The organism is Lentzea sp. NBC_00516 (assembly GCF_036346835.1).
Classification (GTDB): Bacteria; Actinomycetota; Actinomycetes; order Mycobacteriales; family Pseudonocardiaceae; genus Lentzea; species Lentzea sokolovensis.
The window spans coordinates 9,694,982-9,752,652 of the sequence record NZ_CP107840.1 but is presented as its reverse complement, the minus strand read 5'-3'; the positions used below and the strand labels follow the sequence as shown (position 1 = coordinate 9,752,652).

General features: G+C 71.0%; 44 protein-coding genes and 3 pseudogenes (1 of these 47 cut by a window edge). 27 read left to right on the top strand and 20 right to left on the bottom strand.

The window, feature by feature from the left end:
• Positions 1-286: the end of a pentapeptide repeat-containing protein gene (locus OG205_RS45450; RefSeq protein WP_330273925.1), read on the top strand. It extends 815 nt beyond the left edge of the window; the window shows 286 of its 1,101 coding nt (coding positions 816-1,101); its start codon lies beyond the left edge, outside the window; the stop codon is at positions 284-286.
• 497 nt (positions 287-783) lie between these two features.
• On the opposite strand, the gene OG205_RS45445 is transcribed toward OG205_RS45450, so the two are convergent.
• Both OG205_RS45445 and OG205_RS45440 read right to left on the bottom strand, forming a co-directional pair.
• Complete coding sequence (locus OG205_RS45445; RefSeq protein ID WP_330273924.1) at positions 784-936, bottom strand: hypothetical protein; 153 nt, start codon at positions 934-936, stop codon at positions 784-786.
• A gap of 12 nt (positions 937-948) precedes the next feature.
• Positions 949-1,260, bottom strand: coding sequence for a hypothetical protein (locus tag OG205_RS45440; protein WP_330273923.1), 312 nt, complete (start codon positions 1,258-1,260; stop codon positions 949-951).
• 19 nt (positions 1,261-1,279) lie between these two features.
• On the opposite strand from OG205_RS45440, the pseudogene OG205_RS45435 reads away from it, so the two are divergent.
• The 3 genes and pseudogenes from OG205_RS45435 to OG205_RS45425 form a co-directional block, all read left to right on the top strand.
• Positions 1,280-1,603, top strand: a pseudogene (locus OG205_RS45435) (integrase core domain-containing protein); the annotation flags it as partial.
• A gap of 76 nt (positions 1,604-1,679) precedes the next feature.
• Positions 1,680-2,838 (top strand): annotated as a pseudogene (locus tag OG205_RS45430) (IS3 family transposase).
• A 665-nt stretch (positions 2,839-3,503) separates the two neighbouring features.
• Positions 3,504-5,411 carry a S9 family peptidase gene (locus tag OG205_RS45425; RefSeq protein ID WP_330273922.1) on the top strand — a complete coding sequence of 636 codons (1,908 nt, stop codon included), beginning with the start codon at positions 3,504-3,506 and terminating at the stop codon, positions 5,409-5,411.
• A 154-nt stretch (positions 5,412-5,565) separates the two neighbouring features.
• Here the strand turns inward: OG205_RS45425 and OG205_RS45420 are convergent, their stop codons facing one another.
• Genes OG205_RS45420 through OG205_RS45400 form a run of 5 tightly spaced genes read right to left on the bottom strand, consistent with a single transcriptional unit; the run spans position 5,566 to position 11,926 of the window.
• Positions 5,566-7,758, bottom strand: a complete 2,193-nt coding sequence (locus OG205_RS45420; protein WP_330273921.1) for a DUF3488 and transglutaminase-like domain-containing protein — start codon at positions 7,756-7,758, stop codon at positions 5,566-5,568.
• Positions 7,755-8,885 carry a DUF58 domain-containing protein gene (locus OG205_RS45415; protein WP_330273920.1) on the bottom strand — a complete coding sequence of 377 codons (1,131 nt, stop codon included), beginning with the start codon at positions 8,883-8,885 and terminating at the stop codon, positions 7,755-7,757. Before OG205_RS45415 ends, OG205_RS45420 begins: the two co-directional genes overlap by 4 nt.
• Positions 8,882-10,723, bottom strand: a complete 1,842-nt coding sequence (locus OG205_RS45410; RefSeq protein WP_330273919.1) for a fibronectin type III domain-containing protein — start codon at positions 10,721-10,723, stop codon at positions 8,882-8,884. Before OG205_RS45410 ends, OG205_RS45415 begins: the two co-directional genes overlap by 4 nt.
• Before the next feature lie 40 nt (positions 10,724-10,763).
• Positions 10,764-11,339, bottom strand: coding sequence for a hypothetical protein (locus tag OG205_RS45405; RefSeq protein WP_330273918.1), 576 nt, complete (start codon positions 11,337-11,339; stop codon positions 10,764-10,766).
• Positions 11,336-11,926: a hypothetical protein gene (locus OG205_RS45400; RefSeq protein ID WP_330273917.1), complete on the bottom strand. Its 591-nt coding sequence runs from the start codon at positions 11,924-11,926 to the stop codon at positions 11,336-11,338. Before OG205_RS45400 ends, OG205_RS45405 begins: the two co-directional genes overlap by 4 nt.
• A gap of 138 nt (positions 11,927-12,064) precedes the next feature.
• On the opposite strand from OG205_RS45400, the gene eccD reads away from it, so the two are divergent.
• Both eccD and eccB read left to right on the top strand, forming a co-directional pair.
• On the top strand, positions 12,065-13,447 hold the full coding sequence (gene eccD / locus OG205_RS45395) for a type VII secretion integral membrane protein EccD (protein WP_330273916.1): 1,383 nt from the start codon (positions 12,065-12,067) through the stop codon (positions 13,445-13,447).
• Position 13,448: 1 nt separating this feature from the next.
• Entirely contained in the window at positions 13,449-14,852 is a 1,404-nt protein-coding gene (gene eccB / locus OG205_RS45390; RefSeq protein ID WP_330273915.1) for a type VII secretion protein EccB, read from the top strand.
• 86 nt (positions 14,853-14,938) lie between these two features.
• Here eccB and OG205_RS45385 read toward each other — a convergent pair whose 3' ends face one another.
• The 3 genes from OG205_RS45385 to eccCa are packed head-to-tail and all read right to left on the bottom strand — an operon-like array spanning position 14,939 to position 20,706.
• Positions 14,939-16,396: a hypothetical protein gene (locus OG205_RS45385; RefSeq protein WP_330273914.1), complete on the bottom strand. Its 1,458-nt coding sequence runs from the start codon at positions 16,394-16,396 to the stop codon at positions 14,939-14,941.
• A 14-nt stretch (positions 16,397-16,410) separates the two neighbouring features.
• The gene (locus OG205_RS45380; RefSeq protein ID WP_330273913.1) at positions 16,411-16,695 is read right to left on the bottom strand and encodes a hypothetical protein; all 285 of its coding nucleotides are present in this window, start codon (positions 16,693-16,695) and stop codon (positions 16,411-16,413) included.
• 36 nt (positions 16,696-16,731) lie between these two features.
• Positions 16,732-20,706: a type VII secretion protein EccCa gene (gene eccCa / locus OG205_RS45375; protein ID WP_330273912.1), complete on the bottom strand. Its 3,975-nt coding sequence runs from the start codon at positions 20,704-20,706 to the stop codon at positions 16,732-16,734.
• A gap of 148 nt (positions 20,707-20,854) precedes the next feature.
• On the opposite strand from eccCa, the gene OG205_RS45370 reads away from it, so the two are divergent.
• Complete coding sequence (locus OG205_RS45370) at positions 20,855-21,154, top strand: hypothetical protein (protein ID WP_330273911.1); 300 nt, start codon at positions 20,855-20,857, stop codon at positions 21,152-21,154.
• Between the two features lie 30 nt (positions 21,155-21,184).
• Complete coding sequence (locus OG205_RS45365) at positions 21,185-21,487, top strand: hypothetical protein (RefSeq protein ID WP_330273910.1); 303 nt, start codon at positions 21,185-21,187, stop codon at positions 21,485-21,487.
• Positions 21,488-21,535: 48 nt separating this feature from the next.
• Here OG205_RS45365 and mycP read toward each other — a convergent pair whose 3' ends face one another.
• Complete coding sequence (gene mycP / locus OG205_RS45360; RefSeq protein WP_330273909.1) at positions 21,536-22,789, bottom strand: type VII secretion-associated serine protease mycosin; 1,254 nt, start codon at positions 22,787-22,789, stop codon at positions 21,536-21,538.
• Positions 22,790-22,910: 121 nt separating this feature from the next.
• Between mycP and OG205_RS45355 the strand changes: the two genes are divergently transcribed.
• Genes OG205_RS45355 through OG205_RS45340 form a run of 4 tightly spaced genes read left to right on the top strand, consistent with a single transcriptional unit; the run spans position 22,911 to position 31,125 of the window.
• Positions 22,911-23,297 (top strand): YbaB/EbfC family nucleoid-associated protein, encoded by a 387-nt coding sequence (locus tag OG205_RS45355; RefSeq protein WP_330273908.1) that lies wholly within the window; start codon positions 22,911-22,913, stop codon positions 23,295-23,297.
• On the top strand, positions 23,294-23,629 hold the full coding sequence (locus tag OG205_RS45350; protein ID WP_330273907.1) for a hypothetical protein: 336 nt from the start codon (positions 23,294-23,296) through the stop codon (positions 23,627-23,629). The genes OG205_RS45355 and OG205_RS45350 overlap by 4 nt, the downstream gene beginning before the upstream one ends.
• Before the next feature lie 12 nt (positions 23,630-23,641).
• Positions 23,642-30,757 carry a WXG100-like domain-containing protein gene (locus tag OG205_RS45345; protein WP_330273906.1) on the top strand — a complete coding sequence of 2,372 codons (7,116 nt, stop codon included), beginning with the start codon at positions 23,642-23,644 and terminating at the stop codon, positions 30,755-30,757.
• The gene (locus OG205_RS45340) at positions 30,754-31,125 is read left to right on the top strand and encodes a hypothetical protein (protein WP_330273905.1); all 372 of its coding nucleotides are present in this window, start codon (positions 30,754-30,756) and stop codon (positions 31,123-31,125) included. The genes OG205_RS45345 and OG205_RS45340 overlap by 4 nt, the downstream gene beginning before the upstream one ends.
• 4 nt (positions 31,126-31,129) lie before the next feature.
• Here OG205_RS45340 and OG205_RS45335 read toward each other — a convergent pair whose 3' ends face one another.
• The 4 genes from OG205_RS45335 to OG205_RS45320 all read right to left on the bottom strand — a co-directional run bounded on the left by OG205_RS45335 (position 31,130) and on the right by OG205_RS45320 (position 35,788).
• The gene (locus OG205_RS45335) at positions 31,130-32,710 is read right to left on the bottom strand and encodes a serine/threonine protein kinase (RefSeq protein ID WP_330273904.1); all 1,581 of its coding nucleotides are present in this window, start codon (positions 32,708-32,710) and stop codon (positions 31,130-31,132) included.
• A gap of 69 nt (positions 32,711-32,779) precedes the next feature.
• The gene (locus OG205_RS45330) at positions 32,780-33,757 is read right to left on the bottom strand and encodes an AAA family ATPase (protein ID WP_442916700.1); all 978 of its coding nucleotides are present in this window, start codon (positions 33,755-33,757) and stop codon (positions 32,780-32,782) included.
• Positions 33,758-33,839: 82 nt separating this feature from the next.
• Complete coding sequence (locus OG205_RS45325) at positions 33,840-35,114, bottom strand: sensor histidine kinase (protein WP_330273903.1); 1,275 nt, start codon at positions 35,112-35,114, stop codon at positions 33,840-33,842.
• Entirely contained in the window at positions 35,111-35,788 is a 678-nt protein-coding gene (locus OG205_RS45320) for a response regulator transcription factor (protein ID WP_330273902.1), read from the bottom strand. Before OG205_RS45320 ends, OG205_RS45325 begins: the two co-directional genes overlap by 4 nt.
• Positions 35,789-35,875: 87 nt before the next feature.
• Between OG205_RS45320 and OG205_RS45315 the strand changes: the two genes are divergently transcribed.
• From OG205_RS45315 to OG205_RS45285, 7 genes and pseudogenes are all read left to right on the top strand, one after another.
• Entirely contained in the window at positions 35,876-37,498 is a 1,623-nt protein-coding gene (locus OG205_RS45315) for an AfsR/SARP family transcriptional regulator (RefSeq protein ID WP_330273901.1), read from the top strand.
• Positions 37,499-37,513: 15 nt separating this feature from the next.
• Complete coding sequence (locus tag OG205_RS45310) at positions 37,514-38,776, top strand: hypothetical protein (RefSeq protein ID WP_330273900.1); 1,263 nt, start codon at positions 37,514-37,516, stop codon at positions 38,774-38,776.
• Positions 38,773-39,435 (top strand): helix-turn-helix transcriptional regulator, encoded by a 663-nt coding sequence (locus OG205_RS45305; protein ID WP_330273899.1) that lies wholly within the window; start codon positions 38,773-38,775, stop codon positions 39,433-39,435. Before OG205_RS45310 ends, OG205_RS45305 begins: the two co-directional genes overlap by 4 nt.
• Positions 39,435-41,075, top strand: a complete 1,641-nt coding sequence (locus tag OG205_RS45300; protein WP_330273898.1) for a right-handed parallel beta-helix repeat-containing protein — start codon at positions 39,435-39,437, stop codon at positions 41,073-41,075. Before OG205_RS45305 ends, OG205_RS45300 begins: the two co-directional genes overlap by 1 nt.
• Positions 41,076-41,095: 20 nt before the next feature.
• Positions 41,096-41,752, top strand: a complete 657-nt coding sequence (locus OG205_RS45295; protein ID WP_330273897.1) for a response regulator transcription factor — start codon at positions 41,096-41,098, stop codon at positions 41,750-41,752.
• A gap of 102 nt (positions 41,753-41,854) precedes the next feature.
• Positions 41,855-42,094 (top strand): annotated as a pseudogene (locus tag OG205_RS45290) (transposase); the annotation flags it as partial.
• An 89-nt stretch (positions 42,095-42,183) separates the two neighbouring features.
• Positions 42,184-42,348 (top strand): hypothetical protein, encoded by a 165-nt coding sequence (locus tag OG205_RS45285; protein WP_330273896.1) that lies wholly within the window; start codon positions 42,184-42,186, stop codon positions 42,346-42,348.
• A 4-nt stretch (positions 42,349-42,352) separates the two neighbouring features.
• Here OG205_RS45285 and OG205_RS45280 read toward each other — a convergent pair whose 3' ends face one another.
• Positions 42,353-42,754 carry an MmcQ/YjbR family DNA-binding protein gene (locus tag OG205_RS45280; protein ID WP_330273895.1) on the bottom strand — a complete coding sequence of 134 codons (402 nt, stop codon included), beginning with the start codon at positions 42,752-42,754 and terminating at the stop codon, positions 42,353-42,355.
• 38 nt (positions 42,755-42,792) lie between these two features.
• On the opposite strand from OG205_RS45280, the gene OG205_RS45275 reads away from it, so the two are divergent.
• From OG205_RS45275 to OG205_RS45255, 5 genes are all read left to right on the top strand, one after another.
• Positions 42,793-43,074 carry a cytochrome P450 gene (locus tag OG205_RS45275; RefSeq protein WP_330273894.1) on the top strand — a complete coding sequence of 94 codons (282 nt, stop codon included), beginning with the start codon at positions 42,793-42,795 and terminating at the stop codon, positions 43,072-43,074.
• A 218-nt stretch (positions 43,075-43,292) separates the two neighbouring features.
• Positions 43,293-44,003, top strand: coding sequence for a DJ-1/PfpI family protein (locus OG205_RS45270; RefSeq protein ID WP_330273893.1), 711 nt, complete (start codon positions 43,293-43,295; stop codon positions 44,001-44,003).
• Between the two features lie 74 nt (positions 44,004-44,077).
• Positions 44,078-44,536: a MarR family winged helix-turn-helix transcriptional regulator gene (locus OG205_RS45265; RefSeq protein ID WP_330273892.1), complete on the top strand. Its 459-nt coding sequence runs from the start codon at positions 44,078-44,080 to the stop codon at positions 44,534-44,536.
• Positions 44,537-44,648: 112 nt separating this feature from the next.
• On the top strand, positions 44,649-45,332 hold the full coding sequence (locus OG205_RS45260) for a response regulator transcription factor (RefSeq protein WP_330278375.1): 684 nt from the start codon (positions 44,649-44,651) through the stop codon (positions 45,330-45,332).
• Entirely contained in the window at positions 45,329-46,744 is a 1,416-nt protein-coding gene (locus OG205_RS45255) for a HAMP domain-containing sensor histidine kinase (RefSeq protein WP_330273891.1), read from the top strand. The genes OG205_RS45260 and OG205_RS45255 overlap by 4 nt, the downstream gene beginning before the upstream one ends.
• A gap of 52 nt (positions 46,745-46,796) precedes the next feature.
• Here OG205_RS45255 and OG205_RS45250 read toward each other — a convergent pair whose 3' ends face one another.
• The gene (locus OG205_RS45250) at positions 46,797-48,944 is read right to left on the bottom strand and encodes an MMPL family transporter (protein WP_330273890.1); all 2,148 of its coding nucleotides are present in this window, start codon (positions 48,942-48,944) and stop codon (positions 46,797-46,799) included.
• Positions 48,945-49,158: 214 nt separating this feature from the next.
• On the opposite strand from OG205_RS45250, the gene OG205_RS45245 reads away from it, so the two are divergent.
• Together OG205_RS45245 and OG205_RS45240 are read left to right on the top strand one after the other, a co-directional pair.
• Complete coding sequence (locus OG205_RS45245; RefSeq protein ID WP_330273889.1) at positions 49,159-50,382, top strand: monooxygenase; 1,224 nt, start codon at positions 49,159-49,161, stop codon at positions 50,380-50,382.
• Positions 50,382-51,335, top strand: coding sequence for a Rieske 2Fe-2S domain-containing protein (locus OG205_RS45240; protein WP_330273888.1), 954 nt, complete (start codon positions 50,382-50,384; stop codon positions 51,333-51,335). Before OG205_RS45245 ends, OG205_RS45240 begins: the two co-directional genes overlap by 1 nt.
• Before the next feature lie 24 nt (positions 51,336-51,359).
• Here OG205_RS45240 and OG205_RS45235 read toward each other — a convergent pair whose 3' ends face one another.
• The 3 genes from OG205_RS45235 to OG205_RS45225 form a co-directional block, all read right to left on the bottom strand.
• Positions 51,360-52,025, bottom strand: a complete 666-nt coding sequence (locus OG205_RS45235) for a response regulator transcription factor (RefSeq protein WP_330273887.1) — start codon at positions 52,023-52,025, stop codon at positions 51,360-51,362.
• 200 nt (positions 52,026-52,225) lie between these two features.
• Positions 52,226-55,240 (bottom strand): AfsR/SARP family transcriptional regulator, encoded by a 3,015-nt coding sequence (locus OG205_RS45230; RefSeq protein WP_330273886.1) that lies wholly within the window; start codon positions 55,238-55,240, stop codon positions 52,226-52,228.
• Between the two features lie 78 nt (positions 55,241-55,318).
• A complete protein-coding gene (locus OG205_RS45225; protein ID WP_330273885.1) occupies positions 55,319-55,951 on the bottom strand; it encodes a M15 family metallopeptidase in 633 nt (210 codons plus the stop codon).
• Between the two features lie 271 nt (positions 55,952-56,222).
• On the opposite strand from OG205_RS45225, the gene OG205_RS45220 reads away from it, so the two are divergent.
• A complete protein-coding gene (locus OG205_RS45220; RefSeq protein WP_330273884.1) occupies positions 56,223-57,635 on the top strand; it encodes an FG-GAP-like repeat-containing protein in 1,413 nt (470 codons plus the stop codon).
• The last annotated feature ends 36 nt before the right edge of the window (positions 57,636-57,671 follow it).

The following is a 57,671-nucleotide window of genomic DNA, read 5'->3' as shown; positions in this document are numbered from 1 at the left end:
ATCGGGCATGTACATGGAAGATTCGAAACCTGGTGCCGTGCTGGGCTTCTCCAGAGCGGAAGTACGCAGAAAGGCCGTATTTCAAGACTGCACGTTCGGTTGGGTGAATTTCTCGGATTGGACACACGAGGACGCTGACATCAGATTCAAAGACTGTACCGTGGTGGTGGACCCAGACCGTGAGAACGGCCTCCCCGAGGGATGGACGGTCGGCGCAGCGATTCACCCTTCACCATTCGGGTCAGAACCGTGGCTCATCAGGCGAATCGAAGCCGTGGGGGAATGAAAGGCAGATACCCATATGTGCTTCCTCTTGTCCGAAGCACCTTGAACGCCAAGCTGTTCGAATGAGATAAGCACCCAGTTGTGCACCGCAGCTCAACCGAACACTCCCGACGGTGCTCGTCCGCCACTTAACCGACGTCCGCTCATGCCATCGTGCGTGCACGCCGAGCTGCGGACGAGACAGAGCCGATGAGCCTTGGGAGCACGGAGTGGGAGCAGATTGGGAGCAACTCCACGCGTTGAACATGCCTGAACGGTCCTCAAAGGACTTGAACGGAGCCGCGCCGACCTGCAAGAGTCTTGTTTTCACAGGTCAGCGCGGTATCGCTGCCATAGTTCACACCGAAGAGGTCACTGGTTCGATCCCAGTATCGCCCACACAACCCGAAAGCCTCTGACCTGCACAGGTCGGGGGCTTTCGTGTTTCTCGGGCACGTCCAGACCCCTCGTTTCGGGGCTTCGGTGCAAAAAGTGGTGCTAAACCGGCGTAGTTCCACGTCAGACCAGCCCCTTCTGTGAGGGTGGCAGGAACAGACCAATCACTGCCTCAGCGGCGTCGCGGTCAAGGTCCTCGATGTCCGCCGAGTAGGTGTCGAGCGTGAACGCCACCGTCGCGTGTCCCAGGCGAGAGCTGACGATCTTCGGGTGCACACCGGCCCGCAGCTAGATGGTCGCGTAGATGTGACGCACGTCGTGGAATCGAATCTTCGGCAGCCTCAGGAAATCGACGATCTTGTTGAACTCCTCCGTGATGGTGTCTGGGTAGATCGGCCTACCGTCTTCCCAGCAGAATTCCAGCCCGTGGTCCTGATAGGCGTCTCCCCAGTCCTGCTTCTCCTTCTCCAATTGCTGGAAGTGGACGGTCAACACTCCGGTGGTGAAGCTGTTCAGGGCAAGCAGCCGACGGCTCTTCTGGCTCTTGCCCGCACCCTTCACCGCCTCTCCGCCTGCGATGACTCGTGTGGTGGCGGCCATGCGAACGACCTTCTTTGTGAGGTCGAAGGCCGTAATCTCCGACCGCGGATCGCAATTTCGATCAAGGAAATTCGTCCGTGTCCTCGCGCGCCACGGCCTGACCGGCTCGATGGGCAGGGTCGGCGCGGCGGGAGACAACGCCGCCATGGAAAGCTTCTTCGCGTTGCTGCAGAACAACGTTCTCCACCGGCGCACCTGGTCCACCCGAGCCAAGCTGCGGACCGCGATCGTCACCTGGATCGAACGCAACTACCACCGCCGCAGACGCCAAGCCGCCCTCGGCCGGTTGACCCCCATCGAATACGAAGCAATCATGACCACGCCAGCCAGCCGAGCTGCGTGACTACAACTGACCTGCCCCACTGGATGGGTTCCAGAGTTGGTGGCTAACTGACGGCCTGTTCGAGAGGCTGTGCACTGTGCCCCGTGCGTACCCCGCCGAGTTCCGAGCGCGTGCCGTCGCGCTTGTTCGGGCCGGTAGAGAGCAGAAGCAGACTGCTGCCGACCTGGGTATCCATCCGGTGACGTTGTCGAAATGGGTCAAGCAGGACCGGATCGATCGGGGCGAGATTCCCGGCACCCCGAGCAGCGAGTCCGTCGAACTACGTGCCGCTCGACAACGGATTCGGGAGCTCGAGACCGAGTTGTTGATCGTGCGTCAGACAGCGACGTTCCTTGGGATGGATCGCCCTCGCCCAAAAGGTTCTACCCGGTGATCGACAGGCTTGCCGACGCCGGGATCCCCATTGACCGATGCTGTCGCGTCCTCGGAGTCGCCAGACAGAACTACTACAAAGCCAAACGAACACCGACCACGCCGACCGAGCTACGACGCCGCTGGCTGACCGGCGTGATCCGCGAGGTGCACGTCGCCTCACGCGGTACCTACGGCCATCGACGGGTGCACGCCGAACTCACTCTCGGCATGGGCATCACCGTCTGCGAACGCACTGTCTGGCAGCTGATGAGCCAGGCCGGGATCCACGGACTTCCCGGGCCAGCACGAGTGAAACAGCTCCGCGGCGTCGCCACCGCCGGCGACCTGGTGAACCGCAAGTTCCATCGACTGAAACCGAACGAACTGTGGGTCACCGACATCACCCAGCACAGGACAAGGGAAGGATGGCTCTACTGCGCCGCAGTCCTCGATGCGTTCAGCCGTCGAATTGTGGCTGGTCGATTGACTCCACACAGGACTCAACCCTGGTCGTCAACGCACTCGACATGGCCATCCGCAACCGGCGCCCCGAGCCCGGCGGCATCGTCCACGCCGATCACGGAACCCAGTTCACCTCATGGGTCTTCGGCGAGAAGATCCGCTCAGCCGGTCTGCTGCCATCTTTCGGAAGCGTAGGCGACGGCCTCGACAACGCGATGATGGAATCCTTCTGGTCATCGATGCAGATCGAGCTACTGAACCGTCAACGATGGAAGACCCGCGTGGAGCTTGCCAACGCGATCTTCGACTACATCGAGATCTTCCACAACCGCCGCCGACGGCACTCCGCCCTCGGTTACCTCACCCCCATCGAGTACGAACTACGCTCCGACCACAACGCCATCACCGCTGCCAGTTAGCCACAACGACTGGAACCCTTCCGGTGGGGCAGGTCACAACTGTCACCTACTCGTGCAGCAGACCCTCTCCTACTGCCGCGCCAGAGCGGGCACGTCCACGGCGAGCAACCGTCGGGGTCGGCTTGCTCTGCCGCCTCAGTACCGACGAGTTGAAGGTGCGGCCGCGAGGCAGTACGTGGTTCGAGGTCGACTTCGTCCAGCGGCTTGCAGGAGTGGTGTAGGAAATACCTGCCATGCAACGGCTGTCCGCGCTCAGTCGCATGTGGACAGCCGTGCCGGATGGCCTTGTCGAACTCCACAGCTTCGACCCAGCCGTCAGGGTCGTGGTCTCGGATCCAACGCCAGCCGAGTTCGAGCAACGGGAAGACGTTGCGCAGGTGTGCGACGTCTGCGTCCTTGGCCCGTGTGAACTCGTCGGTGCTGATACCGATCGCCTGCTCTGCATGGACTCCACGAGGAACCTGCTGTGGATGCGGATGTCCGAGGAGTTGCCGAGCCGCCATCTTCAGCGGACGGACTTTGTACTCGCTGGTGCTTATCTGTGCCTCGACTGGCCGGGCGCGTTGGGGGGTTGCACCGTTGGTGCGGCCGCACGCTTCGGCCGAGTGCGCCGAGCGCAGCGACTCGTCCACGTGGTGCGCTGTTGACGTTGGCACACTGATCACATGACAGGTTTGACCGCTGAACTCGTGGTCGAGGGTCACGTCCCGCAGGCACCGGCTCTCGCTCCGAACGGGCATCTGCTCTGCTACGTTCTCGCCCCCATCAGCCGAGTCGGTGACCACCTCGACACCGCGCTCTGGCTGGCCGACACCAACGGCGACGGTGTGTGGAGTCGGGTGACCGCCGACACCGCGACGGAGTCCCGGCCCCGCTGGTCCGCGGACTCGGGCACGTTGTACTTCCTGTCCGACCGCGCTGAGCGTGGCACTCCGCAGCTGTACCGGCTCAGCCCCGCCGACGACGTGGTGATCGCGGTGACCCGCTGGCGTGCCGGCATCGTCGACCACCTGCCGCTCGCCGATCCCGACCTGATCGCGCTGCTCGCCGAGGACGAGCCCACCGAGCAGGACGTGCGCCGCGCGCGGGATCGTGACGACGCCATTGTCTTCGGCGAACGCGAACCGCGTGCTCGGCTGCGCCTGCTTGACCTGCGCACCGGCCAGGTCGCCACCCCGGATGTGTTCGGCGGCCGGCACGTCGTGGAACTGCGGCAACGACCCGACGGTGGCCCGCTCGCCGTGCTCACCCAGGCCAGCGCCGACAAGGACTACGGCCCCCGCACCGGCCAGCTGCACCTGTTCGACCCCGCCACGGGGACCGCGGAAGACCTCGGACCGGTCGAGGTCGACGCACAGTCCCTGGCCTGGTGGCCGGCTGAAGACGGTTGGCACCTCGGTTACATCGCCCTCACCCCACCGGTTCTCCACGCCGGCACCGCCGTGTTCGACCTGGCTGTGAGCAGCCGCGTCCGCCGCAACCGCACCGCCGACCTGCCGATGTGCCCCATCGAACTGTGCCAGACCGACGCCGCCCCGCTGGTGGTCTTCGCCAACGGCCTGAACACGACCCTGGCCCGGCTCGACCCCGACGGTCCCACGCCACTGTCGCAGCACCCCGGCCACCTCGACGCCCTCACCACCACCCCCGCAGGCAAGACGATCGCGGCACTGACCGGCACCCGTTACCAACCCACGAACGTTCATGTCGGGCCACCGACCGGGCCGCTGCGGAAGATCACGGACACCCGCCCCGAACTGGACGGCATCGCATTCGGTACCCAGCGACCGCTGGCCTATCGAGCCGCCGACGGCCTTGATCTGGACGGTCTGCTCGTGCTGCCGGCCGGGAAATCCGCCTCGGACGGCCCGTTCCCACTCGTCACGATCGTGCACGGAGGTCCCGACGACCGGTACGCCGATCGCCTCCAGTTGTTCTCGTTCCACGGCGCACAGGCACAGTGGCTGGCCACCGCCGGATACGCGGTGTTCCTGCCCAACCCGCGCGGCGGCCGGGGCCACGGCCACGAGTTCGCGGCCAGCGTCGCGGGCAGGGTCGGCCGGGAGGAGTGGTCCGACATCCTGACCGGCATCGACCTGCTCATCGCCGAGGGCATCGCCGACCCCGACCGACTGGGCATCGCGGGCGGCAGCCACGGTGGCTTCATGGCCGCCTGGGCGATCGGGCAGACGAACCGGTTTCGCGCCGCGCTGGTCAACGCGGGTATCATCGACTGGGGGATGCTCGCCGCGACCGGGGAGCACGGCCAGCTCGACGGCGCGCTCAGCGGCAGCATCGGCTGGGATGGGGTCGGCCCACACCCGCACGACGCGGTCAGCCCGGTCTCCTTTGCCAGCCGCGTCCGCACCCCGGTGCTCATCCTGCACGGCGCCGAGGACACCAACGTCCCCCTCGGCCAAGCCGTGTACTTCCACCGGGCCCTGCGCTACTTCGGTGCCGTGCACGAGTTCGTCATCTACCCCAGGGAGGGCCACTCGATCCGGGAACGCAACCACCAACTCGACGTCCTGCGTCGCACCCGTGCCTGGTTCGACCGCTGGCTCCAGCCCTGACTGGAGATGCCTGGTCCTGGCATCGTTGTTCCCACACTGACGACTGCAAGAAGCAAAGGCGGTCTCGGCCGGACCGTGCCGTAAGAGGTGCTCGCCCACTTTCTCTGCAAATGTGACGTGGTTGCTGATTGAGACAGTGCCCGACCGCCGCAGCTCAGCGCATGTGTACGGAGTTCTGGCGCCCCACAGGTCTCCTCGTCCACCGCGACCACGTCGACGATGGAGATCGACTGGATCCGGGAGTACGAGGCCTGATCAGGGTGCTGGGGTCCACGGCGGCCCGGATCCTGGCCCGCAGCCCCCGCCTCGCGAGCCGCTGACGCACCAACCCGGCCGCGTGCCAGGCGCGATCCCGCACCTCGCCGGTGGTCTCGGCACCGGACCACAGCGCCTGGTCCACTGTGGACCCGAGCAGCAGCAGTCCTTCCACTGTGGACTGAAGTCCGGCCGCGGGTGCGACGGCGGCCAGATCGCGTGGGGTCATGCCCTCGCTGAACGGCACCCCGTGCTCGCGCATCCGGTCGCGCACCTCCTGCCACGCACCGAGCACCGCGCCGCTGCCCGGCCTCCGTCGCCTGCGCCAGGCCCGGACCCGCTTCGCGAGCGGAATCCCGGCCAGCCAGCCGACGACGGCGGCCGCGAGCACGGCGAGCAGAAGTCCCCACGGGATCCGCGTGGCGGAGTCGTTCGCCGCTCCGGCATCACCGTCCGGCGCCGCGACCGGCGGGTCACGCAGTTCCTCGACGGGAGGCAGCTGGTCCCTCGCCCGCGCGACCGCCGCGGCGAGCCCTGCCCCGTTGCCCTCCCCCTTGCTCTCGGAGCCGAACGGATCCATCGGCACCCAGCCGACGCCGGCCACCGCGACCTCGGGCCACGCCAGCACGTCGCCGTTGCGCACCACGTACTCGCCGCCGGATCCCGCCGGAGTGCGGTAACCCACGACGAGCCGGGCCGGTATGCCGGTCATCCGCGCCAGTGCGACGTACGCGGCCGCGAACTGCTCGCTCGTGCCCACCTTGGTGTCGAAGAGGAACCGCCGCAGCTGCGGCCAGCCGTGCCCGCCCGGCACGTCGGTGCCTGTCGCGAGCCGGTAGTTCTCCTTGAAGAAGCGCTCCAGTTGCAACGCCGACTGGAAGCTCGGACGCATGCCCCGCAAGGCGTTCGCGACCAGCTCCCGCACGCCCTCCGGCGGCGTGCCCACGCCCCCGCTACCGCCCTCCGCGTACGGGTTCACGGCCGCGCCGGCGAGGTTCGCGACGCCCACCTCCGGTTCCCACCAGCCCAGCGAGTACTCCGCCGCGGCCATCGGGCGTTGCACCAGCAGGGTTCCCTGCGTCTCCTCGACCAGCGGGTCGACGCCGGTCACCGCGGCGGGCCAGGCCTGGCTGGGCAGCCAGCGCCCGTCGAGACCACGCATGGTTATCTTGGCGTCGCGGCGGTGCACCGGCACGGCCACCACGGGTCCGGGCGCCAGCTCGGTGCCGAGCCTGCGATAGCTCCCGCCGGGCGTCCAGTTCACGCCGTCGAACGCTTGCAGCACCACGACGGGCCAGCGCTCGGCCCGGTCTCCGGTGACGGTGAAGACCGGGTCGCCGGGATGCCCGAGCCGGTAGGAGATCTCGCCGAGCGGGCTGGTGACGCGCGCGTTCACCTGCGCCGCCTGGTCCTGCTTGAGCGAGTACCCCGGCGGTGGCGCGGGCAGGAGCAGGCCGACGGTGATCGCGGCGACCACGCCTAGCACTAGCGCGGGCAGCACGAGCCCTTTCCGCCCGGACATCGGGTCGGCACGTCCGGACGCGATCAACGCCCCGCTGACGGCCGCGTACGCCAGCGCACCGGCCACCGCGGCGAGACCGGACAACGCCAGGTAGAGCTGGCTCACGACCACCACGGCGAAGCTGGGCAGCAACGCCGGCAAAGGCTTGCGCAGCAACAGGAGCAGCTCGACGCCGAGCACGGTCGCCAGCAGCACGAGCAACGGGACGAAGAGCATCAGCGCGGGATCCGGCCGGGCGGGCCAGGTCGACTGCAGGGTGAGCTGCCAGGACTCGGTGACCCCCGACCGCAGCGCCGCGATCGTGTCGCCGGTGGGCAGTCCGGCCACGGTGGTGGGGAACAGCAACGACTCCGTGACGCCGACAAGTCCCACCAGCGCGACGAGCAACGGTCGCCACACGGCGAGTTTCCGGTGGCGCGAGCAGAGTTCCACGACGACGAACGCCGGCACCACGACAGCGGCGATCGGCACCAGCAACGGCAGGATCCCGAACACCGGGGCGAAGAACAGGCCCGCCACCACGGCGGCGAGCGCCAAGCAGGCGACCTGCACGCGATCCTGGTTCGTCATCGCGTCACCTCGTTCCACAGCCGCACACCGGTACGCGCCTCCCCTGCGGCGATCACCCTCGCGGACGGAACGGCCGGGGCGGCGTGCGCACCCATCACCATGAGGTAGCGCGAGGAGTAACGGGCCCGCAGTCCCGCGAGCGCGGCGAAGTCCGCGTCACCGGCGGCGATCACGGTGAGACAGCCACCTCGTTTCCCCGCGACGGACAAAGCGGGCGGCACGAGCTCACGGCCGGCGGAGTCCTGTCCCAGCAGGCAAAGCCGGTCGAGCAACTGCCTCGCCGCGACTGCCCCGCCCGGGGTGGGGACGTCGATCCCGCAGGACGTGACGAGCCTGCTGTGGTGCCCGGCCAGTGCGGACGCGCTGAGCAGCGAGGCCGCGAGATCGACGGCCTCCTCGAACAGCGCCGCGGGCAGGCCGGCCCTGGTGTCGAGCAGCACGGTGAACCTCGGCTGCACGGGATCAGTGGAGTCGCGCACCATCAGCCGCCCGGTGCGCGCGGTCGCCTTCCAGTGCATGCTGCGCACCTCGTCGCCGGGCTGGTACTCGCGCACCTCCTTGAGGTCGAGCGACCCGCGCAGCGCGTCGTCGGTCGCGGCACCCTCGTGGTGGTGGCGCGGGAATCCGCCGATGCGGGCCGACGCCGCGTGGACCCGCGGATGCACCCACAGCGTCTCGGGCTCCCCCGCGGTGACCCGGTTGCGGGCGAGACCGAACGGGTCCTCGCGGTGCAGCGTCAGCGGGCCGACCGGCATCAGACCTCGTGTCGTCGTCGGCAGTTCGTAGTGGTAGGTCGACTCCGCGCCAGGCTCCAGCGCGTGCACCGTCACCGGGCGGACGTCCTCGCCGGCCCTGTCCACCGCGGTGAACCCGCGCAGCCGCCAGGAGGCGGTGTTGCGCACCCGCAGCGTGGCGAGCGCCGGGCGTCCACGTTCGACGCGAGCCGGGTAGACGTCCCGGGTCACCGTCACGCGGGGGCCGCGCGCGGTGACCAGGACGGCGCCCAGCACCGCGGCGACCCCGACCGCGCCGAGCACGCGCAGCAGCGGATAGCCAGCCCAGTGCCCGCCGATCGCGAGCAGCAGTGAACCGAGGAGCACGACGACTCCGCGCCGGGTCAGCCTCACCCCGCGGTCCACGTCAGACGGTTCGACGTCACGCCACCGGCCGTGACCCAGACCGTGTGCCCGACCCCGTGGTAGTAGAAGGCCTCGAGATCGGCGTTGCCCTCGCTGTCGGCGTGCAGCCGGTGGCCGGGGTTGGAGTAACCGGGAGCGGAGGAGTGCGGCATCACGTCGAGCGTGGCGCCGGGCTCGAAGCCCTGAAAGACCATCCGCATCCAGGCGCAGTTCGGCTCATCGCACTGCGACGTGCGCCCGCCGCGGGAGAGTGTGATCGTCGGTTGCACCGTCGGCACGGTGCGCACGGAGGCCGGTGCTCCCTGGCCCGCGCTGTTCACCGCGGCCACGGTCACGGTGAACGCGACGTCGCGGCCGGACCAGATTCCCGCGATGACGTGGGACAGCCCCGGCACGGTGGCGCTGCCCCGCTTCGACCCGTCCTCGCGGACCCACGTCACGACGTAACCGGTGACCGGGGCGCCGTTGGCGGGCGCGGCGGTCCAGGTGACGGTCGCGTCGGAGGCGGGGGCCGCGATGCGCACGGCCAGGTTGCCCGGCATGCCGGGTGGCGTCGCCGGGAGGGGCGGCGGCGGAGGTGGCGGTGCGGGTGGCGGAACCTGCTTCTGCGGCTGCCGGTCGGGCGTCACCGGTGGCACGGGCTCCTGCCTGGCGGGAGGCTGACGGTCGGGCGTCGCGACGCTGATCGGAGGCGGCTGCACCCGCGTGGGCGGCGGGGCCTCGTCCTTGCCCTTGCCCTCCACCGGGACCGGCGTGATCGCCCCGTCGCCGTCGACGACCACGACGTGCTTGCCCTCGGCGCCGTCGACGTAGACCCGCGCGTCCTCGCCGCGGCTCAGGCGCGGCTCTCCCTTCTCGACGGGGATCGGTGTGGTCTTGCGTGCCCGGCCGTCGCCGCCGTAGGTGCGCAGCATGTTGTTGCCGCGGTCCAGCAGCACGACGGACGTGCCGGTGACGCTGGGACTCGAGTACTCGCCCGCGGGCAGGTCGACGGTGACGGGGCTGCTCCCGGCCGAGACCAGGTGCAGCCGGTCGGTGTCGGGGTCGAGAACGGCGATCTTGCCGGCGACGTCGGCGGGCGCGACCCGTGCGGTGGGCGGCAGGCGGAGTCCCAGCGGCTGTTGCTCGCCCATGCCGGTGGCCTCGACCGTGCTCATCGTGCCCTCGGTCGCGTCGACGAACGTCGGCTTGCCGCCACTGACGGTGAGACCGCCCGCGTGCCCCGCCGGTGCGGTCGCCGGGCAGGACAGCTCGTCCGCCCCGCGTGCCCACGAACAGATGGCGCCCGTCTCGGCGCGATGCATCCACAGCGTGGCGTCGTCGGTCGTCACGGGGGACCCGAGGCCGCGCCCGGCGGACAGGATCTTCGGCTCGGAGCCCAGGCGCACGACCTGGCCGGACCCGGCGTAGACCAGGTAGGGCCCGCCCGCGACCTCGACGGCCAGCGGGCGTTCGCCGTCCGACGGCAGCGGCATCGTGCGTTCCACCGACAGCGTCGACTTGTCGAACTCGGTGACGTCGGCAGACCCGACGACGTAGCCGCTGGTCGGGCTCTGCACCACCTGGCTGCCCCGGTCGACGCGCGGGATCGGCACCTGGCCGTCGGGCTTCTTGTTCGCGCCGTCGACGTGCACCGCCTGCCCGAGCGCGAGGTTCACCACCCAGTGGCCGCTCTGCAGGAACTCGAGCCCCGACACCGGCTTGGCCGCCCCGGTCAGCGCCGTGGTGACCGCGCCGACGGCGACCACCACGAGCAGCGCGACCGGCCACCTCGCGGCCCGGTCCCGCTCCCCCGCGCCTCGCCGTCCCCACTTGCGAATCTGCACGCCCGCAGCGTATCCACGTACGTACACGTGAGGTCCAGTATCAGTACAGTCGCTGCTCAGCACGGCTGAGCACGTCCAGGTAGCCGCATCCGCCCGCCAGCACCGGCCGCAGGTCGCGCAGCACGCCGCCGAGCTGGTCTTGAGCGCTCACCGGTTCGTCGGCGACCGCCGCCCGGACCTCGCAGGTGTGCCAGAGGCTCGGGGCGAGGTGCCCCCACTGCCACAGCTCGTAGCCGCCCTCGTCGAGCACCGCGACCGGCGGGAAGCCGGGCAGACCGACGGCGAACCGGTCCGGGTGCAGCTCCGAGTTCCCCAGGCCGACCAGCAACGGCATGAGCCGGTGGGTCTGCGCGAAGGTGGCCTCGTTCCCGGCGACCAGGACGCCGATCCCGGTCAGCCGGTCGGTGGCGGCCCGTGCGCCGGGCAGTTCGGCCTTCTCCGCCAGTGCGAGCAGGTCCTCCACCGTCCACTCAGGACTTCCCGCGATGCCGTGTGCCAGCACCCACACGCCGAACTCGGATTCGCTCATGGTCTGGTGCGTCTGCCCCAGGCGCACGAGGTGATGGCCCTCCGGGTGCCGTTCGCCGACGTAGTGGCCGACCGGGTAGACGTTCATCGGACACCCTCGATCAGCACGTCGAAGCACGCCGTCCTGGTCGCGAGCAGGAGCGGGACCGACTCCAGCGCTCCCGCGAGCACCTGGTCCGGGTCCGTCTGCGTCGCGTCGGTGACACCCGCGCCCGTGGCGGCGGCCGCCGTCTCCCGGCAGGCCTCCCCCAGGTCCGGCGACAGGTGCGCCCACTGCCACAGGTCGTACAGCGCACCGGTCATCGTCACCACCGGCTGGTCGAGCAACCCCACCGAGAACAGCCACGGTTCCTCGGCCGTGGCGCCCAGGCCCAGCGCGAGCGGCACCAGCCGGTGCCGTGCGGCGAACTCGGCCGCCGGGTGCGGGAACGCGAGCAGGCGCCGGGCCAGCAGGCCGGTCACGACGTCGTCGCCGTGCTCGTCGCGCAACGACTCGGTGGTCCTGGGTCGCACCAGCCCGTCCTCGCCCGGAACGCCGTGCGCCGCGCTCCACGCCGCGTATTCGGCGTTGTTCAGCTCGAACACCTCGGCCCCTGCCCGCACCTGCCGGATGTGCCCGCCGGCCCCGTCGTGCAGGGCGCCGAGATCGTGGCCCACCGGAAGAACTTCGTGCACGGTCGCCTCCTTGCCGTGTCCGCTAGCTGCCGAGCCCGTTCCCCGAGCGTCGCGTCGCGGTGAGCCTAGGTACGTCCATCGCACCGGTAGCTCTGTCGGCAGGTTGCTGCCGCCGGAGGACGAACCCAGGAAGACCACATGAACACCATTGGCCTTGTGCGGCTGACGGTCGCGGCTCCCGACCGTCGCATCGACCTCGCGCTGCCGGAACGGGTGCCGCTCGCCGAACTGCTGCCCGGCCTGCTGGCGCACGCGGGTGACGCGCTCGCCGACGCCGGGGCGAGCGTCGGCGGCTGGGTGCTGCGCCACGCGGACGGCACGACGCTCGACCCCGCGAGAACGCTGGCGGCCCAACAGGTGCGCGACGGCGAGGTGCTGCACCTGACGCCCGCCCAGACCGACTGGCCCGAGCTGGAGTACGACGACCTGGTCGACGCGATCGCGAGCGGGTCCGCGCGCACCGGCGGAACGTGGACGCCGCGGCACACCCGGCTCGGCGGTCTCGTCGCGGGCGGGCTCGGCGCCGTGCTCGGGCTCGTCGCGGTGCTGCGGTCGGGGCCTCCGTGGCCTCAGGCCGCGCTGTGGTCGCTGGTCATCGCCGTGGTGCTGGTCGGTACTGCCGTGTTGCTGGCCAGGGCCGGTGGGGATGCCGGGCTCGGTGCGGCTTTCGGGGTCGTCGCGCTGCTGTTCGCGTTCACGGGCGGTGGGCTGGTGTTCGCGGGCGACCGGGCGTTGCCGGACCTCGGCGCGCCGCACCTGCTGACCGCCTGCGCCGCTCTCCTGCTCACCGCGGTGGTCGCGCTGGCCGGGGTGGCCGACCGGGCGGCGCTGTTCGTGGGCGCCGCGACGGCCGGCACGCTGGGGGCGCTGGGTTCCTGGCTCGCGACGTCGGACTCGTACGCGGGACACGAGGCGGCCGCGCTCGTCGCCGGCTGCGGCCTCGTGGTCTCACCGCTGTGCGCGTCGCTGTCGATCAAACTGGCGCGGGTGCCGTTGCCCGTGCTGCCCCGCGACGCCGCCGACCTGCTGCGCGAGAGTCCTCGGCCACCTCGGGTGGCGGTGTACGCGGCGGTGGTGCGGGCGGACGCGTTGCTCACCGGCATGGTCGGCGGGCTCGCTCTCGCGGTCGTCTTCTGCTTCGTGCTGCTGATCCGCAGCGACAGCACGGCCGCGCTGGTGCTGGTGATCGTGCTGACGCTCGGGTTCCTGCTCCGGGCCCGGCTCTACCCGATCCTGCGGCAGCGGGCGGCCCTGCTGACGGCGGGCCTCGCCGGTGCGGCCTGCCTCGCCTTGTGGCCCTTGATGTCCGACCGGAGCATGCTGCTGCCGATGGCGGTGCCGGTGCTGCTGGTGGCGGGCGCGATCGCCGTCGCGCTCGGGGTCGTGCACAGCACGAGGGAACCGAGCCCGTACCTCGGCCGGTACGCCGAGATCCTGGAGGTCCTGGTGGTGCTGGCCATCGTGCCGGTGCTGTGTTCCGTGCTCGGTCTCTACGGCTACCTGCGCGGGCTGGGGGGCTGACATGGCGTCGAAACACGATCAGCTGCACGCGCACCAGTTCTCGGCCCAGCGCGTCACGTCCGCGCTGGTGACCAGGGAGACCGATCCCGAGCAGCCGCCGTTCCGCAGGCCGGGCAACGCCGTGTTCGGCGGCATCGCGATCGCGGTGATAGCGCTGGCCGGGGCCGGCGTGTACGGGATCATCAACCCCGGCGGCAACACGGCCTGGCAGGACGGCAGATCGGTGATCGTCGAGAAGGAGACCGGCACCAGGTACGTGTACCTGGACCAGCGGCTGCATCCCGTCATGAACTACGCGTCGGCGTTGCTGGCGATGAACCAGCACGCGCCGACGCTGTCCGTGTCGCGCGACTCGCTGTCCGGCGTGCCGCGCGGCCCTCGCATCGGCATCCCGGACGCGCCGGACTCGTTGCCTGGCCCCGACTCGTTGCTCACCGACGGCTGGACGCTGTGCTCGCAACCGACGGCTGACCAGGCGGGCACGGTCACGCCGAGGTCCGCGCTCCTGGTGGGCCGGCAGTCGCAGGGCGGCGCCCCGCTGGGAGACAGGGCGGTGCTCGCCGACGTCCAGGAGACCGGCGCGCGTTACCTGGTGCACAAGGGATACCGGCACCTCATCGACAAGGCGGACGTGCCGGCCGTCGGCATCGCCCTCGGCGCGACCCCTCCCGTCCGGGTGGCACCCGCGGTGATCGAGGCGATCCCCCAGGGCGCGGGCCTCGGCCCGATCCCGGTGGCGGACATGGGAAAGCCGGCCGGGTTCGGGTCCTATCTGGCCGGTCAGCTCCTCGCCGTGACCACCTCCAGCGGCGTGCAGCACCACCTGGCCGAGACCGGCAGGCTGCGGCCGATCACCGAACTGCAGTTCGACATCCAGCGCGCGCACCAGGCGACCGCGGCCGCCTACCCCGGCGCAGAACCAAAAGCGCTGCCGATGGGCCTGAGCGAGGCGGGCACCACACCTCAGAACCCTCTGGCGGCGCCCAAAGCCGGCGATCCTCCCTCGGTGCGGCCGGAGTTCGCGCGCGGCGGCGACACCTCGACCCTGTGCCTGACCTTCGGTGCGGGCGCGAGCGTCCCCTCGGTGACGCTGGACCCTGCGATGCCCCAGATCGACCCGCTGACCTCGACCCCGCGGCAGACCGACCGCGGCGCCGTGCTGGCCGACCGCGTCCTGGTCCCCGCCGGACACGCCGCGCTGGTGGAGGCGGTGGCCACCCCGGACGCGCCCAGGGGCACGTTCCTGGTGGTGACCGACCAGGGCGTCGCCTTCCCCCTGGCCGAACCGAAGATGGTGGAGGTGCTGGGTTTCGCGGGCGCGACACCGGTCCGGATGCCGGCCGGGCTGGTGTCGAGGATCCCGTCGGGCTCGGGCCTGGGCCACGACGCCGCACTGCGCCGCTGACGCGGTCGCCTTCGGTGCCGGCCACACCAACGCCGAAAGGCCCTGGAGACGGTGTCTCCAGGGCCTTTCGGCGTCCTGCGACCGGGTCAGTGCAGACGGCGCGCCTGGGTCGTGCGGCCGTCGGCAGAGCCCCACTGGTCGACTCGCCACAGGTCCTCGTCCACGACCTGGGCGGCCGGTGGCGCCAGTGGTTCCGCCGGCCTGCGGTCGCGCACCGCGAACGAGCCCGTGTCGGCCTTGCCCGCCTTGCCGCTGAGCATCGACGGCAGGCCCGGGGTGCTGCCGTCCCTGCGCTTCGTGCGGCTGTTGCCGCGCCGTTGCGCCGCACCGGAACCAGGACCGTTGCCCGCTCCTGTGCCCGCTCCCATGCCAGCGCCGCCCATCGGCGGCATCATCGGCGCGCCGCCCGCGCCCGCCGGTCCGGTGCTGCCCGCGGAGCCGAACTGAGGCGCGTTCGGGGGCAGGGCGTTCAGGGCCGAGCCGTTCGGGACCGCGTTGGCCGGTGCGCCGAAGGACGTGATGGCCGGGAGCGACGTCTTCGCGCTGTTCATGCCGCCGATGCCGCCACCGCCCAGGCTGACACCGGGCACCCGTGCGCCGCCCACGCCACCGCCTACACCGCCCATGCCGCCGATGCCCGGCCGTGCGGTCGAGCCGAGACCGGCTCCGGGGATCATCGGCGGAATGAGTGGCGGGCCTCCCGGCAGGCTCGGTGGCGGGATGGTCGGCAGCTTCGGCGTCGGGATCGGCGGTGCGCTCGCTCCACCACCGCTGAGCGACGGGCCTGCGGCCCCCGAGCCACCGGCCCCCGCGCCACCGGCTCCCGCTTCGGGACCTCCGGCCGCGCCTGCTTCCGCACCCCCTGCGCCCGCTTCCGCACCTCCTGCCGCACCTTCCGCAGCACCTCCTGCCGCCGCCACGTCAGCACCGGCGGCGGCAGCAGCCGCGTCCTCCGCTCCGTCCTGGCCGGCCGCGGCGCCCTGACCCCCTGCGGGGCCACCGGCACGAGGGCCGCCGGGGTTGCGTGCGCCGTCCAGCGACTGGAAGCTGGGCCCGCCCCGGATCTTCTGCAGGGTCGCCTCGACATCGCGGAAGTACCCGGCCAGCACGTTCAACGCCTCACCGGCCCTGATCCGGAACGGTGCCTCGATGTCCTCCAGGGTGGTCTTGGCGCTCTGCGCGGTGTTCAGCGCCTCGTTGTACGCCTCGACCTGGATCCGGACGGCCTCGAACGTGGGCATGAGGGAGTCGGCGACGAGCTTGAGCTTGGCTGACGCCTGTGCGCCGGTGACCCGGTCGCTCCAGTCCGTCAGGATCGTCTGAGCCTTCTCCGACCGCGTGAGCAACTGCTTTCCGGCGGCGTCCTGATCCCACTTCGCAGCGGTGATCTTGTTGGTCTCGGCCTTGAAGGCGTCCCGGACGGCCGGAAGCTCCTTCTCCGCCTGGGCCCACATCTCCGCCTTCTTGCCGAGCGTCGCCTCGTTGCGCATCTCGGCGCTGATGGTCTGAGCCTGCTGCCTCAACGGCATGGTCCTGTAGTCCATGTGATCGACCCCTTTTACTGGCTGACCACGCCGTCGATGACCAGCGCGCTCTCGTTGTCGGCACCTACGTAGTTGTTCGTGCCCTCGATCGCGGTGAGCTCGCACGACTTCATGAAGTCGTTGGCGCCGCGGACCATGTCCTGGAGTTGTTGGCTCACGACGCCGTCGGTGCCCGCGCACTGCACGGATTCCTCCATCGTGCCCTGCATTCGTCCGCCGGCGTCCATGACGTTGAGGTTCGCCGCCTTGTAGGTGCCCATCATCCACGGGTCCATCGAGATCTCATCCACGTCGGCCATGTCTCCTCCTTCGTTTTCCTTGGTGTGCCGGGAAAGTCACTCCGCGGGCGGCACCCACGCGAGCTGCACGAGCTGCGTGTCACCGCGCCTGGTGATCAGCTTGCCGCGGCCGGGTGGCAGTGGTTCCGCCTTCACGCCGGCGAGGAGCTGGCCCTCGTCCTTGCTGCCGGACAACAACAATCCGATCGAGCCGACGTCGCGCATCCTCGCGAGGAACGGCTCGTAGAGCGCCCGCCCCGCGCCACCGGTGCGGCGGGTGACCACGACGTGCAGGCCGATGTCGCGGCCCTGCGCCAGGTACTCCATGAGCGGTAGCAACGGGTTGTTCATCGACGTGGTGACGAGGTCGTAGTCGTCCACCAGGACGAACAGCTCGGGGCCGGTCCACCAGTTGCGCTTGCGCAGCTGCTCCGGTGTCACGTCCGGGCCCGGAAGTCGTTGGCTCATCGCGTAAGCGGTCGTCCCGACGAGCTTCGCCGTGGTCGCGGTGTCGGTGCCGTAGCCGGCGAGGTGGGTCTTCGGCACCTCGCCGAGCAGGCCGCGGCGGTGGTCGACCAGCAGCACGCGCGCCTGCTCCGGCGCGTACGTGTCGGCAATACGGCGGGCCAGGGTGCGCAGGAACGTCGTCTTGCCGGAGTCCGCGTCGCCGAGCAGCATCAGGTGGGCGTCGGCGGCGAAGTCCAGCCGCACCGGCTCGAGGTCCTGCTCCGCGATGCCGACCGCCAGCCGATGTCGTTGTGGCTCATCGGATCCCGGCAACGCCAGGTACGGCAGGCGTTCGGGCAGCATCCGCACGGCCGGAGCCGGATCGCCCGGCCAGGCCGCCCGCACCGCGTCGACCAGCGCGGCCACCCCGCTCGCGAGGTCCTCGGAGGTGCCGCCGTCGAGCCGGGGCAACGCGGTGAGGATCTGGTGCTTGGTCGAGCACAGTCCCCTGCCCGGCGCGTTCTCCGGCACGCGCGCGGCGCCCATGCGGTCGATCGCCGTGTCGACGGGGTCACCCAGCCGGAGTTCGAGCCTGCTGCCGAACAGGTCGCGCACCGCCATCCGCAGGTCGAACCAGCGCGCGGTCGTCGCGACCAGGTGCACGCCGTACGCCAGACCGCGCGCCGCGATGCTCGCGACGATGTCCTCCTGGTCCTCGAAGTCCTTGCGCAGACTCGCCCAGCCGTCGACGACCAGGAACACGTCGCCGTGCGGATCGTCCGTGATCGTGCCGTTCGCGCGCAGGGCGCGGTAGGCGGGCATGCCGTCGACGTCGAGTTCGGCGAAGCGGCGTTCGCGTTCGGCCAGCACCGACGCGACCTCGGCGATCGTGCGGCGAACGGCGGCGACGTTCTGCCTGTTCGCCACCCCACCGACGTGCGGCAGGTCGCGCAGTGACGCGAGGGAACCGCCGCCGAAGTCCAGGCAGTAGAACTGCACCTCGCGCGGAGTCCTGGTGAGCGTGAGGCCGGCGATCAACGACCGCACCGCCGTGCTCTTGCCCGACTGCGGGCCTCCGGTGATCACCGCATGCCCGGCGGATCCGGACAGGTCGAACACGAGCGGGTCGCGGCGCTGGTCCAACGGCCGGTCCACCACACCGAACACCGCGCGCACCCCTCCGGCGAACCCGGGGTCGGCGGGCCGCAACCCTCGTTCCGGATCGACGATCAGCTCGCCGAACAGCTCGTCCAGCGTCGGCGCGCGGTCCAGCGGCGGCAGCCACACCTGGTGCGCGGGGGTGCCGCGACCGGCGAACCGGTCGACCAGGATGTCCAGCAGGCTCTCCCCCACACCAGCGTCACCCTCGTCGCCAGGCACCTCGGAAGACTGTTCCTCCTCGGCCGCGGGCGCGTGGTAGGCGGTCGAGTACTCGTTGAGCCCCAACGGTTGCGCGGTCCCAGGCGTGGTCGAGCCGACCTGGTCCGCACGGTGCACACCGGACACGTACGCGGAACGGAACCGCGTCATCGGCTCGTCGCCGTAGCGCAGGAAACCGTGGCCGGGCGCGCGGGGCAGCGAGAACGCGTCGGAGACACCGAGCACCGTCCGGCTGTCCATGTCGGAGAACGTGCGCAGCCCGATCCGGTAGGACAGGTGCGCGTCGAGGCCCCGCAGCCTGCCCTCCTCCAGCCGCTGGCTCGCGAGCAGCAGGTGCACGCCGAGCGCGCGGCCGATCCTGCCGATCTGCACGAAGTTGTCGATGAAGTCCGGGCGGGCGGACAGCAGTTCGGAGAACTCGTCGCACACCACGAACAGGGTCGGCACCTCGGGCAGCGGGGCACCGGCGGCGCGGGCCTTCTCGTAGTCCCGCAGCGACGCGAAGTTGCCCGCCGCACGCAGCAGTTCCTGACGCCGCAACAGTTCTCCGTTGATCGCGTCGGACATGCGGTCGACCAGCGGCAGCTCGTCGGCGAGGTTGGTGATCACCGCGCTGGTGTGCGGCAGGCGATCGAGGCGCGCGAACGTGGCGCCGCCCTTGAAGTCGATCAGGGTGAAGTTCAGCGAGCTCGGCGGGTGGGTCACCGCGAGGGCGAGCACCAGTGTGCGGAGCAGTTCGCTCTTGCCGGACCCGGTCGCCCCGATCAGCAGGCCGTGAGGGCCCATGCCGTCCTGCGCGGACTCCTTGAGGTCCAGCTCGATCGGGGTGCCGTCGGGCCGGATGCCGAACCGCACGCGCAGCCGGTCCCTGCTCGGCCGCGGCACCCAGGTGTCCGCCGGGTCGAACGCGTACGGGTCGCCCAGATCGAGCAGTTCCTCCAGGCCCAGCTCGGAGCTCAGCGGCTGCTCGCCGTGTCCACCTTCGGTGAGCCGCAACGGCGCGAGCTGCCTCGCGAGCGCCTCGGCGCTCTCCACCGGAAGACCGTCCGCACGACCGAGATCCGCTTCGCCCTCAGCGCCGCAGATGCTCAGCGCGCCGTCGTCGTCGACGTCGAGCACCACCGTCGAGGGGTCGGGCATCCTCGGCGCCGGCGACGTCAGGTCGATCACCGTGGCGCCCTCGACGCCCGCGCCCGCCAGCAGGTGGTCCGACCCCGCGGTCACACCGCCGTCGACGACCACGACCAGGTGCGGCCCGCCGACCCTGGTGACCTCGTCCTCGGGGTCGAACCTCGGCCGGTCGGCCAGCAGGTCGTCGAGCATCGCCTCCAGCATCGTGACGGTCGGGGCGACCAGCCGCAGCGGGCCGAGCGCGTCGGTGCGCTCCGGGTGCAGCGCGTGCGGCAGCCACTTCAGCCACTCCCACTCCGCACGCCGTTCCGGGCTCACGCACACGGCGATCCGCAGGTCGTCCGGCGACTGCAGGACAGCGAGCTGGGCGATCATGGCGCGCACCAGGCCGGCCGCCGGCCGGCCGAGCACGTGCACGCGGCTGAAGCCGTTGACCGCCATCGCGAGCGGCAGGTCGGGGACCTCGGAGTGCGTGGTGATGAACTGGCGCAACGCCAAGGCGGACAACGGTTCCAGCTGTTCGAGCGGCTTGGTGTCCGGAGTGATCAGCGTGGTGGCGAGGCTCTGCCGGCCGAGGCCGATCCGGACCACGCCGAAGTCGTCGTCGCCCCGGCGGCGTTCCCAGAGCCGGAAGCTGTCCGCGACGGACCACAGCGTGGCCGGGTCGGGATGCAGGTACCAGAGCGCGGTGCGTTGCCGTCTGGCCGCCCGGCCGACGCGCACCCGGTGCTGGGAGAGCCCGCGCAGGTAGAGCCTGCGGGCGTTGCCCATCTCCCGCTTGCTCGGTCCGCCGCCGTTGAGGAACGCGACGCCGACCATGGCCAGCATGGCGAATCCGAAGAGCCCCATGGTGACGTAGCGGATCGTGCCGGACGCGCCCAGCTGACCGAAGCTGCCGCTGAACATCAACACCATCGCCGCCATCATCAGCACCATCGGCAGCGCCATCAGCACCTGCGTCCACTGCCGTCCGGCGGGCGGCGGGATCTCCGGCGGAGCGTCGAGGACGAGCTCCCCCTCCGGCATCTCCGGCGACGGCCGCCGCGCCGGCCTGTGCACCACTACCGTCGCCACGACGACCTCCCCGACCGAGCACTGTTCGCCTCGATGGTGGCCGCTGCCAACGAGAACGTGCGTCCCTTGGCATCAACGTGCCAGCGCCACCCCCCGGCGGGCACGGCGCCTCTAGCGTCGGTGCCCAGGCAGACCTGAGGAGGAGTCGATGCAGGAAATCAACGGCCACGCGACCGCGATGGGTCAGGCGGCGGCCCATCAGGACGACACGAACGCCGACATGGAGATGATCAGGCGCGATCTGGACGAGGTCTCCCTCGCCGCACAGGCCGTGTGGGGCGGTCAGGCGAAGGCCGCGTTCGCGAACGTGTCCGCGCTGATCGACGGCAACCAGACGACGAACCGCGTCGACGGCGAGGACATCGCCGAGCAGACGCGCTACTCCCAGGCGAACTACATCAGCGGCGACGCCGACAGCGCCGACCTGCTCAAGACCCTGCTGGCCTGACCCGGAAGCCGCACGAAGCGAGGATTTCCCATGGCTTACAACGATCCCGACTCCATCGCGGTGAAGTTCGCCGATCTGCAGAACCTCCGCGCGTCGATCGCCAAGGCACGCGCGAACCTGACGTCCGTCCGGGAGAAGCAGAGCGGCTACACGCGCAACACGGAGAACCAGGACTGGGACGACGAGGCGTTCCGGGCGAAGTTCGGCCGCCACCAGCGAGCCGACCAGGTCACCCAGTCGATCGAGGACAAGCTCAACGAGACGGAACGCGCGATCGACGTGACCGAGCAGAACCTGCTGGGCGCGGTCCAGCGTTCCATGGGCGCGTTCTGACCCGTCCGACCAACGGCCCCGAGTCCACATCGGACTCGGGGCTTTCGGCTATCCGTTGACGGGGAACAGGAAGACCTCGTCCGGCGTCTCCGCGCGGGTGGCCCTGAGCGAAGCCGGCGCGACCCGGCCCGGCGTCCACCGTCGACGGCGGCCACGCGGCACGGCCCAGCACACCACCGCCGCGATCACGACGCCCAGCAACACCATGCCCGCCGCCGCTTTCGCCGCCCCGCCCGTCCAGCTCCACCACGCGGCCTCGCGCACCTCGGCCGGGTCCGGCGGCGCGGGCACGACGGCGGGCAGCGCCTGCGGCCGGTCGCCGGTGAGCGCCTCCGTCACCGCGCGGTACGGGTCCACCACGCCGGCGCCGTACTCGGCACTGCCCCGGCCTCCCCTGGTCGGGTCCGCGGTCGCGAGGATCCGCGTGGCGACCTGCGCGGCGGAGAGTTCCGGCCGCGCGGACCGCACCAGTGCCGCGACGCCCGCGACCATCGGGGTGGCGAAACTCGTGCCCTGCCAGTGGTCGTGGCCGCTCGGGCCGGCCGCCGCGACCACGTTCTCACCGGGGGCGACCAGGTCCACGTACGTGCCGATCTGCGAGTCGGACGAGCGGGCGCCCTCGACGTCGATCGAGCCGACGCCGAGCACGCCGTCGTACGACGCGGGGTAGGACGCCACCAGGCCCAGCTTCGCCCGGTTGCCCACCGCCGCGACCACGAGCACGTCCTTGGCCTGCGCGTACCCGATCGCGGCTCGGACGGCGGGGTAGTCGCCGTAGCCGGACAACGACAGGTTGATCACCTTCACGCCCTCGTCCGCGGCGAACCGGATGCCGTTCGCGACCGCGTCTGGGTTGATCGGGATCGGGTCGCCGCTGTCGGAGAACTCGCGTTCGGTGATCCGCACCGGGAGCACACGCGCGTCCGGTGCCAGGCCGCGGAACCCGACTCCGGGCGCCGGCGCGGCGGCGATGATCGAGGCGACCGCCGTGCCGTGCGACACGCAGTCGAAGTCGCCCCGCCCGTTGCCGGGGAGCACCAGATCCCTGCCGGGCAGGACCTTTCCGCGCAACTGCGGGTGATCGGCGTTCACGCCGGAGTCGATCACGGCGACCGTGACGCCGGCTCCGGTGCTGTGCGACCACGCCTGCTTGACGTCGAGCAACTGCTGGGCCCACGGCATCTGCGTGATGACCTCGTGGGCGGGGTCGGGGTTTCGGCAGGCGCCGTCCGGTGGCGCGGCCAGAGCGGGCGCGGGTCCGGCCACCGCGGCCGCGATCAGCATGACGGCAACAGCTCTCATGCCACCACATCCTGCGGCGATCGGCCGTGCCGCCGCGTGGCGTGGCCGGAACAGGCCAGCCCGCTGGTCCCCCGTCCGTTGATCGTCATCCTGGACGCATTGGGAGACAAGGGGAACCGCCATGAACCGTTCGGACACCGACCTGACCGGGAGGCTCGCCGAGTACGCGCGGCTCGCGGGCAGGCTCCGTTCCGTGCAGGACGGGATCACGGACGTCCGTGCGACCGCCGACTCCGACGACGGCCTCGTCCACGCCGTCGTCGGTGGCCGCGGCGAGCTGCTGGAGCTGGAACTCGACCAGAGGATCTTCCGCGACCAGGACGCGGCGACGCTGGCGCGCACGATCGTCGACACGGTCCGGGACGCGGCGGCCGAGGCGGGGCGGGACGCGGCCAGGATCGCGGCGAAGCTGATGCCGCACCAGAAACCGGGTACCGAGGTGGACCCGATGTTCGGCCCGGTGCTGAGCATGCTCGACGAGGGCCCGCAGGCCTGGAGCCGTCGATGAACGGCGAGGGTGGCGTCGACGTCGATGGCGCGGGCATCGACATGGTCCCCGGCCGTGCCGCGCCGATCATGGCGGATCTGACCCAGGCCGCGGCGGACGCGAAGACGGGCTGGGAGCAGGCCATCGGGAAGATCGCGGGCCTGGACGCCCAGCTCGGCAACGGGCCGCTCGGACGGCCGATGGTCCAGCAGTACAACGACGGCGTGAAGCAGGTCCGGGAGGGCGGCGTCGACCTGGTGCAGCCGCAGGCGGAACAGCTCGCCGCGCACGGCACCAAGGCCGTTCCCGACTACGTGGCCGCGGACATCGAGTCCGCGGGGAACTTCCGCTGAGAGCGACCCGCCATGGCGATGCCGGAACCACAGGACGACTTCGGCTTCTGGGAGTCCGTCAAGGACAAGTCGATCGACACGCTGTGGCCGCCGGACAGCGAGTACGTCGCGTGGCAACTGGCCGACGCGTGGATCGAGGCGGCCGTCGTGATGGAGACCGCCGCGCAAGCGTGGCGGACGGCCCGAACACAGCTGCCGAGCGCCTGGATGGACGTCGCGGGCGTCCAGTTCACGAGTGCCGTCAACTCGATGCCCGCCAACTACGAGAACCTCGCCGCGAACATGCGGCTCCTCGCGGAGGGCGTCAGGGCCTACGGCGACCAGATCCGTGAGGCGCGGATCTCCATCCTGTGGGAGCTCGCGGTCAACATCGGGCTCTTCGTCGCGCTGAGCTGGCTTCCCGGCGGTGGTTTCCTCGCCGCCGCGTTGTCCCGCGCGGTCGCGGGCAGGCTCACCGCGATGATCACCGGGATGGCCGGCCGCATCGCCGCGGGGTTCGCCAAGCTCAGCGTCGAGGTCGCCAAGGAGTCGGCCGACGAGGCGTTCAACAACGCGGCCACGCAGGCGACCAGTCTCCTGATGGGCACCCGCGAGGAGTTCAAGGGCGACGAACTGCGCGACGCCACGATCACCGGCGGCGTGGGCGGAGTTCTGGGCGAGGGATTCGGCAAGGCGGTGAAGGCCGGCGGCACGGTGGCTCGCAGGGTGATGCCGTCGCTGCCGACCGCGCCCACCAGTGGCGTGGCGCGCAACCTCAACGCGGGCCTGGGTTCCGGGGTGAACAACGCCGTCACCTCCCCCACCGCCGGGTACGTCGTCGAGAACTGGGGCAACGTCGCGGCGCTCACCGACCTGAGCGGCTACGGCCAGAAGATCTCGGAGGGCGGTCTCGCCGCCGGGCTCTCCGGAGCGCCGCGCTCGATGGTGATCGACGCCGTGCAGCAGCGGAACCCCGGGCACGAGGCCCAGGCCAACGCCTTGGCGGACCGGCTCGTCGGCACCACGCCCCCGCCGGAAGGGGGAGGGCAGGGCAACGGCGAACTGTCGGGCGGACCGGGCGCGGACCCACCGCCCCCGCCGGACCGGCAGACCCCGGCGGATCCGACGTCCCCGGCGGACCGGCAGACTGCGGCGAACCCGTCGACCACAGCTGACCAGCAGACCACAGCGGACCCGACGACCACTCCGGACCGGCAGACCGCGGCGAACCCGTCGACCACTCCGGACTCGTCGCCCCCGCTGGACCGGCAGAGCGCGGCGGACCCGGTGGTGGCGCCGGACGGCTCGACGGATTCCCGTGCCACGCCGGAAAGTTCGTCCGAGACGGACCGCTCGACCGCCCCGCCGAGTGGCCGCAGGGCCGACGTGGAGACGGGCGGTCGCGCGACGACCCACGGCCCGTTGCGCAGCGACAGCTCGTCAGTTGAACAGCATCCCGGCGAACAGGAACGCCGGGCTGCTCCCGCTTCCGGTGATGAGCAGAAGTCCTCGGCACCGCGGCACGCTTCGAGCGACGAGGCGACCGTTCACCCGGCTCCTGCCGAGGCGGCCGGCACTGCGGAGAATCCTGGCACAGCAACAGATCCGAGCTCACCCGCGGCTCCTGTACAGGAAGCGGTGGAGCAAGGACCGTCCCCTGTCGCGCCGACTCAGGAAGCCGCGTCTCAGGAAGCCCTGTCCCAAGGGAGCCAGTCCCAGGAAGCGCCGACCGCACCCGCCGCGGTGGCGCCGACGCAGGGAGCTCCCGTCCACTCAGGACCCGCGCACTCGTCGTCGACCGGTTCACCGGCGTCCGGCCAGGCGGCTTCTCCCACCGCGAATCCGCCTGATGGAACGAAGAAGGCCCCGGTGAGGCCAGGTCCCGCAGAGAAGGCCGCGGAAGCGACCCCAGCAGGGCCAGTTCCGGAGGACGCCGCGCCGGAGCAGACGGCTCAAGCCGCCTCCGGCCGGCCAGTGTTGGACCAGCCAGTGCTCGACCAGGCCGCGCCGGACCAAGACACCACCCCTGCGCCCAGGCAGGTCACCGCCACCCCGGCGGGCGCTGTCCTCGCCGCGTCCGCCGCGGCACCGTCCGCACCGGAACCACAGACGGCCACACCCAGATCCGCCCCCACCCACACGGTCGCCACCGCTGCCCCCGAGCCCACCGGTAACACCGCCGAGTCCGGGGACATCGAGTCCGGCCCGCTGCCGCCTCCCCAGGCCCAGCCGCACAGCCTCGGCGCGTTCAAGAACGGGCTGCGCCGCGACAAACCCGGCCGCATCACCCACATCGGCGGCGTGGCGGTGCGGGAGAAGCTGCGTGAGCTCGCGCACCAGCGGGCCGTGCTCTACGACGAACTGCGCAAGCAGCCCGGCGGCCCGCTGGGCAGGGACCAGACCGGCGGCATCGTCGCGCTGGTCATGGACCTGCGGACCGGCGAGGTCTTCGAGTCGACCAACGGCACCAACCCCTCGGTGATCCTCAAGAAGTTCGTGCCGTCGATCAGGGCACGGATCATGGCGATGTTCCACCACCCCGCCCGGTTCGGCGGGAACACCGTCAACGGGCAGACCACCGCCACGCGGCGTTTCAAGGGCTTCGACTCACCGTTCCGGCACGCCGAGGTGCGTGCCGCCGACGCCGCCCTCACCAAGAACCCCGAGGCACGGCTCGACGACCTGGCCGCCGATGTGGTCTGGGCGGGAGCGAAGGGCAAGAAGCCTCTGTCGCCGGCCGCCTTCTGCCCCAACTGCTCGGAGATCCTGCAGGAGGTCCGCAGCAACGGCGGCAAGAGGGTCTACCACCCTGAAGAGGGCGCGGTCGACGGCCCGACCGGCTGGGAGGGCGACACCGAAGGACATCACCACGCTCCCACGCCACGACTGCGCGGCTCCAGCGACGCGGCCCCGCCACGATCACCGCGGACGTACCCCGTCGGCGCGGTGCCGCACTCCCGGTTCCACACGAACCGTGCTGCCCCGGCACACCTGTTGCGCGTGCAGGCACACGTGCGGCAGGCAATGGAACACATCCGGCGTGGCGCGCGCATGGCCGAAGTCCAGCCGCTCGGCGGTGCCCGGTACCTGGTCACCCGGCCGGACGGCTCGACGTTCGTCGTCATGGTCGTCGCCGGGGAGACCCGGGGCGAGAACCCGGCGGACGTGGTGATTCCGGCGAAGGGAACGCCGCTGATCCGGGTCTCGCAACGGGCCGAGCAACTCATCATCGCCAGGGCGGTGTCCGGCGCGCTCGCGCAGCTGTCCGAACGGCTCGCGGGCAACCAGGTGGCCGAGGACCTGCTCACCGCCGAACGGCATCCCGGCAGCCACACCGAGCTGTCCGCCGCCGACCACGGCAGGCTGGCCGAGGTGCGGACCCTCGCACGGGAACACCGCGAGGCCTCCGTGCTCTCACGGCGGCGACGGCTGATCGCCGCCGAGATGCGCGCACTGGTCGAACACCTCGGCCTGCACGCGGACGCCAGGTCCGGCCCGCAGCGCCAGGTGCTCACCGATCCCGGCGTCCGCGCCGTTCTGGCCAGGCACGCCGCCACCGGCTCGCGTCGGCCCAGCTGGGCGGGTGAGCCCACCGGGGAGCCGCAGGGGCGCGCGTTCCTCGCCTACCTGGCGTCGGAGGCGATGCCCGGCACCGGCGCCGCGGTCGCACTGCTCGGGGGAGGTCAGCCGGCGCTCGCACTCGGGGTGGGCGCGGTCACCGCCGGCGCGAGCGTCACCAGCACGCTCGTCAAACGCTGGTACAGCAGGCGGGACAGGGCGCTGTCCAGGGCGGGGCACAAGTACCTCGCGGCCCTGCGCGCCCACGAGGCGGCCGTGCGCCGCAAGGAACTGCTCACCCCGTTGCTCGCCAGGGCCAGGTCGACCGGGATCGACCTCACCGCGCCAGGACCGCCGGAACCGGGGCCTCCCGACGAACGACCTCCCGACCACCAGCCGTACGGACCGCGTCTGGTCAACAGGGGCCTGCCGCCGATGGCGGGCGGTGGGTCCGCCGGTCTCGCGACGCTCGCCGGACTCGAGTTCCGTTACGCGGCGGCCTATCTGGGGATCGCCGGACTGGCCGCCACGTTCGGTCCGCTGCTCGAGCGGATGCTGAAGTCGAGGACGACGAGCCAGGAGTGGTCGCGGTTCGACGAGGCGGCGCGGGCGATCGAGGCCGAGGCGGCGAAGTTCGACGAGGTCTTCGTCGCGAAGCTGCACGCGTTGATGAACCGCCTCGACCGGCTGGCGGGCTCCGCGCCGACCGGTTCCCCGGAGGCGGCGCGTCCCGTCGCGGACGCCGAGTCGCACGACGCCTCACTGCACCGCTTCGTCGCGAGCTCCGTGCCGGGCTCGGCCGCCGACGTCGCCAGGGGCGGTGCGGACGCGACGGCCAAGGTCGGCGACGCGGCGTCCGACGCCCTGCTGAACGGCGGCGTCCGTGCCGTGCTGGGCGTGCTGATCGCCGCTTTCCTCGACCGGAAGTCGTTGCGCGACGAGCAGCAGGAGCTGATCAACCGGTTCGAGTTCGACAAGGCGGCCAAGCTCGCCGAGCAGGTCGCGCTGGAACAGGCCGCGCTGGACGCGCTGCTCGGTGAGGCCGACGGTCACCTCACCGCGGCCGAAGCGGCACAACAGGTGCGGGACGCGCTGCCGAGCGTGCGGCAGGACCGGACCGGGCGCCCGACCGGCTACCGCAGCTGGCGGGCGACCCACAAGTGGGACCTCAAGCGGGCTACCGCGACCCAGGCCGTGGTGGTCGGCAGCGCTCTGGCGTTCGACCAGGGCGCGGCCACGATGATCGTCGGCGGCGCGGCGGCCACGATGCTGGCGGCGAGCTTCGTGGTCAAGTACCTGTTCCGCCGGGCCGAGGTGCTCGCCTCGGGCGAGCTGGCGCTGGCCGATCGCGCGGAGGAACAGACGGCCGAAGCCGCGGAAACCTTGGCACTGCACGAGTTCATCCAAAGGTTCGTGGCCAGGGAGGTGCAGGCGGCCACGGGAGGACCGGTGGATCCGCTGCCCGCTCCTCCTCAGGTGCCGAAGATCCTGCGCAGGCGGGATCGGCGTTTCCCCGGCCACATCGAGGCGTTGGTTGCGCACGAACGCGAACGGATGTTGCGCGAGCCACGGCCGTGGTCACTGCTCGGTTCCCGGCTTGCCGCGTTGCACCGCATCGACCGGATGACGGCGCGCGTGCGGGAGTTCGCCGCGCACGAACGACGCACCGGGCACAGCGCTCCTCTCGCGAGGGCTCTCACGGACCTCGCCGCGTTGTGGACCGCCTACCAGCAACTTGTCCAGCACGGCACACCGATGCCGACCGACCACGAGCTGCATACGAACACCCGGCTGCGGGCCGGCACCGAGGCGACGGAGAACGTTCTCCCCCAACGACTTCAGCAGCTCCTCGACGAGAGCGTGGCCACCCCGGCCGGTCGCGCCTTCTACCAGCGCGGCGACGAGATGCTGGCCGACGCGAGCCAGGTGCCGCCGGAACCCGGTTCCTACACGATCGACATGCACGGCAACGCGACCTCGGTGCGGATCGGCACCGAACGGCTCACCGCCGACGACCTGGCCGCGCTCATCGAGGCCGATCCGAACTGGCACGGCGAGCCGATCAGGTTGATCTCGTGCAACGCCGGACACGAGGACAACGGTTTCGCGCAGCAACTCGCCACCCGGCTCGGTGTCCCCGTCACCGCACCCTCCGACTACGCAGGGACGTTCGCGGACGGCGCTCCGTTCGTCTCGACCGCGTACGTCGACGAGAGCGGCAACCTGGTCCCGAAGATCCCGCCGAACGGCACCTGGAGAACCTTCCAGCCACAGCTCAGCCTCCGCAAGCCGGTCACCGAGCTCACGCCTCGAATCGAGAACAACTACACGCCGAAACCGGCCGAGCACGAGCCGGCCGAGCCCGCTGTCATCGGGATCTCCGAGCTTCCCCCGGCACGGGTCGGCCCGCACCGCATCGGCATCTTCACCGAAGGACTGCGGCGCAACGACTCCGGCCAGATCACGCACGTCGGCGGTGTCCCCGTCCGGCTCGCCCTTCGCGAGCTCACCATGGAACGCGCGAAGCTGTACTGGTCTCCGGACAACGCCCGGCTGCGCAAGGAACGCAAGGACCAGTACCGGGAACTGAACCGCGAGCAGTCCAAGGGCACGTGGCCCGAGCAGCAAGAAGTCCGGCACAAGATGGATCTCATCCGCAAGGAGCTCAATGACCTGAAAGCGATGGAGAACGCCCTGTCGAAGAAGTCTACCGGAGGCTGCCTCGCCCTCCAGATGGACCTCGTCACCGGTGAGGTCTTCGAGTCCACCAACGGCCGAGAAGGCCGCAAGATCATCTGGCACAAGTTCCAGACCCAGATCAGGATGCGCATCGACGCGATCCGCCGTTCCGCGCCGCGCGGGTATCCAGGGCCGGAGTACCGAGGCGACGAGACCCCGGAAAAGCGCCGGTACCCCGGCTACGACGCACCGCACCGGCACGCGGAGGTGCGCGCGGCGGACGCCGCGCTGGCGGCACGACCTGATGCGAGACTCTCCGACCTCGCCGCCGACATCGTCTTCCTGAAGGCCGGCTACCCCGAGGCCTCGTGCTGTCCCAACTGCTCCGCCATCCTGCACGACGTCCGGACGAACCTGCCCAAGCTCCACTACAACCCGGAGACCGACAGGTCTTCGCTGGGAACCACCACCGGATGGGAGGGTCACAGCGAAGGCGACACCCCCTACCGGTTGCGCGGTGACTCGGCCGCGGCGGAACCCGTCCCCGCGAAGCCCGACGTGCGGCCGGACCTGTTCCTGCCCGACGACGAGGAGATCCGGTTCGCAGAGCTGCGGCCGTTGTACAGCGGCGACGACCGGCTGTGGCCGGACGAGCTGGCCGACCTCGTCACGTCCAGTCCGGAGTGGACGGACCAGCCGATCCGGCTGGCCGTGCGGGGCGGGCAGCTCGACGCCGAGTTCCTCCGGCGGTTCGCCGCCATGGTCGGCGTCCCGGTGCAGGTGCCGGAGACGTCGGTGACCGAAGGGTTCCTGGCGTGTTCGTCGGGCACCCTGGTGATCACGCACGATCCCGCTCCGCCACCGGACGGCGGGTGGCGGACCATTGAGCCGAGGACCGAGGAGATGTCATGAGGATCGCCCGGCTGTTCGACGGCAGGGATGCCGGTGGCGACCTGATGTTCGCTCCCGGTCGCGCCCGCATCGAGGACCCGGCCCAGCGCGCGCTGATCGCGGGTTTCCTGAGGTCCGGCAAGATGATCGCGCGGGTCACGGCACTGGACGCCGACCGGCTGGACCCGGACCGCCCGGAAGCCGTGCCGCTGTCCACCCTCACCGACGGCGTCTGGATCTGGGGCGCCGCGCTGCGCTACTACGTCGAGGTCCACGGGATCGCGCCGGAACCGGAGTTCGTGGCACACATGGCGGCCTGCGGTTACCAGGCCGACGAACCGGCCGAGAGCGCGTGGCGCGAGGCGCTCGCCGTGCTGCGCGCACGGTGACGCGTCACTTGCGGCAGATCGCGCCGCGGATGGCCTTCGGCGCGCTCTCGTAGAGCTGGTTGCCGTCGGTGGCGCGGATGAGGAAGCAGTACTTGCGGCCGGGTTCCACCGGCACCTTGAACGTGCGGTTGCGGTGCGCCACCAGGGTTCTGGTCTGCTCGCCCTCCCCCGCGACCACCACACCGAACTCCAGCGTCGCGGTGCTGCTCCAGGAGAGCTCCACCTCGTCGTTGCGGTCGACGGGATCCGCCAGCTCCAGGCCGACGGAGGTCGCTGTGGGGATGTCCCGCGCCGACGACGGAGGCGGCGCCGGCGGACTCGAGGCGGAATCGCCGCCGACCGGCATCAGGTAGATCCCGACCAGCACCACCAGACCGGCGAGCAGCACGCCGCCTGCGATGAGCTCGTAACGCACGCCGCGCCGACGTGGACGCGTGCCCGCGGTGTCGAAGACCACGGCCGCCGGAGGCGGGGTGAACGGCGGCGGTTCGAAGCCGTGGAACTCTCCCGCGGGCTGCGGCCAGGGCGGGGCGGGAGGCGCCGCCGTGGCACCGAAGTCGTCGAACTCCTCGTGCCCGGCCGGGGCGACGGGCGTCGCCTGCTGGGCGAAGTCGTCGAACTCGCCCGGCTCCGCGACCGGCGTCCGCGGGACGTCCGTCACCGGGCCGGGCGGAGCCTGCTCGACGACGGGTGGCGCGGGCAACGGCGGCATCACGATCGGTTCGGGCAACGGCATCACGATGGGCTCTGGCGGCATCGAGATCGGCGCGGGCAGCACCGCGACCGGTGGGGCGACCGGCACCATCGACGCCAGCTGCGCGGCCACCGTCGCCGCGTCCACCGGGCGGTGCGCCGGGTCGATCGCCAGCAACCGTCCGACCACAGTGGACAGTGCGACCGGCACGTCGGGACGGGAGATCGCCGGCACCGGGCTTCGCAGCACCCGCAGCACCCGCTCGCTCTCCGGCTCGCCGAGCCGGCCGGGGTGCGGCGAGCGGCCGGTCAGCGCGAAGTGCAGCACGGCGCCGAGACCGTAGAGGTCGGTGCGCTCGTCCAGCACGCTGGTGCGCAACGCCTCCGGTGGCAGGAACTCGATGACGTGCAACGGGTCGCGCGGAAACGCGTGCCGCAGGGTCACCCCGAAGTCCGCGACCACCGGTTCGCCGTTGTGGCGGAACAGCACGTTGTGCGGGCTCACGCCACCGTGCACGACATCTGCGGCGTGCGCGGCGGCGAGACCCGATGCGATCGCCTGGCCCAGCAGGGCGACGTCGCCGGCGGGCAACGGCCCGACCCGGGCGACGAGCATCGCCAGCGACTGCGCGCACAGCTCCATCCGCAGGGCGTGCCTGCCGCCGGACAGCGTCTCGACGCCGTCCACCCGCAGGACGCAGGGATGCGCGGAGAGCGCGGCGCGTTCCCGTTCGAACGCGGCCAGCGTGCGCTTGCCGAAGCTCTTGGGAAAAACCTTGAGCGCCACGGGAACGCCGTCGTGCAGTCCTGAGTAGACGGTTGCGACCGGACCGTCGCCGACCACGTCGCCCGAGATCGTCGCCATGCTCATCCTCGCCGCCACCGCAGTCATGCCCGTCATGGTCCGCTCGCCCGTGGCCACCGGGGGCCACACGGCCGGAACCGGCCAGCTCCGGACGAACTATCCCAGGTGGCTCGGTATCGGCGCCGGGGTGATGGCCAGCACCTCGTTCACCACGTCGGCGGCGCCGCGCTGGTTCAGCTCCGCTTCCGAGGTGAGGATCAACCGGTGCGCCAGCACCGCCTGCGCGACCTGCTTGATGTCGTCCGGCGTCACGAACCCGCGCCCGTGGGTGGCCGCCAGCGCCTGACCCGCGCGCACCAGCGCGATGCTGCCGCGCGGGCTGGCCCCGCAGCGCAACGCCACGTGCTCGCGCGTGGCCGCGGCCAGCCTCGCGGCGTACTCCACCACCGCCGGGTCGAGGTGCGCCGCCCGCACCTCCAGCACCGCCGCCTGCAGCATGGCCATGTCGACGACGGGCGACAACTCGTCCGGGCTGACGTTGGCGCAGTCGCTCATGATCACCAGCACCTCGGTGGCGAGGTCGGGGTAGCCCACGGACAACCGCATCAGGAAGCGGTCGAGCTGGGCCTCGGGCAGCCGGTAGGTGCCCTCCATCTCGATCGGGTTCTGCGTCGCCACGACCAGGAACGGCCGCGGCACCTCGTGCCGGACCGAGTCGACCGTGACCGTCCGCTCCGACATCACCTCGAGCAGCGCCGACTGGGTCTTCGGCGTGCCCCGGTTGATCTCGTCGGCGAGCACCACGTTGGCGAAGATCGCGCCGGGGTGGAACTCGAACTCCTCGGCCTTCTGGTGGTAGACCTGCACTCCGGTGATGTCGCCCGGCAGCAGGTCCGGCGTGAACTGGATGCGGCTCCAGCTCCCGCCGATGCTGCGCGCCAGGCACTTCGCGAGCGTCGTCTTGCCGAGCCCGGGAACGTCCTCGATCAGCAGGTGCCCCTCCGCGAGCATCGCCGCGATCGCCAGGCGCACCAGCTCGGGCTTGCCGCGCAACACGGTCTGCACGTTGTCCGAGATGAGCCGGTAGACCTCCCCAGCGGCCGACACGTTCACCCCTCCATTCACTGCGGTCACCGATAACCCCCTCCTCGCCGAGCGAGGGTATCGCTGCGGGTACAGAAAAAATCCATTCCGCCGTACATCAAGCTCAGAGACGTCATGTCCCACCGGGAACGATCGGGAGGGCGAGCTCGAAGATCGCCCCGCCCTCCTCGGCGTTGTAGGCGCTCAACGTGCCGCCGTGGGCCTGCGCGACCCAGCGCACGATCGAGAGGCCGAGTCCCGAGGAGCCGCCGCCGGTGCCGAAGCGGTCGAACGCCGCGTCGGCCAGCGTGCTGTCGACGCCGGGGCCGTGGTCGGCGACGGTCACCCGGCCGTTCGCGACGATGACCTGGACGACCGCCTGCTGGTCGGGCTGGCGGCCGTAGCGCAGGGCGTTGTCGAGCAGGTTGCCGATGGCCCGCTGGATCAGCGCCGGGTCGACCAGCACCTTGCACGGCGCGGTCGTCACCGTCACGCTCGCTCCCCCGGCCGGGGTGTCCTCCACGACGCCCGCGACCAACTGGTCGAGCCAGACGGGTTGCACGGCCAGCTGGTCGACGCCGGCCGCGAGGCGCGCCCTGACCAGCAGGCCGTCGATGATGCTGCCCATCCGCGAGGCGAGCACGACGGTCCTGGGCAACAGGTCCGCACGCTCCGCCGGGTTGCGCAGCGCCGTCTCGGCCAGCGCCCGCAGCGCCGCCACCGGGGTGCGCAGGTCGTGGGCGGTCTCGGCGAGCAGCACCTCTTGCTGCTCCAGCGCGGCCGCGGCGGGGCGGATCGCCCGGCCGGACAACACGTGGCCCGCCAGCCCCAGCGTGCCGATGAGCAGCACGCAACCGCCGATCACGAGCAACGTCAGCCGGTCGTGTTCGGCATCGGAGACGGAGGCGTCCGCGACCGCGATCACGCCGCCGACGTACCTGCCGCCGTACCTGCCGCCCTGCCGGAACGGCTCGACCCGGAAGCGCAGCGAACCGCCGTCGGTCGCCGTGGTGAAGCCCCGGAGCTGGGTGCCGGACTTCACGGCAGCCTGCACCTGGACGTCCAGGTTCGCCGCGGCGACCTCGGGGCAGCCGCCGCCATCGCTGACGAACCCCTTGAACTGGCCTGGGCCGCCCGGCAGGACGGCGAACCGTGGACACCTGTCGTTCAGCTCGTCCGCGGCCACGGCGGCGGCCGAGATCTCGCCGCGGCCGTCGTCCTTGACCAGCCGCAGCACGGACGACGTGACGACCTGCAGGCCGGCGTCGAGGTCCTGCTCGCGCCGGTCGGCGTCCGCGCCGATCACCAGCACCGCCAGCACGATCAGCACCGCCGCGTTGACCACGGTCACGAGAAGGGTCATCAGCAGCCGGAGCCGGCGCAGCCGATCGGCCGACGAGCGGGTCATCCGGCGGTCGCCAGCCGGTAGCCGCGGCCTCGGACGGTGTGGATCAGCTCCGGCCCGCGCAGCTTGCCGCGCAAGCGTTTCACGACGGCCTCGACCACGTTCGCCATTGGATCGTTCTCCGCGTCCCAGCAGTGCTCGATCAGCTCGGCGCGGCCGACCACCTGCTCGGCGCGCGTCATCAGGAACTCCAGCACGGCGAACTCCTTGGCGGACAACGTGAGCAGCACTCCGGCCCGGCGGACCTCCCGGCGCGCGCAGTCGACCTCCAGGTCCGCCAGGCGCAGCACGGACGGGCGGCCGCGGCCCGCGCGGCGGCACAGGACGCGCACCCGTGCGGCCAGTTCGGCGACCGAGAACGGCTTCACCAGGTAGTCGTCGCCGCCGTGGGTGAACCCGGCGACCCGGTCCTCGACGCTGTCGCGGGCGGTGAGGAACAGCACCGGCACGCTCCAGCCCTCCTGGCGGCGGCGGTGCACGTATCCGATCGAGTCGCCGTCGGGGAGCATGCGGTCGAACACGACGCAGCTGTGGCCGCCCGCGCCCAGTGCCGCGTCGGCCGCCGCGAGGTCCCCCACGGCGTCGACCTCGAACCCGGCGGAGCCCAGCTCGACGGACACCGCGAGGCGCAGGTCCTCGTTGTCCTCGACCACCATCACCCGCACGGCGTTCCCCATGTCATCAAATCCTCATGTGTCCCGGCAGATCGTAGGGCGGACGGCGCGGACCCGCGCCTGTCGGACCGTCGAAACGGGGTGCAGGCCATGCGGTCCACCACACTGTTCTCCGTGCTGGGCCCGGTCGAGGCGCCTGGCGTCCGTGCCGGCAAGCCGCTCGCCGTGCTGGCCGTGCTGTTGGTGCACGCTAACGCCTGGGTGCGTGCCGAGACGCTGATCGCGGCGACGTGGCCGGAACAGGACGTGCCCGCCTCGGCGAACGCCAACCTCAAGACCTACGTGTGGCAGCTGCGCAAGGCGCTGCCCCAGCAGCGGATCGAGCGCGCGGCCGGCTGCTACCGGCTGCGGGTCGAGCCGGGAGAGCTGGACGTCGACCAGGTCGACCAGCTCGCGGCCACCGCACGGCACGCGCTGGAGGGCGACGATCCGCGCACGGCCGTCGCGGCGCTGACCGACGCGCTCGGCCGGTGGCGGGGCCAGCCGTTCGGGGGCCTGGACGTCGAGGCGTTGCGGGGTGCGTCAGCCAGGTTCGGCGCCCTTCGCTCGGAACTCCGCGCACTGCTCGCGGAGGCCCACACGGCGTTGGGCGAGCACGGCAAGGCTGCCGCGGTGTGGCAGGCGCTGATCGACGACGACCCGTTCACCGAGGCGCACTGGGCACGCTGGACGACGGCGCTGACCCGAGCGGGCCGCCACGCCGACGCCCTGACCGTGCACGACCGGGCCCGCGCGATGCTGCGAGCGGAACTCGGCGTCGAGCCCGGCCCGGAGCTCCGTGCGGCGCACAGGACCGCGCTGCGGGAAATGCGTCCGGCTCGTCAGGACCTCCCCCGCGACCTGCCGGACTTCACCGGCCGCAGCGCGGAGATCGCCCGGCTGGAGGAGTTCGCGGGTGATGTGGCGGTGATCAGCGGGATGGCCGGGGCGGGCAAGTCCGCGCTGGCCGTGCACGTCGCGCACCGGCTCGCGCACCGCTACCCGGACGCCTTGCTGTACCTGGACCTGAGGGACCTCACCGCCGCGGCGGCTCTCGAGCATCTGCTCCAGGCGGTGGCCGGCACGGTGCCGGCCGATCTCGCGAGCCGTGCGGCGCAGTGGCGGGCCGAGATCGCCGGGCGCCGGGTCCTGCTGGTGCTCGACAACGCCGCCGACGCGCGACAGGTGCGACCGTTGCTGCCCGGCGGTCCCGGTTGTCTCGTGCTGGTCACCACCCGCGTGCGGACGCCGGTCGTCGACGGGGCTCACCGGCTCGTCCTCGGCCCGCTGCCGGACGCCGAGGCCGCGAGGCTGTTCGACACGCTCTGCGACGACTGGCGCGGCACCCCCGAACCCGGTGCGGTCGCCGAGGTCGTGCGGCTGTGCGGCGGGTTGCCCTGCGCGCTGCGGGCAGCGGCGGACCGGCTGCACAGCCGTCCGATGTGGACGGTGGGAAGGCTGGCCGCACGGCTCGCCGGTGGCACCGCCCGGATCGCCGAGCTGAGCCCGGCCGCCGAGCAGCTCGAAACCGTCTGCCGGGAGCTTTCCCCTGCCGCCCAGCGGGTGCTGACCGCGCTGGCCGCAGGACTCACCGACCAGGACCAGGTGGTGCTGGAGGACCTGCTCGACCTCGACCTGGTGACTCGGACGTCGACGGACCGCTTCACCCCGCACCCGTTGATCCGTGAACTCGTCCACGCCGTGCCGCCCTCGCGCCCGGCCAGGGTCGCCTGATCCGAGGAGCATCCCGTGCACAACCCACAGGCGCTCGACGCGCCACGCTCCGCCGCGCCGGCGTCTCAGGGCGCGCACCGGACCGGCACGCCGCAACTGATCGTCTCCGCCGCCGCGCACGCCGCCCCGGCCGTCGCGCGCCCGGTCGCCGCACCGGTCGTCGCTCCCCCGCCACCACCTCGGCCGCCCGTGACTCCGTTGCCAGTGCGGCACATCGCCCCGCCGGTGCCGGCTCCACGGCCGGGGCGACGCGCGGCGGTCCGGCAGGTCACCGCGCTGCAGGCCGTCTGCTGGCAGGTCGCGGTGATCACGACCGCGGTGTCGATCGGACGACCGTGGCCCGTGACGGCGGCCGCCTGCACCGGCGCGGCCGTGTTGCTGGCCGTCACCACGATCAGGATCCGCGGACGGTGGCTCCACCAGGTGCTGGCGCCGAGCCTGCCGTACCTGCTGCGCCCCCGGCGGCACAACCTGCCGGACGACGACAAGGCGTCCGCGTTGCTCGGCCTGCTCCTGCCGGATGCCACCACCTTGACCGTCCACACCGGACAGAGCGAGGCCCTGGCGATCAGCCACACCGCCGGTCTGACCACGCTGGTGCGGCCGCGGACCACCGGCGGCGGCCGCACCGGAGCGCCACCGTCGCCTGTCTCGTTGCTGCCGCCCACCGACGGCGGAGCGCACCGCTTCGGCATCCAGCTGGTGTTCCACTCGGGAGCCCGCTTCGACCAGCACCCGCGCTACTGGCTCACCGTGCACGCGTCCCGCACGGTCGAGCATCCCACCGACGCGGAGCTGGAACCCTTGCTGCGCAACGCGGTCCGCCGCGTGGTCCGGTCCCTCAACCGGTCGGGGACGCCCGCCGAGCCGATGCCGGCCGAGGCCGCGTTCGCCACCATCGCCGCACTCGGCCACGTGACCGGCGGGCGCACCGAAGTGCGTGAGGACTGGGGCTTCTGGCGCACCGGAGTGGTCTCCCACGCCTGTTTCCGCCTCGCCGGATGGGACCGGCTCAGCGACCACGAAGTCCACGGCCTGCTCACCGGGCTGGCCGCGAGGACCGCGGGAGTCGCGGTCACCGTGACCGTCGCCGCGCGGTCCGGCCACCTCGTCACCGCCGTGCTCCGGCTCGCGGCTCCCACGGAGTCCGCGGTCGAGGCCGCGGCGGCGTACCTCACCGGCCCGCTCGCCTCGTCCGGCGTCCGGCTGGTCCGGCTCGACGGCTCCCAGATGGCCGGAGTGGCCGCATCTCTTCCGATCGGAGGCTTTCCGCAATGACGCTCGCCCCAGTACTGCCCATCGGCCGGGTGCCCGCCGAGACCAGGATCACCGCCCTGCTCGCGGCCGCACAGCACGAGGTGCTGGTGATGAGCAGCCTCGTCACCTCCGTCAACCACCCGCTCGGCGTCGTCCGCCGGCACGACCACGACAACCTCCGCCGCGGAGTGCGCTATCGAGTCGTGGTACCCGACGACGCCCGCACGGCACCCGTGCTCGGCCCCCAGTTGGGGATGCTTTCGCTGGCCGGTGCCGACGTCCGCACGGTGACCGAGGTGCCGACCGACTCGATGGTGATCGACGGCGAGGTGGTCGTCCTGTCCGCCGAGCCGCGACCGGCCGGGCGCGTCGCGATGTTCCGGTTGCCCAGCCTGGTCACCACGACCGTCGAGCTGTTCGAGCGGGTGTGGACGAGCGGGGTGCCGCTGGCCGCGTACGACCTGCCGGTGAGCGCGGAACTCGGTGTGCGGGAACGGGAACTGCTCTCGCTGCTGTCCTCGGGCAGCACCGACGAGAAAGCGGCCGCACGGCTCGGCGTCTCGGTGCGGACCGTGCGCCGGATGGTCTCCGACATCATGAACCGGCTCGGCGCGCGCAGCCGGTTCCAGGCAGGCGTCAAGGCCGCGGACCGCGGCTGGCTGATGGAACGGACGGGCTGATGACTGTGACGACCTCGCGTGTCCTGCAGGTGGCCCCGGACCGCCACGGCGCGTACCCGAGCATCGGCGACGCGATCCGCGACGCACCGGACGGCGGCGTGATCTCGGTGGCGGCAGGCACCTACGCGGAGACGTTCGACCTGACCGACCGCAGGCTGACGTTGCAGGCGCACGACGGGGCCGACGTCGTCATCGACGGCACCGGCGCGGACTGGCCGGCCCTGCGGGTGCGGGGCGGTTCGCTGACGGTGCGGGGAATCCGGTTCCTGGCCGACGTGGAGGGCATCGTCGCCGCCGGTGCGACGCTGACCGTCGAGCTGTGCACCGTCACCGCCCGGTCCGGGCCGGCCATCAGCGTGCGCGACAGCCAGGGGTTCGCGATCAGCCGGTGCAAGATCTCCGGTGCGGCGCAAGGGATCACGATCGACGGGTCGTCCGGCCGGATCGACGGCACGCGCATCGAGAACGTGGCGGGCGACGGTCTCGTGGTCGGGCTCGGCGCCGATCCGGAGATCGCCAACTGCACGATCCTCGGCTGTGGGCAGCGCGGGGTGTACGTCTACCAGTACGCGCACCCCACGATCGACGCGTGCGACATCTCCGGCACCGCGCAGGACGGCATCGCGGTCGCGCACCACAGCCGCCCGGTCATCCGCCGCACGAAGATCCACGACCTGCAGGGGGCGGGCATCTCCTTCGGCGCGGACTGCGCCGGCTCGGTGCTGGAGTGCACGCTGACGAACACCGCCGAACCGGCGATCGCGCTGGCCCCCGGCGCCACGCCCACGATCACCGAGGCCGCCCGCCCGGTGCGGTCGGGCGGTGACGGACTCGACGACCTGCTCAACGACCTCGACGCCATGGTCGGGCTGGCCGCGGTGAAGGCCGAGGTGCGCACGGTCGTCGACGAGATCCAGGTCGACAAGTGGCGGCTCGGCGCCGGGCTCACCGTCGGCACGGTCAGCCAGCACCTGGTCTTCACCGGCGCCCCGGGCACGGGCAAGACCACCGTCGCCCGCATCTACGGCAAGCTGCTCAAGGCGCTCGGCGTGCTGCCCAGGGGCCAGTTCCGCGAGGTGTCCCGCCGCGACCTCGTCGGCCAGTACATCGGTCACACCGCGGAGAAGACCGCGACGGTGTTCGAGGAGTGCCTCGGCGGCGTGCTGTTCATCGACGAGGCCTACACGCTGTCCCGTTCGTCGGGCAACGGCGGCGACTTCGGCCAGGAGGCCATCGACACCCTGGTGAAGCTCATGGAGGACCACCGCGACGGAGTGGCCGTCATCGTCGCCGGCTACACCGATGAGATGGACGGCTTCATGGCCGCCAATCAGGGCCTCGCGTCCCGGTTCGCGAAGACCATCGAGTTCGAGAACTACGAGGCCGACGAACTGCTGCTGATCATCGACCGGATGGCCTCGGACGGCGACTACCGGCTGGACCCCGGCGCGCATCCGTTGCTGCTGCAGCACTTCGCCGCCATCTGCGGAGGTGCGTCGTTCGGCAACGCCCGCGATGCCCGCAAGCTCTTCGAGGGCATGCGCAAAGCGCAGTCGAGACGCCTGCGCGCGCTCGGCAGGATGCCGGACACCGACGAGCTGCGCGGCCTGCTGACGGAAGACGTCACGTCCTGCTTGTAGGCACGCTACTGTCCGTGTTCGTGCGTGTCTTGGTGGTCGAGGACGACGAGAACCTGCGGCTGGCGATCAGCGGGTCGCTGCGCGGCGCGGGCTTCGCCGTGGACGCGGTGGGCGATCTGCCCGCCGCCGACCAGGCGTTGTGGGTCAACGCCTACGACTGCGCGGTGTTCGACCGCATGCTGCCGTCCGGCGACTCACTGGCCTACGTGCGCTCCAGGCGGTCGGCCGGGTCACCGGTACCGATCCTGTTCCTCACCGCCCGCGACGGCGTGGCCGACCGGGTCGCCGGCCTGGAGCACGGCGACGACTACCTGGTGAAGCCGTTCGCCGTGGCCGAACTGGTCGCGCGGGTAGGCAGCCTGTGCCGGCGGGCGGCCTCCGGGCACGCCGCACTGCTGCGGTGCGGCGACCTGGAGATCGATCTCGGACGCCACCAGGTGCGGCGGGCCGGAGTGCTGCTCACCCTCACCACCAAGGAGTTCGCGGTGCTGGAGATTCTCGTGACGCACCAGGGGAAACCAGTGACGCACGGCGAACTGATCGCCTACGCGTGGGACGAGATGGCCACCCCGAAGTCGAACGTCCTGCCGGTGCTGGTCGGCCAGCTCCGGCGCAAGCTGCACCAGCCACCGATGATCCACACGGTGCCCGAGGTGGGCTACCGGATCGATCCGTAGCCCTCGCCCGACAGCCGGGCTGCGTGACTACCACTGACCTGCCCCACCGGAAGGGTTCCAGTATTGGTGGCTAAGTGGCGGCTCTCCGAGAGGCTGTGCACTGTGCCCCGTCCGTACCCCGCCGAGTTCCGAGCGCGTGCCGTCGCGCTTGTTCGGGCCGGTAGAGAGCAGAAGCAGATCGCGGTGGACCTCGGTATCCATCCGGTGACGTTGTCGAAATGGGTCAAGCAGGACCGGATCGATCGCGGCGAGATTTTCGGCACCCCGAGCAGCGAGTCCGTCGAGCTGCTCGCCAAGCTGGCCGCCGAACGTGTCCTCGATCAGGGCGACATCGCGGTACTGGGCGGGCTGCGGCAGGCGTTCAAGTCGCTGCGCCGCCACATCCGGGCGAACGAGACCATTCCCTGGAGTCCGACAGATCCAAGGAATACATGGCGTTCAAGTCGCTCGCCTCCGCGATGTCCGCCCTGCTGACCAGGAACCACCCGCGCAAGCAACCGTCCGCCGCCGCCGCCGTGAACCAGGCATTCGCCGAGATCACCGCCAATCGCCACGAGCGGACGTGGACCGCCGTCCCCAGCACCCGCGAGCCCTGACCGCTCAACCGAGCAGCTTCACGAGCTTCGCCGGCGCCAGCACGCGGTAGCTCTCAGTCAGCAACTCCCGCACCTCGTCCCAGTCCACGTCCGGCAGCACCTTCAGCCCGACCACGTCCTTGCCCCACGCCGCCCGGAAGAACGGCTCCCCGGCTCCGGCCAGGGCGTCGAACTCCTCGGACTGGGCGCGGAACGTCATGATCACTGTTGGTTCAGTGAGTTCGGCGGCCCGGCTGTACGCCCCGGTCTCACCGGGATGCGCCGTGAAGACGTGCACGAAGCTGCGGTTGCGGATGCTCCACCGCATGCCCACCCACGCCGCTTGCTCGGTGGCCTCCGGCAGCGCGGCGCAGATGGCCCGCACCTCGTCCAGCACCCGGTCCGGCACGTCCGCACGATCGTTCACGGCGCACAACGCTACGCGCCCGCTCCCCGTCCATGTGCATGATCGGCCTCGGCACCCTGGCACTGCTGGAGAACCCCGACACCCCGGCCCGGATCCGGGACACCGACGACCCCGACACCCTTGACATCGACCGCAAAGCCCTGGGACACATGGTCTTTGGTCACGGCGTCCACCAGTGTCCCGGTCAAACCCTCGCCCGCGCCGAACTGGAGATCGCGCTGCCCACGCTGCTGCGCCGCCTGCCGGGCCTGCGGCTCGCCGTGCCGCTCGAGGAGATCCGGGCCGCGCAAACCCAGGCGCTCGCGGCGGTCCTGAACTGAAACGACGGCGGGAACTTCTCGCGCGGCCCGGCTCGGCGTTTGCCGAGCATTTCCCCTCGAATTCCCACGAGCGCCCCAATTCGTCGCCTGAAGTCGCGATCACCGAGCCCCCCGACCGGTAAGCGTCGATGCCGGTCTGGACATGTCGCCCCAAAGACTTATAGTCTGACTGCAAGTCAGACTTGCAGTCAGACTGTAAGTCGAGAAGGGACAAGCTCATGGTTGACGAACAGCGTCGTATCGAGGTCGCCGTGCTGGTGTGCCCGGACTACGCGCCGGTCGACGTCGTCGGGTTCCATGCGGTGATGGCGAGCATGCCCGGGGTGAACGTTCATCTCGTCTGGAAGAACTTGGACGAGTTCCTGGGCTATGGCGGATTTCCGGGGCGCGCGACCACCACGTTCGCCGACTGCCCAGCGGACTTGGACGTCCTGCTGGTGGGGGCGACGCCGACGGAACTTCTGGAGGACTCGGAGACACTTGCGTTCCTCGCCGACCGGGGTGCCCGGGCCGGCTGGGTCGCCGGGGTGTGCGAAGGCAGCCTGGTGCTCGGTGCGGCCGGGTTGCTCCGCGGATACCGGGCCACCACCAACTTCCACTTCTACGACGAGTTGAACTGGTTCGGCGCGAAGACGGTTGAGACGCCGAACGTGGTGGAAGACCGGAACAGGATCACCGCAGGCCCGGCCACCGGGTGCATCGAGATCGCTTTGCGGCTGGTCCAGGTCTTCTTCGGTGACGAGGTGGCTCGCCAGACGGAACTGAACGCCGAGTACGCGCCGCGCCCCCTCTTCGGCGTGGGTACGCCCGCGTTGGCCGGGCCGGAACTCACCAGACGCACGCTCGCCGAATCCCATGGGTGGACACAGGCGGTCACGGCGGGCGCGCGACGGGCCGCCGACAGGCTGGAGGCTTCCGCCGCCGTGTGATCCTTGGTTCGGAACCACGCCGGCGCGTCTGTCGCCGAAGAAGGCAATTGCGCGGCAGATGCGAGAATCAGCAAATGACCACCAGTGCCCCGGGGCCATCGCCCGCCGGCGAGTCCGTCGGATTGCGGCTCGTCGGCATAGGCCGGATCTTGCAACGTCAATACGAGGCCGAACTGTCCGAGATTGGAATCACTCTCCGTCACCTCGGAGCACTGGGGCACCTCTCACGCCATCCCGACATGTCCTACAGCGATCTCGCTCGTCGCTCTCACGTCACCAGCCAGAGCATGAACGCCACCGTTCGGGCGCTCGAAGAACTCGGCGCAGTTCAACGGACTCTCCCGGGCCAGGGCCATGCCGCACGCCTCGAGGTGACCGCAAGGGGCCGAGAGTTGCTGCAATTGGCAAGTGCTGCGGCCACGCGGCTGGACGACAGCCTTTCCCAGAATGTGCCGGCCGCCGAATGGGACACGCTGAAGAAGCTGTTGGAGAAGCTCGGCACCCTCGACTCGCCACCTGTCGGCGGCAGCTAGCGCCCGGCAGCCCCGTACTTCCCGACGAATTGACGGCGACGCTCTAATCCTGGCCTCAGGTTGATCGGGGACCATGAGCGGCAAAAGCATCGACTGGAGGGGGCGGGCCGGCGTGCGGATCATGATCGCGGATGACGAGGCGGCCATCCGTGAGTCGCTGGAGCGGGTGCTCCAGGTCGAGGGTTACGACACCACCTCCGTCGCCAACGGTCTCGCCGTGCTCGACGCGGTCGGCGGCGACGCGCCGGATCTGCTGATCCTCGACGTGATGATGCCCCGCCTCGGCGGGGTGGAGACCTGCCGGCGGTTGCGGGCAGCGGGCCGGGATCTGCCGGTGCTGATGCTGACCGCCCGGGATCAGGTCTCCGACCGGGTCGCGGGGCTGGACGCGGGCGCCGACGACTATCTGCCCAAGCCGTTCGCCACCGAGGAGTTGCTGGCCAGGGTCCGGGCCCTGCTGCGCCGCCGCGCGCCGGGCGACGACGAGTCGCAGATCCTGACGTTCGCCGACGTCCGGGTCGATCCCGACAGGTTCGAGGCGTGGCGGGGCGGGCGGCCGCTCGGCCTGACCCGGACCGAGTTCTTCCTGCTGGAGGTCCTCGTGCGCAACGCGACCAGGGTGGTGACCCAAGGCGCGCTGTTCGAGGCGATCTGGGGCTTCGACATGAGCCTCACCTCCAACAACCTCCAGGTGTACGTGAGCTACCTGCGCCGCAAGATGGAGGCCGGGGGTGAGCCGCGACTGATCTACACGCGGCGCGGCTTGGGGTACACGTTGCGGGAGACCCCTCCGTGAGCAGGCCCGCCGGCCGGCTGACCCGTTGGTGGCGCCGGCGGTCCCTGCGGACCAGGCTGACGGTGATCGCGGCGACGGCCATCGCGGCCAGCGTGTTCATGGCCTTCCAGGTGGCCAGCGAGCTGCTGGACTGGGAGCTGCAGGCTACCGCGGAGGATCAGCTGCGTGCCGACTCCCGCGTCCTGGCGACGAACGCGGAGCGCGCCGGTCTGGCGGAGGTCCAGCTACCGCCGTATCCCGGATCCGGTCGGCTGGTGCGGGTCGTCCTGCCCGACGGCTCGATCCGGACGCCGGTCGGCCAACCCGCGCTGCCCCCGGTCAGCGAGCACGCCGAGCGCGTGGTGCAGGGCGCGGCGGCCGACCTGATGGAGTCGGGCGACAGCGACGACGACGGCTACCTCGTCTACACGCTGCGGGCGGGCGACGGCGCGGTCCAGGTGGCCCGCGCCGCCGACGACAGCCCGATCAACCAGTTCGGGTTGGGCATGCTGCTGATCGGACTGTTCTGCGTGGCCTGCGGCGCCCTTGTCGGGCGGGCCGTGGCGCGGACCGGGCTGGCACCGATCGACCGGCTGACCGCCGCCGCGGTCCGTGTCGCGCACACCCGGGATCTCGACGCCGACATCCCGGACGAGGGCGGTGGGGAGATCCGGCGGCTGATCCGGTCGATCAACGACATGCTCGCCGCGCTCCGTGACTCCCGGCGGGCCCAGCGGCTGCTCGCCGAGGACGCCGCCCACGAACTCAAGACCCCGCTCACCAGCCTGCGCCTCAACATCGAGCTGCTGGTCCGGCTCGATCGGCGCGGCACCCTGGACAGCGCGCTGCCCTCGGAGAGCCGGACCCGGCTGCTCAACGATCTCGGCGCCCAGGTGGCCGAGTTGAGCACCCTTGCCGCCGAGCTGACCGACCTGGCGCGCGGTGACGTCAGCGACGAGAGCACCGAACTGCTCGACCTCGCCGACGTGGTGGTGGCCGCCGTGACCCGTGCGCGTTCCCGCGTGCCCGACGTCGAGGTCGCGCTCGACGTGACCTCGGTGTGGGTGAGCGGGCGTCCCGCCGCGCTCCAACGGGCGGTGCTCAACCTCATCGACAACGCCGGCAAGTGGTCTCCTGCGGACCAACCGGTCCAGGTCCAGCTCCGTGCCGAGGGCGCGTCGGCGGTGATCGAGGTCGACGACGCCGGGCCGGGCATCGACGCCGCCGACGTACCGCGGGTGTTCGACCGGTTCTACCGTGCCGACAGCGCACGGGCCTTGCCGGGATCCGGTCTGGGGCTGTCGATCGTGCAGCGGGTCGTCGACGCCCACGGTGGCCGGGCCACCGTCGCCCGCTCCCCACGCGGTGGCGCGCTGCTTCGGGTCGACCTTCCGGCCGCCCCGACCGCACGGCGCCGACCGTCGGGCCCATGAAAGATCCGGGACGGGCCTGGGCCCGTCCCGGATCTCGTCCGTGCCGCCGCGCTCACCTTTGCAGCGCGGGCTCCTCATCGTCCACAAGCGACTGTTGAGCGTCCGGCAGCTCCACCGGCCGGGACAGCCGGCTCGGCCACCACATCCGCCGGCCGATCAGCAGGGTGAGGGCGGGCACCAGGATCGACCGCACCAGCAGGGCGTCGAGCAGCACGCCGAAGGCGACCAGGAACCCGACCTCGATCAGCATCACCAGCGGAAGCGTGGCGAGGACCGCGAACGTGGCCGCCAGGACCAGGCCTGCCGAGGTGATGACGCCACCGGTGGCGGAGAGGGCTTTGAGCATCCCCTCTCTGGTGCCCAGACGCACGGTCTCCTCTCTGGCCCGGCTGGCCAGGAAGATGTTGTAGTCGACGCCGAGCGCCACCAGGAACAGGAAAGCCAGCAGCGGCACCGAATAGTCGACGCCCTTGAACCCGAGGATCGTGTCGAAGACGAACACGCTGCCGCCGAAGGCCGCCGCGAAAGAGACGATCACGGTGGCCATCAGGACCAGCGGGGCCACGATCGCTCGGAGCAGCAGCCCGAGGACGAGCAGGACGACGGCGAGCACCAACGGGATCACCAGCTTCTCGTCGCGGCTGGTGGTCACCTCGGTGTCGAGGTTCTCCGCACTCGGCCCGCCGACCATCGCCTCCGCCCCGCTCACCGCGTGCACGGCGGTGCGCACCCGCTTGATCGTGTCGTACTCCGCGACGGTGTCCGGCGCGTCCGTCGGGAACACGGAGATGTCGGTCCAGCCACCGCTGGTCTGACCCGGGATGGCCACTGCCACACCGCGAGTGCCCTGGACGATGTCGAGCACCCTCTCCTGGTGCGCCGGCCGCGTGAAGATCGTCATCGGCTGGCCGCCGAGCTCCGGGAAGTGCTGGCGGAGAACGGTGAAGCCGGTGACCGACTCCGGCGCGGACACGAACTGGTCCTGCTCCCGCAGGGCGCTGGTGTTGCCCGCCAGGCCGATGGTGAGCACGCCCAGGACTCCGAGCGAACCGAGCGTCGCCACCCACCGGCGGCGACTGATGGCGGCGCCGAGCCGTACCCACATTCCCGGCTTCCCCTCCACGGCCGTGCTGAGCCGCGGGATGGCCGGCCAGAAGATCCGCCTGCCGAGGACCACCAGCATCGCCGGGAACAGCGTCAACATGGCCACCAGCGCGCACAGGATGCCGGCCGCGCCGACCGGGCCCAGTCCGCTGGTGCTGTTGAGGTCCGCGACGAGCAGGCAGAGCAGGCCCGCGATCACGGTGGCCGCGGACGCGACGATGGCCGGCGCCGCGCCGCGTAGCGCGTGGACCATCGCGACCCGGACGTTCTCGTGGTGGTGCAGTGCTTCCCGATATCGGGCGATGAGCAACAGCGCGTAGTCCGTGCCGACGCCGAACACCAGGATCGTCAGCAGCGCCGAGTTCTGGTCGTTGATCACGATGCCGAAGCCCTTGACGAGCAGGTAGACGGTCGCCATCGAGGTCAGGGCGGCCGCGCCCACGGCGACCAGCGGGATGAGCCACAACACCGGGCTGCGGTAGGTGATGATGAGCAGGAGCGTGACGACGATGACTGTGGTCAGCAGGACCTGCAGGTCGATGCCGTCGAAGACGGCGTCCATGTCGCCGTCGACCGCGGCCGGGCCGGTCACGTCGAGTTCCAGGCCGGCGGGGCGGTCCTTAGCGGCGTCACGCAACGGGCCGACGATGGCCTCCGGTGCGCCGTAGGTCGTGCTCACGTCGAGGGTGAACATCATCGCTTTGCCGTCGGTGGAGGGTCTCGTCTGCGGGCCCTCGTCGTCCTCGCCGGCCGGGGCCGCCACCTTCGGCGGATACCGCTGGGCAAGGGTGTCGTAGTGGCGCTCGATCGTCGCGCGGTCGGCGTCGGTCATGCCGCCGGAGCGGTGGTACACGAAGACGAACGTGTTGTCGTCCCCGCCGGGGAGACTGTCCTCCAGCACCGCGACCTTGGTGGACTCGGCGCCTGCCGGCAGGGTGTCCGCGGCGCTGTCGGTGGTGACCGAACTCAACTTTCCGCTCAACGGCCCCATGATCACCGTCAGCGCCAACCACACGCCGATCACCAGCCACGGCACCCACCGGCCCGCCAACCGACCGGCCGGCGCTTCCCCGGACGGCGCTGCGTTGACTGCCATTCCCAGCCTCCTACATGAGTGTTACATCGCTTGTCTGACGCCGACTTCCTACCGAGCGAATCTGAGAAGACCGTTAATGCGGTGCTCAGGCCGGTTGACAGGACCAGGCAGTCCTGTGTGGACACTGTGGAGTAGTACCGTCGTACCGCCTCCCTCCCGAAATGACGACCGCGGTACGACGAAACGGGACGGATTTGGCCTTAGCGTTCAGGCTATGAAGAAACCTGATAGTCCACTGTGGAGGTTTGGGACGACCACCGTGGCGCTGGCGACGGCGTTCGCTGTCGTCGCCTGCGGATCGAACGCCGGCAACGGTGCGGCGCCCGTCCCTCCCGGCTCGCACAACGCGCACGCGGGCCAGTCGCCGGCCGCACCGCTGCCGCTGCGCGCCGGCGAGCGGTTCGTCGACCTGAAGATGGCCGAGGCCTACACGCCCGCGCCGCCGGAGGGTGGCGGCACGGACGAGTACCGGTGCCAGGTGATCGATCCAGGCCTGACCAAGGCGGAGTTCCTGACCGGGACACAGGTCATGCCGGAGAACGTCGCCCTCGCACATCACGCCATCGTGTACGCGGTGCCGCCAGGCGGCGCTGCCCTCGTGCGCGCGCAGGACGCGAAGACCCCCGGCCTCGGCTGGCAGTGTTTCGGCGGGACCGGCGTGGTCGGCGCCGACGTGGAGAGCGAGGACGAGAGCGCCGACCCTGGCGCGACGTGGGTGGACACCTGGGCGCCGGGCGCCACGGAGACTCTGTACACCCAGGACGTCGGCTTCAAGCTGGAGCCGGGCAGCCTGCTCATCCTCCAGATGCACTACAACCTGTTGACGACCGACGGCAAGCCGGCCGCGTCGGACCGCTCCGCGGTGCGGCTGCGGCTGACCGACGGCACGCCGCAGACCAGGGAACTCGACACGTTCCCGCTCGACGCACCGACCGAGCTGCCCTGCGCCGCCGACGAGTCGGGTCCGCTCTGCGACCGGGCGGCCTCGATCGCGGACGTGACGAAGCGGTTCGGGTCAGAGGTCGGCGAAACCGCGGATCGTCAGGTGGAGGAGTGCGGCCAGGGCGCGCCGAAGCCCGGTGACACCCAGACCTGCGACCACGAGGTGCCGGAGCCGATGACGTTGTTCGCCGGTTTCGGCCACATGCACCTGCTCGGGCGGGCCATCAAGGTCGAACTCAACCCTGGCAGGCCGAACGCCAAGGTCGTGCTGGACGTGCCGCAGTTCGACTTCGACAACCAGCGGCTGGTGAAGCTGCCGGAGCCGGTGGAGATCGGTCCGGGGGACACGCTGCGGGTGACGTGCACGCATGACGCGGGGTTGCGCAAACGGCTGCCGCAGCTGAGCAAGCTGCCGCCGCGCTACGTGGTGTGGGGCGACGGCACCAGCGACGAGATGTGCACGGGCATCATGACGGTTTCCCTGCGCAAGTCCTGATGACCCCGCTGCGTTGGGATTCCCCGAGGCGGTCGCCGGTCTGGGTGTTGCTGCCGCTGCGTGCTTTTCTGGGTGGCACCTTCGCCTACGCCGGTCTCTCCAAGCTCCTCGACACGCACTACTTGGACGACACCTCGCCACTCGGTGTCCACGCGCAGATGGTGAACGCCGCCGCGACCTCCCCGATCGGCCCGCTGGTCTCGCTGGCCGCCGACCACGCGACCGTCGCCGGGCTGGCGATCGCTTTCGGGGAGATCGCGGTCGGGCTCGCCACCCTGCTCGGGCTGTTCACCCGGCTCGCCGCGCTCGGCGGCGTCCTCCTCTCGCTCAGCTTCTTCCTGACGGTGAGCTGGACGACTCGGCCGTACTACGTCGGGGCCGACATCGTGTTCGCCTTCGCCTGGACCCCGTTGCTGATCGCGGGCGACGCCGGGGTGTTGTCACTGAGTGCCCGCCTGCGCGCGAAGGTGCGGCACGGGCTCGGCCTGCCGGTGCACCCCGCGCCGGAGGAAGACGGGACGGTGCAGGACGACGTCGAGCGGCGCACCGTGCTGCGGAGCGGTCTGATCGCGGGGGCGGCGACCGCTGCCGGAGTCACCGCGGGCAGCGCGCTGGCGCTCGCCCGGCGCCCTGCCGGCCCGCCCGCGGACTCGGTGAGTCACGGCCCGGTGATCGCCGCGGTCGACGACATCGCCGTCGGCTCGTCGAAGAGCTTCACCATGCCGAACGGGACGCCCGCCCATCTCCTGCGCCCGGCGCCGGACACCTTCCTGGCGTTCAACGCCACCTGCAGTCATCAGGGCTGCCCGGTCTCCTACGTCGGCCCTGGATTCCAGTGCCCCTGCCACGGCGCCACCTACGACGAGAACGGACAGGTGACCGGAGGGCCCGCACCCAAACCGCTGATCAAGATCCCGATCAAGGTCGTTGAGGGCCAGGTGATGCTCGCCTGATCTTCGGACGCGCGGGACGGAGCGCTAGATCGGCCGGGTGAGTCTCAGGTCGTAGGCGAGGATGACGGCCTGGATCCGGTCCCGTGCGCCGATCTTGGCGAGGACCCGCCCGACGTGGGTCTTCACGGTCGACTCCGACAGCGTGAACCGTTGCGCGATCTCGCCGTTGGTGAGGCCGTGGCCGATGGCGACGAGGATCTCGCGCTCGCGGCGGGTCAGGGAGTCCAGCCGGGGATCCTTCCGCACAGGCCCGCAGAGGTCGTCGTCGAGCTGGTCGGCGAACGTGTCGAGCAGCCGCCGGGTCAGCACCGGCGCGATCACCGCGTCCCCGGCGGCGACGGCCCGGATGCCGGCGAGCAGCTCCTCCGGGCGGGTGTCCCTGAGCAGGAACCCGCTCGCCCCGGCCCGCAGCACGGCGAACGCGTACCGGTCCACGTCGAACGTCGTCAGCACCAGGATCCGCGAACGCCCACCGGCGGCGGCGATGCGCCGGGTGGCCTCGATCCCGTCGACGCCCGGCATGCGGATGTCCATCAGCACCACGTCGGGATGCAGCTCGGTGGTCCACCGAACGGCCTCGGCGCCGTTCTCGGCCTCGCCGACGATCTCGGTGTCAGGGGTGCTCTCCAGCAGCATGCGAAACCCGAAGCGCTGCAACGGCTGGGCGTCCACCACGAGCACAGAGATCATGAACGGCTGCCTTTCAGGGGCGCGTGGACGGTTCAGCCGCCGTCCGGTGCGAGGCCGGCGCTGACCGTGCCGCCGTAGAGCGCGGCGCGTTCCGACATGAGGCCGAGACCGCGTCGCCCGGCGACGCCTACTTCCTATCGAGCGGACCTGAGACGACCGTTAAAACGGCGCTCAGGCCGTGCCGCGCTGGACGCCGACGGCTACACCGGCAGCTCGGCGTGCTCCGTGTACTCCCGTGCCCCTCGCGCGCGGAACACCGACCGGGCGTGCGTGAACGCCGCGTCCGCCGCCTCCGCGTCACCCCGGCTCCGGTGCAGCAGCGCGAGGTCGTGCTCGGTGCGCGCCCGCCACAGTGGTGTTTCCATGGCGTCCCAGATGGACATCGCCGCGTCCAGGTAGTTCTGCGCGAGGTCCAGCCGTCCCTCCGCCAGGTGCAGCTGGCCGAGGACGCGCAGGGTGATGGCCTGGCCCCAGCGGTCGTCCTTGGCGCGGACGGTGGCGAGCGCCGCTTCGAGCCGGGGCAACGCCTCCGCGCTGTGGCCCATCCGCATCTGCGCCTTGGCGTGTGCCCGCACGGCGTAGGAGTGCATGAGGTCGTCGCCTAGTTCGGCGAAGATCGTGGCGGCGTCGGCGCACGCGGCCATGGACGCCTCGTAGGCGCCGCGTGCCCGGTGGTAGAGACCCATGGTGCGCAACGACAGTGCGACTCCTCGTCTGCTGCCTGCCCGCCGGTACGCCGTCAGTGACTGCTCCAGGTCCGCTCGTGCTTCGTCGTACTCGCCCAGTTCCAGGTGGACCGAACCCCTGATCCGCAGCACGTGCCCGATGCCGACCTGGTCGTCGAGCGCCTGGGACAGGGTGGCGGCCTGGCTCAGGAAGTGCACCGCCTCGGTCAGGTGTCCGGGTTCGCGGCACGCGAGGCCCATCCCGGTGAGTGAGGAGGCCTGGCCGCGCACGTCGTGCAGGTCGCGGTAGCGGCCCAGCGCCTCGCCGAAGAGCTGGCGGGCCTCGGCGAAGCGGTCCTGGAAGAACCGCAGGCGCGCGAGTTCGGCCAGCACGTCCGCGGCGAGGCAGGGGTCGCCGACGTGCTGGGCCGACGTCATCGCGACGCCGATGATCCGGTCGCGGAGGTCGTGGCAGTTGGTCGCCTGCTCGATCGCGGTGTGGGCCGAGACGAAGTCGCACACGTGCCGGTGCAGGCCGGTGGCGGCGGCGCGTTCGACGGCCACCGCGAACGCCGGTTCCTCGCCCAGCAGCCAGGCGTCGAGGTCGTCGGACAGGCGTTCGGACATGGCGGTGACGCCGTCGGGTTCGCGGTGCCCGGCGGCCGGGCGCCAGGTGGACTCGGCCGAGGAGCTGTTCGCGGCCGTGCGGCTCAGCAGGGCGATCCAGCCGTCCAGGACGCGGGCGATCGACGCGGTCAGCTCGGCGGGCTCGTCGGCCTCGGCTCGTTCGCGGGCGTAGAGCCGGACCAGGTCGTGCAGCCGGTAGCGCAGGACTCCCGCCGCGTCGGCACCGGACAGCGTGGCCAGCTGCGCGTCGACGAGCACCTCCAGGACCTTCTCCGCGTCCGCCTCGGACGTCTCGAGCAGCCAGCTCACCACCCAGGTGGAGAAGTCGGGCAGGCCGAGGTGTCCCATCCGGCCCAGTGCGGTGCGAGCCAGGTCGTCGAGCGCCCGGCAGCTCAACGCGATGCTGCTGCGCACGGCCAGGTCGCCCGCGGAGAGTTCGTTGAGACGGCGGCGTTCGTCGGTCAGGCGGTCGGCGAGGACGCGCAACGGAAGCTGCCGCCGCGAGGCCAGGCGGGCACCGGCGATCCGCAACGCGAGCGGCAGGCGTCCGCACGCGTCGACGATCCGGTGCGCCGAGTCCACGTCCTCCGCCAGCCGCGCCTCGCCGACGATCCGCGCGAGCATGTCGTACGCCTCGCCGGGCGTCACGAGGTCCAGTTCGGTGAACAGCGCTCCGGCCAGTCCCGCGAGGCGGTCGCGCGACGAGATGAGCACGGCACAGCGGGCGGCGCCCGGCAGCAGGGGCCGCACCTGTTCCTCGGACGCGGCGTCGTCGAGCACGACGAGCACCCGGCGGCCGGCGAGCAACGTCCGGTAGAGCTCCTGGCGTTCCTGCGCCGACTCGGGCAACTGGCCGGGATCCATGCCGAGCGCGGTCAGGAACCGGCCCAGGACCTCGCCCGCGGTCGCGGGCAGATCGCTCGTGCCACGGAGCTCGGCGTAGAGCTGGCCGTCGGGGAACGACCGGGCCGCCTCGTGCGCGGCGCGGACGGTCAGCGCGGACTTCCCGCACCCTCCCGGTCCCGCCACGATCTGCACGGCGGCTCGCTCCTCGCACAGTGCGGCGGCCAGTTCTCCGAGCTCCCGCGCCCGGCCGGTGAAGTCGGCGAGAGTCGCCGGCAACTGCGCGGGTGCCGTCGCCGGCGCGGTCCTGGCGACCGGTGCCGCGTCCACCGGAACCAGCTCCAGGGTGCCGCGCAGGATCGCGGAGTGGATCGCGCCGAGCTCGGAGCCGGGTTCCACGCCCAGCTCGTCGACGAGCGCGTCCCGGCCCTCCCGGTAGCACGCGAGCGCGTCGGCCTGCCGTCCCAGGCGGTACAGCGTCACCATCAGCTGCCCGCGCAGCCGTTCGTTCACCGGGTACCGAGCCACCACGGCGGTCAGGTCGGCGAGGTGGCCGAACCGGCCGAGGCTCTGCTCGGCCGCGAAGCGTTCCTCCGCAACGGACACGAGCAGTTCGTCGAGCCGCCGCGCCTGACCGCTCAGAAGCGTGTCCTGCAGGCCGGACAACGAGGGACCGCGCGACAACGCGACAGCCTCCGCCAGCAGCCGCGCCGCCTGGTCGTGTCCGTGAACCTGGCTCTGCTGCCGGGCTTTGGCAAGCAGGACGGCGAGCTCGTCGGCGTCGACGCGGGCGTCGTCGAGGCGGACCAGGTAGCCCTGCGACCTGGACACGATGACGTCGGGCGCGCCGAGGTCGGCGAAAGCCTTGCGCAGCTTGGAAACGTAGGTCTGGATGAGCGATCGGGCGCTGACGGGCGGTTCCTCACCCCACAGCAGCTCGACGAGACGGCTCGCCGACACCACCCGGCCGCGTTCCAGCACCAGCGCGGCCAGCAACACCTGCGGCTTGAGACCGCCGAGCGGTACGGCTCTGCCGCCCACCAGGGCTTCGACCGGACCCAGTAGTCGGAACTCCAGCAAATCGTGACCTCCCCAGCGTCACCGCTGCAAGTAGATCACACCCGCCGGGGGGTCGGGGTTCCGGAAAATGCGGATATATCAGGGAAGAATGGGACCGTAGAGAGCTTGGGCGGATCCCGTCAGGTACGCCCAGTACCGATCGCCGTAGGACCAGTGCCACCACGCGCTCGGGTAGTTGACCAGTCCGGCGCCGCGCAACGCCTGCGCGAGAACGGCGCGGTGGCGGCGCGCCGTGGCGTCCACCGCCGGATCCTCGGTGTGAGAGCGCTCTGTCGCGGTGTCGTTGACCGCGGTGCCCAGGTCGAGCTCGATCTCGTCCACCGTGCACAGGCTCAGGTCCACCGCGGCCCCGGCGACGTGCGGTGCCACCTCCGGAGGGGAACTGCGCATGCTCGCCCTCTGTCGCAGCACCGACTCGCAGGCCTGTGGTGAGCGCGCACGGGACTCCGCGACGGCCGACTCGAACGACGCGATCTGCAACGCCTGCGGCCGGTACCCCTCGACGATCAGCAACTTCAGCTCCGGTGGCAGCAACGTCTGCGCGGTGACCAGCCGGTCCACCACACCGAGCCGCAACTGGGCGTACAGCCCCTCCTCGTCGGCAAGCCGGCTGTCGAGCCGAAGAGCGGCAACAGTGCGCAGGTCGACCAGGGGCTCGCCGCGCTCGCGCACCGGGACCGCCGCCACAGCGGGATCCGACAGCCACACCATCTCCAACGATCTCCTCCTGGTTCACCGTTCTGACCACGCGGTCGCACGACGGTGCACGCCCGTACTGGAATTTTTCTTTAACGCCACGTACGTCCGTCCGGACGCGGCCGCCGCGTCCGGTGGCGCGCTTCGGGTGGCACAACGCCCTGTGCACGCGTTCTGTTCTGCGGTTAAAGGTTTCGTGGACCGTCTTGAAACCCCTCCTGGCGAATGTTGGGTCCATCACCGGCCGGACACACCGGCCGGATCCCCCAGAGCCGAGGAGAACCCCGTGTTCCGATCAGCAATCCGCCGCAGCGGCAGCGAGTCCAAGTCCACCGGCACCGGCCTGCGCAGGACCACCCGCACCGTGATGTCCGCGGCGCTGGCCCTGATGGCCGGCACCCTCCTGATGGCACCGCCCGCAAACGCCGCACCGTCGAGAGACCGCATCGTCGACGTCGCCACCGAGGAGCTCGGCGGCTCCGCCTGTTCGCCCGGCTACAACAACAGCTGCGGCATGGCGTGGTGCGCGGAGTTCGCCCGCTGGGTGTGGAAGAAGGGCGGTGTCACGGACCTCAAGGGCCTCGACGGCTGGGCGCAGTCGTTCAAGTCCTACGGCCAGGACAACGGGACCTACCATTCACGGTCCAGTGGGTACACGCCACAACCAGGTGACGCCATCGTGTTCGACTGGGACCACAGCTCCGGCGACGACCACCCGATCGACCACGTGGCCATCGTGACGAGCGCTTCCAGCACCAGGGTCAACACCATCGGTGGCAACCAGGGCAGCCCGAGCCGAGTCCGGCGGTCGAGCTACCAGCGCTCGAACGGCGACATCATCGGCTACGTCTCCCCCGTGGGCGTCGGCGACGGCGGTGGCGGTGGCGGGAAGCCGGACGGCAACCACAGCATCACCGGCGACTCGTTCACGGACCTGGTGGGACGCAAGCCGGACGGCACCATCTGGATGTACACCAACAACATCATCCGCGACGACGGCCGGCCCTACCACCAGGGCCAGGAGATCGGCCACGGCTGGAACGGCTTCGACATCGTCCTGACCGCGGACGTGACCGGCGACGGCTACACGGACCTGGTGGCGCGCAAGCCCTCCGACGGCTCGATGTGGCTGTACGCCAACGACGGCAAGGAAGACGGCATGCCCTACGGCTCCGGCCGCGAGATCGGCTTCGGCTGGAACATGTTCGACACCATCGTCGGCGCCGACCTGACCGGTGACGGCTTCGCCGAGCTCGTCGCCCGCAAGCCCGACGGTTCGCTGTGGATGTACGCCAACAACATCATCCGCGACAACGGCCGCCCCTACCACCAGGCCCAGGAACTCGGCTTCGGCTGGAACATGTTCGACACGCTGACCGCGGCCGACGTGACCGGCGACGGCTTCGCGGAGATGCTGGGACGCAAGCCCGACGGCACGTTGTGGATGTACGCCAACAACATCATCCGCGACAACGGCCGGCCCTACTACCAGGGCAAGGAGATCGGCAGCGGCTGGAACATGTTCGACAAGATCGTCGGCGCGAACGTGACCGGTGACGGTTTCTCCGACCTCGTCGCCCGCAAGCCCGACGGCTCGCTGTGGATGTACTCCAACAACATCATCCGTGACAACGGCCGGCCCTACAGCCAGGGTGAGGAACTCGGCTTCGGCTGGAACATGTTCGACATCATCATGTGACGCTGTTCCCCCGAAGGCGCGCCCGGCGGTTGCCGG

Excerpts from the sequence above, each read along its gene's own strand:
- OG205_RS45365 (WP_330273910.1), top strand. The coding sequence starts at position 21,185 with ATGGCTTACAACGATCCCGACTCCATCGCGGTGAAGTTCGCCGATCTG.
- OG205_RS45345 (WP_330273906.1), top strand. The coding sequence starts at position 23,642 with ATGGCGATGCCGGAACCACAGGACGACTTCGGCTTCTGGGAGTCCGTC.
- OG205_RS45250 (WP_330273890.1), bottom strand. The coding sequence starts at position 48,944 with ATGGCAGTCAACGCAGCGCCGTCCGGGGAAGCGCCGGCCGGTCGGTTG.
- eccD (WP_330273916.1), top strand. The coding sequence starts at position 12,065 with ATGAACACCATTGGCCTTGTGCGGCTGACGGTCGCGGCTCCCGACCGT.
- OG205_RS45300 (WP_330273898.1), top strand. The coding sequence starts at position 39,435 with ATGACTGTGACGACCTCGCGTGTCCTGCAGGTGGCCCCGGACCGCCAC.
- OG205_RS45245 (WP_330273889.1), top strand. The coding sequence starts at position 49,159 with ATGAAGAAACCTGATAGTCCACTGTGGAGGTTTGGGACGACCACCGTG.
- OG205_RS45335 (WP_330273904.1), bottom strand. The coding sequence starts at position 32,710 with ATGACTGCGGTGGCGGCGAGGATGAGCATGGCGACGATCTCGGGCGAC.
- OG205_RS45275 (WP_330273894.1), top strand. The coding sequence starts at position 42,793 with ATGATCGGCCTCGGCACCCTGGCACTGCTGGAGAACCCCGACACCCCG.
- OG205_RS45270 (WP_330273893.1), top strand. The coding sequence starts at position 43,293 with ATGGTTGACGAACAGCGTCGTATCGAGGTCGCCGTGCTGGTGTGCCCG.
- OG205_RS45265 (WP_330273892.1), top strand. The coding sequence starts at position 44,078 with ATGACCACCAGTGCCCCGGGGCCATCGCCCGCCGGCGAGTCCGTCGGA.
- OG205_RS45440 (WP_330273923.1), bottom strand. The coding sequence starts at position 1,260 with ATGGCCGCCACCACACGAGTCATCGCAGGCGGAGAGGCGGTGAAGGGT.
- OG205_RS45320 (WP_330273902.1), bottom strand. The coding sequence starts at position 35,788 with ATGGGGAACGCCGTGCGGGTGATGGTGGTCGAGGACAACGAGGACCTG.
- OG205_RS45425 (WP_330273922.1), top strand. The coding sequence starts at position 3,504 with ATGACAGGTTTGACCGCTGAACTCGTGGTCGAGGGTCACGTCCCGCAG.
- OG205_RS45315 (WP_330273901.1), top strand. The coding sequence starts at position 35,876 with ATGCGGTCCACCACACTGTTCTCCGTGCTGGGCCCGGTCGAGGCGCCT.
- OG205_RS45405 (WP_330273918.1), bottom strand. The coding sequence starts at position 11,339 with ATGAACGTCTACCCGGTCGGCCACTACGTCGGCGAACGGCACCCGGAG.
- OG205_RS45340 (WP_330273905.1), top strand. The coding sequence starts at position 30,754 with ATGAGGATCGCCCGGCTGTTCGACGGCAGGGATGCCGGTGGCGACCTG.
- OG205_RS45325 (WP_330273903.1), bottom strand. The coding sequence starts at position 35,114 with ATGACCCGCTCGTCGGCCGATCGGCTGCGCCGGCTCCGGCTGCTGATG.
- OG205_RS45370 (WP_330273911.1), top strand. The coding sequence starts at position 20,855 with ATGCAGGAAATCAACGGCCACGCGACCGCGATGGGTCAGGCGGCGGCC.
- OG205_RS45240 (WP_330273888.1), top strand. The coding sequence starts at position 50,382 with ATGACCCCGCTGCGTTGGGATTCCCCGAGGCGGTCGCCGGTCTGGGTG.
- OG205_RS45285 (WP_330273896.1), top strand. The coding sequence starts at position 42,184 with ATGGCGTTCAAGTCGCTCGCCTCCGCGATGTCCGCCCTGCTGACCAGG.
- mycP (WP_330273909.1), bottom strand. The coding sequence starts at position 22,789 with ATGAGAGCTGTTGCCGTCATGCTGATCGCGGCCGCGGTGGCCGGACCC.
- OG205_RS45385 (WP_330273914.1), bottom strand. The coding sequence starts at position 16,396 with ATGGACTACAGGACCATGCCGTTGAGGCAGCAGGCTCAGACCATCAGC.
- OG205_RS45380 (WP_330273913.1), bottom strand. The coding sequence starts at position 16,695 with ATGGCCGACGTGGATGAGATCTCGATGGACCCGTGGATGATGGGCACC.
- OG205_RS45350 (WP_330273907.1), top strand. The coding sequence starts at position 23,294 with ATGAACGGCGAGGGTGGCGTCGACGTCGATGGCGCGGGCATCGACATG.
- OG205_RS45420 (WP_330273921.1), bottom strand. The coding sequence starts at position 7,758 with ATGACGAACCAGGATCGCGTGCAGGTCGCCTGCTTGGCGCTCGCCGCC.
- eccB (WP_330273915.1), top strand. The coding sequence starts at position 13,449 with ATGGCGTCGAAACACGATCAGCTGCACGCGCACCAGTTCTCGGCCCAG.
- OG205_RS45235 (WP_330273887.1), bottom strand. The coding sequence starts at position 52,025 with ATGATCTCTGTGCTCGTGGTGGACGCCCAGCCGTTGCAGCGCTTCGGG.
- OG205_RS45225 (WP_330273885.1), bottom strand. The coding sequence starts at position 55,951 with ATGGTGTGGCTGTCGGATCCCGCTGTGGCGGCGGTCCCGGTGCGCGAG.
- OG205_RS45305 (WP_330273899.1), top strand. The coding sequence starts at position 38,773 with ATGACGCTCGCCCCAGTACTGCCCATCGGCCGGGTGCCCGCCGAGACC.
- OG205_RS45355 (WP_330273908.1), top strand. The coding sequence starts at position 22,911 with ATGAACCGTTCGGACACCGACCTGACCGGGAGGCTCGCCGAGTACGCG.